At 68.8% G+C, this 55,998-nt stretch carries 47 protein-coding genes and 3 pseudogenes (1 of these 50 only partly in view); 25 read left to right on the top strand and 25 right to left on the bottom strand.

Features of this window, described 5'->3' with window-relative positions; genetic code table 11:
* Positions 1-261 carry the 5' portion of a GNAT family N-acyltransferase gene (locus tag KGD87_RS00250; protein WP_284665582.1) on the bottom strand. It extends 549 nt beyond the left edge of the window, so 261 of the gene's 810 nt are visible here — the first part of the coding sequence; its start codon is at positions 259-261; the stop codon falls past the left edge of the window.
* Between the two features lie 218 nt (positions 262-479).
* Between KGD87_RS00250 and folD the strand changes: the two genes are divergently transcribed.
* The 3 genes from folD to KGD87_RS00235 all read left to right on the top strand — a co-directional run bounded on the left by folD (position 480) and on the right by KGD87_RS00235 (position 4,614).
* Positions 480-1,373: a bifunctional methylenetetrahydrofolate dehydrogenase/methenyltetrahydrofolate cyclohydrolase FolD gene (folD, locus tag KGD87_RS00245; protein ID WP_284665581.1), complete on the top strand. Its 894-nt coding sequence runs from the start codon at positions 480-482 to the stop codon at positions 1,371-1,373.
* A gap of 115 nt (positions 1,374-1,488) precedes the next feature.
* On the top strand, positions 1,489-3,630 hold the full coding sequence (locus KGD87_RS00240; RefSeq protein WP_284665580.1) for a S8 family peptidase: 2,142 nt from the start codon (positions 1,489-1,491) through the stop codon (positions 3,628-3,630).
* A gap of 174 nt (positions 3,631-3,804) precedes the next feature.
* The gene (locus tag KGD87_RS00235; protein WP_284665579.1) at positions 3,805-4,614 is read left to right on the top strand and encodes a DUF8817 family protein; all 810 of its coding nucleotides are present in this window, start codon (positions 3,805-3,807) and stop codon (positions 4,612-4,614) included.
* Positions 4,615-4,650: 36 nt separating this feature from the next.
* Here KGD87_RS00235 and KGD87_RS00230 read toward each other — a convergent pair whose 3' ends face one another.
* Positions 4,651-4,911, bottom strand: coding sequence for a hypothetical protein (locus KGD87_RS00230; RefSeq protein WP_284665578.1), 261 nt, complete (start codon positions 4,909-4,911; stop codon positions 4,651-4,653).
* 198 nt (positions 4,912-5,109) lie between these two features.
* Between KGD87_RS00230 and KGD87_RS00225 the strand changes: the two genes are divergently transcribed.
* On the top strand, positions 5,110-6,852 hold the full coding sequence (locus KGD87_RS00225; RefSeq protein ID WP_284665577.1) for an N-acyl-D-amino-acid deacylase family protein: 1,743 nt from the start codon (positions 5,110-5,112) through the stop codon (positions 6,850-6,852).
* A 112-nt stretch (positions 6,853-6,964) separates the two neighbouring features.
* Positions 6,965-7,732, top strand: coding sequence for a M57 family metalloprotease (locus KGD87_RS00220; RefSeq protein WP_284665576.1), 768 nt, complete (start codon positions 6,965-6,967; stop codon positions 7,730-7,732).
* A gap of 85 nt (positions 7,733-7,817) precedes the next feature.
* Here the strand turns inward: KGD87_RS00220 and KGD87_RS00215 are convergent, their stop codons facing one another.
* Positions 7,818-8,753, bottom strand: a complete 936-nt coding sequence (locus KGD87_RS00215; RefSeq protein ID WP_284665575.1) for a DMT family transporter — start codon at positions 8,751-8,753, stop codon at positions 7,818-7,820.
* Positions 8,754-8,935: 182 nt separating this feature from the next.
* On the opposite strand from KGD87_RS00215, the gene KGD87_RS00210 reads away from it, so the two are divergent.
* Positions 8,936-9,460, top strand: coding sequence for a hypothetical protein (locus KGD87_RS00210; RefSeq protein ID WP_284665574.1), 525 nt, complete (start codon positions 8,936-8,938; stop codon positions 9,458-9,460).
* Between the two features lie 68 nt (positions 9,461-9,528).
* Here the strand turns inward: KGD87_RS00210 and KGD87_RS00205 are convergent, their stop codons facing one another.
* Positions 9,529-10,986, bottom strand: coding sequence for a hypothetical protein (locus KGD87_RS00205; RefSeq protein WP_284665573.1), 1,458 nt, complete (start codon positions 10,984-10,986; stop codon positions 9,529-9,531).
* A gap of 282 nt (positions 10,987-11,268) precedes the next feature.
* On the opposite strand from KGD87_RS00205, the gene KGD87_RS00200 reads away from it, so the two are divergent.
* A complete protein-coding gene (locus KGD87_RS00200; protein ID WP_284665572.1) occupies positions 11,269-13,569 on the top strand; it encodes a zinc-dependent metalloprotease in 2,301 nt (766 codons plus the stop codon).
* A gap of 215 nt (positions 13,570-13,784) precedes the next feature.
* Here KGD87_RS00200 and KGD87_RS00195 read toward each other — a convergent pair whose 3' ends face one another.
* A complete protein-coding gene (locus KGD87_RS00195; RefSeq protein ID WP_163784068.1) occupies positions 13,785-14,252 on the bottom strand; it encodes a DUF2147 domain-containing protein in 468 nt (155 codons plus the stop codon).
* Between the two features lie 309 nt (positions 14,253-14,561).
* Here KGD87_RS00195 and KGD87_RS00190 point away from each other — a divergent pair, with 309 nt between their 5' ends.
* The gene (locus KGD87_RS00190; protein ID WP_284665571.1) at positions 14,562-15,083 is read left to right on the top strand and encodes a biotin transporter BioY; all 522 of its coding nucleotides are present in this window, start codon (positions 14,562-14,564) and stop codon (positions 15,081-15,083) included.
* A gap of 5 nt (positions 15,084-15,088) precedes the next feature.
* Here the strand turns inward: KGD87_RS00190 and KGD87_RS00185 are convergent, their stop codons facing one another.
* Genes KGD87_RS00185 through KGD87_RS00170 form a run of 4 tightly spaced genes read right to left on the bottom strand, consistent with a single transcriptional unit; the run spans position 15,089 to position 19,801 of the window.
* Positions 15,089-17,929: a CHAT domain-containing protein gene (locus tag KGD87_RS00185; protein WP_284665570.1), complete on the bottom strand. Its 2,841-nt coding sequence runs from the start codon at positions 17,927-17,929 to the stop codon at positions 15,089-15,091.
* A gap of 58 nt (positions 17,930-17,987) precedes the next feature.
* Positions 17,988-18,518, bottom strand: coding sequence for a hypothetical protein (locus KGD87_RS00180; protein ID WP_284665569.1), 531 nt, complete (start codon positions 18,516-18,518; stop codon positions 17,988-17,990).
* A gap of 30 nt (positions 18,519-18,548) precedes the next feature.
* Positions 18,549-19,283 (bottom strand): hypothetical protein, encoded by a 735-nt coding sequence (locus tag KGD87_RS00175; protein ID WP_284665568.1) that lies wholly within the window; start codon positions 19,281-19,283, stop codon positions 18,549-18,551.
* Positions 19,280-19,801 (bottom strand): RNA polymerase sigma factor, encoded by a 522-nt coding sequence (locus tag KGD87_RS00170; protein ID WP_284665567.1) that lies wholly within the window; start codon positions 19,799-19,801, stop codon positions 19,280-19,282. Before KGD87_RS00170 ends, KGD87_RS00175 begins: the two co-directional genes overlap by 4 nt.
* A gap of 333 nt (positions 19,802-20,134) precedes the next feature.
* On the opposite strand from KGD87_RS00170, the gene KGD87_RS00165 reads away from it, so the two are divergent.
* The 9 genes and pseudogenes from KGD87_RS00165 (at position 20,135) to KGD87_RS00125 (ending at position 29,562) form a co-directional block, all read left to right on the top strand.
* Positions 20,135-21,019, top strand: a complete 885-nt coding sequence (locus tag KGD87_RS00165; protein WP_502887990.1) for a lipoprotein TP_1001-related protein — start codon at positions 20,135-20,137, stop codon at positions 21,017-21,019.
* 132 nt (positions 21,020-21,151) lie between these two features.
* Positions 21,152-22,012, top strand: a complete 861-nt coding sequence (locus KGD87_RS00160) for a hypothetical protein (RefSeq protein WP_284665565.1) — start codon at positions 21,152-21,154, stop codon at positions 22,010-22,012.
* A 153-nt stretch (positions 22,013-22,165) separates the two neighbouring features.
* Complete coding sequence (locus KGD87_RS00155; RefSeq protein WP_284665564.1) at positions 22,166-22,801, top strand: LysM peptidoglycan-binding domain-containing protein; 636 nt, start codon at positions 22,166-22,168, stop codon at positions 22,799-22,801.
* A 93-nt stretch (positions 22,802-22,894) separates the two neighbouring features.
* Positions 22,895-23,134: pseudogene (locus KGD87_RS00150) on the top strand (DoxX family protein); the annotation flags it as partial.
* A 240-nt stretch (positions 23,135-23,374) separates the two neighbouring features.
* A complete protein-coding gene (locus KGD87_RS00145; protein WP_284665563.1) occupies positions 23,375-24,694 on the top strand; it encodes a PQQ-dependent sugar dehydrogenase in 1,320 nt (439 codons plus the stop codon).
* Between the two features lie 192 nt (positions 24,695-24,886).
* Positions 24,887-26,602, top strand: a complete 1,716-nt coding sequence (locus KGD87_RS00140; protein WP_284665562.1) for a B12-binding domain-containing radical SAM protein — start codon at positions 24,887-24,889, stop codon at positions 26,600-26,602.
* 130 nt (positions 26,603-26,732) lie between these two features.
* The gene (locus KGD87_RS00135; protein WP_284665561.1) at positions 26,733-27,197 is read left to right on the top strand and encodes a carboxymuconolactone decarboxylase family protein; all 465 of its coding nucleotides are present in this window, start codon (positions 26,733-26,735) and stop codon (positions 27,195-27,197) included.
* A 1-nt stretch (position 27,198) separates the two neighbouring features.
* Complete coding sequence (locus KGD87_RS00130; RefSeq protein WP_284665560.1) at positions 27,199-28,065, top strand: sigma-70 family RNA polymerase sigma factor; 867 nt, start codon at positions 27,199-27,201, stop codon at positions 28,063-28,065.
* Between the two features lie 186 nt (positions 28,066-28,251).
* Positions 28,252-29,562: a hypothetical protein gene (locus KGD87_RS00125; protein WP_284665559.1), complete on the top strand. Its 1,311-nt coding sequence runs from the start codon at positions 28,252-28,254 to the stop codon at positions 29,560-29,562.
* A gap of 80 nt (positions 29,563-29,642) precedes the next feature.
* On the opposite strand, the gene KGD87_RS00120 is transcribed toward KGD87_RS00125, so the two are convergent.
* Positions 29,643-30,338, bottom strand: a complete 696-nt coding sequence (locus KGD87_RS00120; protein ID WP_284665558.1) for an NADPH-dependent F420 reductase — start codon at positions 30,336-30,338, stop codon at positions 29,643-29,645.
* Positions 30,339-30,490: 152 nt separating this feature from the next.
* On the opposite strand from KGD87_RS00120, the gene KGD87_RS00115 reads away from it, so the two are divergent.
* Together KGD87_RS00115 and KGD87_RS00110 are read left to right on the top strand one after the other, a co-directional pair.
* Positions 30,491-31,456, top strand: a complete 966-nt coding sequence (locus KGD87_RS00115; protein WP_284665557.1) for a 3-hydroxyacyl-CoA dehydrogenase family protein — start codon at positions 30,491-30,493, stop codon at positions 31,454-31,456.
* On the top strand, positions 31,453-32,043 hold the full coding sequence (locus tag KGD87_RS00110) for an MPN domain-containing protein (protein ID WP_284665556.1): 591 nt from the start codon (positions 31,453-31,455) through the stop codon (positions 32,041-32,043). The genes KGD87_RS00115 and KGD87_RS00110 overlap by 4 nt, the downstream gene beginning before the upstream one ends.
* 80 nt (positions 32,044-32,123) lie before the next feature.
* On the opposite strand, the gene KGD87_RS00105 is transcribed toward KGD87_RS00110, so the two are convergent.
* The gene (locus KGD87_RS00105; protein ID WP_284665555.1) at positions 32,124-33,587 is read right to left on the bottom strand and encodes a PDZ domain-containing protein; all 1,464 of its coding nucleotides are present in this window, start codon (positions 33,585-33,587) and stop codon (positions 32,124-32,126) included.
* Positions 33,588-34,002: 415 nt separating this feature from the next.
* On the opposite strand from KGD87_RS00105, the gene KGD87_RS00100 reads away from it, so the two are divergent.
* The 3 genes from KGD87_RS00100 to KGD87_RS00090 all read left to right on the top strand — a co-directional run bounded on the left by KGD87_RS00100 (position 34,003) and on the right by KGD87_RS00090 (position 36,639).
* Positions 34,003-34,587 carry an imm11 family protein gene (locus KGD87_RS00100; RefSeq protein WP_284665554.1) on the top strand — a complete coding sequence of 195 codons (585 nt, stop codon included), beginning with the start codon at positions 34,003-34,005 and terminating at the stop codon, positions 34,585-34,587.
* A 259-nt stretch (positions 34,588-34,846) separates the two neighbouring features.
* Positions 34,847-35,374, top strand: coding sequence for a DUF1993 domain-containing protein (locus KGD87_RS00095; RefSeq protein WP_284665553.1), 528 nt, complete (start codon positions 34,847-34,849; stop codon positions 35,372-35,374).
* A gap of 104 nt (positions 35,375-35,478) precedes the next feature.
* The gene (locus KGD87_RS00090) at positions 35,479-36,639 is read left to right on the top strand and encodes an ankyrin repeat domain-containing protein (protein ID WP_284665552.1); all 1,161 of its coding nucleotides are present in this window, start codon (positions 35,479-35,481) and stop codon (positions 36,637-36,639) included.
* Between the two features lie 161 nt (positions 36,640-36,800).
* On the opposite strand, the gene KGD87_RS00085 is transcribed toward KGD87_RS00090, so the two are convergent.
* The 4 genes from KGD87_RS00085 to KGD87_RS00070 all read right to left on the bottom strand — a co-directional run bounded on the left by KGD87_RS00085 (position 36,801) and on the right by KGD87_RS00070 (position 43,888).
* A complete protein-coding gene (locus tag KGD87_RS00085; RefSeq protein WP_284665551.1) occupies positions 36,801-39,617 on the bottom strand; it encodes a carboxypeptidase regulatory-like domain-containing protein in 2,817 nt (938 codons plus the stop codon).
* A gap of 124 nt (positions 39,618-39,741) precedes the next feature.
* Complete coding sequence (locus tag KGD87_RS00080; protein WP_284665550.1) at positions 39,742-40,530, bottom strand: UBA domain-containing protein; 789 nt, start codon at positions 40,528-40,530, stop codon at positions 39,742-39,744.
* A 3-nt stretch (positions 40,531-40,533) separates the two neighbouring features.
* Positions 40,534-41,265, bottom strand: a complete 732-nt coding sequence (locus KGD87_RS00075; protein WP_284665549.1) for an SMI1/KNR4 family protein — start codon at positions 41,263-41,265, stop codon at positions 40,534-40,536.
* Entirely contained in the window at positions 41,228-43,888 is a 2,661-nt protein-coding gene (locus KGD87_RS00070) for a DEAD/DEAH box helicase (protein WP_284665548.1), read from the bottom strand. The genes KGD87_RS00075 and KGD87_RS00070 overlap by 38 nt, the downstream gene beginning before the upstream one ends.
* A gap of 267 nt (positions 43,889-44,155) precedes the next feature.
* On the opposite strand from KGD87_RS00070, the pseudogene KGD87_RS00065 reads away from it, so the two are divergent.
* Positions 44,156-45,058: pseudogene (locus tag KGD87_RS00065) on the top strand (methyltransferase); the annotation flags it as partial.
* A gap of 151 nt (positions 45,059-45,209) precedes the next feature.
* Here the strand turns inward: KGD87_RS00065 and KGD87_RS00060 are convergent.
* The 3 genes from KGD87_RS00060 to tnpB all read right to left on the bottom strand — a co-directional run bounded on the left by KGD87_RS00060 (position 45,210) and on the right by tnpB (position 47,224).
* Positions 45,210-45,986, bottom strand: a complete 777-nt coding sequence (locus KGD87_RS00060; RefSeq protein WP_284664239.1) for an IS66 family transposase — start codon at positions 45,984-45,986, stop codon at positions 45,210-45,212.
* 11 nt (positions 45,987-45,997) lie between these two features.
* On the bottom strand, positions 45,998-46,822 hold the full coding sequence (locus KGD87_RS00055; protein ID WP_284665547.1) for an IS66 family transposase: 825 nt from the start codon (positions 46,820-46,822) through the stop codon (positions 45,998-46,000).
* An 81-nt stretch (positions 46,823-46,903) separates the two neighbouring features.
* Positions 46,904-47,224, bottom strand: coding sequence for an IS66 family insertion sequence element accessory protein TnpB (gene tnpB, locus KGD87_RS00050; protein WP_284661462.1), 321 nt, complete (start codon positions 47,222-47,224; stop codon positions 46,904-46,906).
* 526 nt (positions 47,225-47,750) lie between these two features.
* On the opposite strand from tnpB, the pseudogene KGD87_RS00045 reads away from it, so the two are divergent.
* A pseudogene (locus KGD87_RS00045) lies at positions 47,751-48,071 on the top strand (methyltransferase); the annotation flags it as partial.
* Between the two features lie 560 nt (positions 48,072-48,631).
* Here the strand turns inward: KGD87_RS00045 and KGD87_RS00040 are convergent.
* The 4 genes from KGD87_RS00040 to KGD87_RS00025 are packed head-to-tail and all read right to left on the bottom strand — an operon-like array spanning position 48,632 to position 51,582.
* Positions 48,632-49,015 (bottom strand): DUF4150 domain-containing protein, encoded by a 384-nt coding sequence (locus KGD87_RS00040; protein ID WP_502888052.1) that lies wholly within the window; start codon positions 49,013-49,015, stop codon positions 48,632-48,634.
* Between the two features lie 7 nt (positions 49,016-49,022).
* A complete protein-coding gene (locus KGD87_RS00035) occupies positions 49,023-49,583 on the bottom strand; it encodes an imm11 family protein (RefSeq protein ID WP_284665545.1) in 561 nt (186 codons plus the stop codon).
* A gap of 22 nt (positions 49,584-49,605) precedes the next feature.
* Positions 49,606-50,514 carry an AHH domain-containing protein gene (locus KGD87_RS00030; RefSeq protein WP_284665544.1) on the bottom strand — a complete coding sequence of 303 codons (909 nt, stop codon included), beginning with the start codon at positions 50,512-50,514 and terminating at the stop codon, positions 49,606-49,608.
* Positions 50,515-50,517: 3 nt separating this feature from the next.
* A complete protein-coding gene (locus KGD87_RS00025) occupies positions 50,518-51,582 on the bottom strand; it encodes a hypothetical protein (RefSeq protein WP_284665543.1) in 1,065 nt (354 codons plus the stop codon).
* 175 nt (positions 51,583-51,757) lie between these two features.
* On the opposite strand from KGD87_RS00025, the gene KGD87_RS00020 reads away from it, so the two are divergent.
* Positions 51,758-52,947 (top strand): IS3 family transposase gene (locus tag KGD87_RS00020; RefSeq protein ID WP_502887989.1). Its coding sequence is split into 2 segments (ribosomal slippage): positions 51,758-52,037 and positions 52,037-52,947, totalling 1,191 coding nucleotides; the frame shifts between segments, so codons are not numbered across the junction.
* Here KGD87_RS00020 and KGD87_RS00015 read toward each other — a convergent pair.
* Genes KGD87_RS00015 through KGD87_RS00005 form a run of 3 tightly spaced genes read right to left on the bottom strand, consistent with a single transcriptional unit; the run spans position 52,944 to position 55,723 of the window.
* Positions 52,944-53,885: a DUF2169 family type VI secretion system accessory protein gene (locus KGD87_RS00015; protein WP_284665541.1), complete on the bottom strand. Its 942-nt coding sequence runs from the start codon at positions 53,883-53,885 to the stop codon at positions 52,944-52,946. The genes KGD87_RS00020 and KGD87_RS00015 overlap by 4 nt on opposite strands.
* A gap of 18 nt (positions 53,886-53,903) precedes the next feature.
* Complete coding sequence (locus tag KGD87_RS00010) at positions 53,904-55,184, bottom strand: TIGR02270 family protein (RefSeq protein WP_284665540.1); 1,281 nt, start codon at positions 55,182-55,184, stop codon at positions 53,904-53,906.
* Positions 55,185-55,195: 11 nt separating this feature from the next.
* Positions 55,196-55,723, bottom strand: a complete 528-nt coding sequence (locus KGD87_RS00005) for a DUF6484 domain-containing protein (RefSeq protein WP_350102645.1) — start codon at positions 55,721-55,723, stop codon at positions 55,196-55,198.
* Positions 55,724-55,998 lie beyond the last annotated feature (275 nt).

Genomic DNA, 55,998 nt, shown 5'->3' with positions numbered 1-55,998 from the left:
CAGCCCCAGCCGTCCACCGATGGCCTCCGCCACCTCGGGGTTGGGCAGCAGCAACCGCAGCGTGGCCACCGGGGCCGCGTCCGCGTAGACGACCAGGTGCACGGTGGTGTCCAGCGTGTCGAAACAGCTCACCTCGCGGCGGGACGGCGACGTCCACCCCGTCATCAACCCCAGCTCTCCGCCGAAGACGGCCCAGCGGACGCGGAGCGCGTCGTCGAGCTCGCGTTGGGTGGTGGCAACACGACAGTGCATGGACGTCATGGGTTTCTCCGGGAAGCGAAGCGGGTCCGGCGTCGCGCCGTCCTCGCCCTTTCATTCGCCGCCCAAGCCCCGAGTGCGCGCGGGCCCTGCGCTTTTTGCTCCCCGCGAATCCAGGGCCCGCGGGGTACGACGGGGAGCGTGTCCCAGGACACCGTCCGGGGTAGGCACCGCGAAGAAGCACTGCGCCAACCCTGAGAATCTGGCGTAAGAAGCCGCGCATGGCGCGGACCCTCGATGGAACCGAAATCAGCCGGGTGATGCGGGCGGAGATGGCCCAGGACGTCGCGGCGCTTCAGGCCGCCGGTGTGACACCCGGCCTCTCCGTGGTGCTGGTGGGCAACAACCCAGCGAGCCAGGCCTACGTCGCGAGCAAGACGCGGGCGTGCGAGGCCCTGGGGATGCGCGGCCAGACGCTGACGCTGCCCGAGGACGTGTCGAAGGAGGAGCTGTTCGCCGTCATCGACCGGCTGAACGCCGACCCGGCCGTACACGGCATCCTGGTGCAGCTGCCGCTTCCAGCCCACCTGCCCTACAAGGCCGTCCTGGAGCACATCCATCCGGCGAAGGACGTGGACGGCTTCCACCCCATGAACGCGGGGCTGGCCTTCGTTGGAGACCCTCGGGCCTTCGTGCCCTGCACCCCCGCCGGCATCATGGAGATGCTCCGGCGTGAGGACATCCCCACCCGGGGCAAGCACGTGGTCATCGTGGGCCGCAGCCTCATCGTCAGCAAGCCGCTGGCATCGCTGCTGATGGCGCCGGGCCCTGACGCCACCGTCACCCTCACCCACCGCCACACGCCGGACCTCGCGTCCTTCACGCGGCAGGCGGACATCCTCATCGTCGCGGTGGGCAAGCAGAACCTCATCACCGCGGACATGGTGAAGCCGGGCGTCGTCGTCATCGACGTGGGGCAGAACCGCGTCTCCGACGCGAGCTCGCCGCGCGGCTACCGCATGGTGGGAGACGTGGACTTCGACGCCATCCAGCCCATCGCCAGCGCCATCACCCCCGTGCCCGGCGGCGTGGGGCCAATGACCATCACCATGCTGCTGGCGAACACGCTCCAGGCCGCGCGGCAGGCCCGGCAGGGCCCGCTCCCCCTATTGTAAAAATCACCCCGCCCCACAATTCCTCTCAAGAGCGAAGCAACACGCACTGAATACATTGACACACGCGCAGTCCGTCTCAATCGTGGCCTCCACTCACCATTTCACTGGAGGTTGCATGCGCCTGGCTGCCCGAATCCCCCTGCTCTCGACGCTGCTGACGTCGCTGCTGTTGAGCGCTTGCGGAAGTGAATCCCCTGAGCCGTCCCACCCGGTGACAGGCGGAGCCCTCACCCAGCTTGCCGCCACGCCGGCGCCGCTGGAACGACCAGAAACCAGGCGGCGCTTCGCCCCGGGCCAGGCCATCGTGAAGTTAAAGGACTCGGCCAAGGCGCGGGCATCCGCCACCGTGCCCTCCGTGCGTGGCTACCAGACGGCGCTCATCGAACCCCTGCCTGGCGGCGCGTCCCTGGTGTCACTGGTGCGGGAGCAGCCGCTCGCGCGGGCCTCGGTGGCCGAAGAGGAGGCCAGCACCCTGGCGGCCATCGAAGCGCTGCGCCAGGACCCCGACGTCGAATACGCGCACGAGAACCTCTACTTCGAGCTCTTCGCCACACCGACCGACCCGCTGTACTCGCTGCAGTGGAACTACCCGGCCATGAACCTGCCCCAGGCCTGGAACACCGTCACCGGCAACGTCACCATCGCCGTGCTCGACACCGGGCGTCTGGACCACCCGGACCTGCTGGGCCGCTGGACGACGGGCTACGACTTCGGGGATGGGGACGCGGACCCCTATGCCACGGGCACCTATCACCACGGCATCCACGTGGCGGGCATCCTCGCGGCCCGGCCGAACAACGGCGTGGGCGGGGCCGGTATCTGCTGGGGCTGCCAGCTCATGCCGCTCAAGGTGTCGGCGTCGAACGGCGGCATTCTGATGACCGGGGTGAACGCGGCCATCCGCCATGCGGCGGACAACGGCGCGCGTGTCATCAACATGAGCTTCGGTGCGGGCTACAACCCCAATGCCCCCTCCACGCTTCACCCCTGTTCGAACTACCCGGACATGCAGAGCGCGGTGAACTACGCCTTGAGCAAGGGCGTGGTGCTCGTCGCCGCCGCTGGCAACCACGGGGCGGCGAACTACCAGACGGCGAACGTGACGCCCGCCTCCTGCAACGGCGTCATCGCCGTGGGTGCCAGCACCCAATCCGGCGGTGTGGCGAACTGGAGCAACAAGGGCAGCCGCGTCGACGTCATCGCGCCCGGCGGCCTCGCCAGCGCGAGCCTGTATGGCCAGGGCATCGGCTGCCTTCCGGACTCCACGATGGACCCCTATGTCAGCGGCACGGACCAGATTGTGTCGGCCTGGGCCACCGGCAAGCCCTCCTCGGCGCTGACTCCGGGCGACTACTGTTACCGCTACCTGTCGGGGACCTCCATGTCCGCGCCGCATGTCGCGGGCCTCGCCGCGCTGATGCTGTCGCAGAAGCCCTCCCTGACGCCCGCCCAGGTCACCGCGCGCATCAAGCAGACCGCGACGCCCGTCTCCGGCTGCGCCGGCCACTGTGGAACGGGGCGCGTCAACGCGGCGGCGGCCATCTACACCCACCTGCCGTCACGTCCCACCCAGGGGCTCTGGTGGAACCCGGCGCGCTCCGGCAATGCCATTGACCTCCAGCACGTCGCCGCCGACCAGCTCTACGTCACCTGGTTCACGTACACGTCGGCGGGTACCCCCATCTGGTACATCAGCTCCCTGCACGCGGAGCCCGGTGAGTGGCGGGGTGACTTGGTGAGGACGTCGTGGAATGGCGCCAGCGCCACGACCTCCGTCGTCGGCACCGCGCGGCTCATCCTCAGTGGCGGGCAGTGGCACTTCTACTGGATGCTGGGAGGCTTCACCGGCAGCGAGCCCATCCAGCCGTTCGTCTTCGCAAGTGGCGCCCCGGCCATGAACCTGACGGGCGTCTGGTACAACCCCCTGCAGTCTGGCTGGGGCGTCACGTTCGCCAGCCAGGGGACGCTGCACGTCGCCAACGTCACCGTCTACCAGGGGAGCAACCCGGTGTGGCTGCAGGGCGTGGTGAACAGCAGCGGCACTTCACTCTCCTTTCCCATGAGCTACATCACCGGGTACAACCTCTGCCCGGGGTGCTCCGGCACGCCGTCCGTGAACTCGACGCCCGCCGGAACATTCACCATCCATGGCGCGGCGGGCATTCCGAGCGCCGTGCCATCCTCCCTGAGCGTGAGCTTCCCCGGCGGGACGTGGAACCGTCCCTCCTTCTCACTCCAGCGGCTGACCGGCCCGTAGCGCACCGCGTGGCACCGTGCCGAGCCTCGTGTCGGCACGGTGCCCGATGCCCGCACTGCCGTCCCCTGGACGCCCAGGTGCCCTGCTTCCCGAGCGCACGGGCGTCCGTCTTGCGATATCCACGCATGACACGAGAAAGTGCCTCCGGCGACGTCGCTCGTTTATCCTGGTGCCATGGCACCCCATGCGACGAAGGCCACCGCCATCAGCGGGAAGGAAACGACTGTTCCGTTGCTCCCCTGCGTCTCGGCTGACGAAACATTGGAGTTCTACCAGGCGCTCGGCTTCGCCGTGACGTACCAGATGACCAGGCCGTATCTGTACCTGGCGCTGCGCTGGAGCAACATCGACCTGCACTTCGGCAAGGGCGCCAAGAGCCTGGACCCGAGCGAGGAGAACTCGGGGGGCTGCCTGGTCATGGTGGACGCGGTGGAGCCCTACCACCGGGCCTTCACGGACGCGCTGCGCGCCAGGTACGGCAAGGTGCTGGCCACGGGCAGGCCTCGCATCACCCGGTTCAGGCCCGGCCAGAGCCGCTTCTCATTGATTGACCCTACCGGCAACAACATCATCTTCATCCAGCGCGATGAGCCGGAAGACCTGGAGTACGGCGGCTCCGCGAAGCTCACGGGACTGGCGAAGGCCATCGACAACGCGCGCATCCTGCGTGAGTTCAAGAATGACGACAAAGCCGCCGCGCGCGCGCTCGACATCGGGCTCGCCAGGTACGAGGCGGAGGCGCCCGTGGAGGACCGGGTTCGCGCCCTGGCCGCCCGCATGGAGCTGGCGGTTGCCCAGGGGGATGCCACGACGGGCCGGGCGTTGAAGCAGCAACTCCAGGCCTTGCCCCTCTCCGAGGACGCGCGGAGCCAATTGTCCGACGAGCTGAAGGCCGCGGAGCGGCTGGAGGAGTGGCTCGCCCAAACCCGACCTCCCGAGCCCGCGCCGTCCAAGCGCACGGGGCCCCCGCGGCGGCCAAGATAGAGGCGGAAGCCGTCGCGTCGCGCGTGCCCTCGAGCCTCAATCGGCGTCGACGCCCGCGTCGGGACTCCCCGAGCCGCCCCTGCCTTCCCTGAACCCCTGCGCCGCCTCCCGGGCCGCGCCCTGGGCCTCCTTCGCGGCCTCCCGGGCGCCCTCCTGAAGCTCCTTCGTCGCCTCGCCTACTTCGCGCCCCACCTGCCGTGAGTTCTCCCGCGCGGACTGCTCATCGCAGCCGGTGAACGCCGCGAGCGAAGTCCCCAGGCCCACCAGCGTGAGCCACTTCCAACCCTTGCCTTGCATTGCACGCCTCCCTGGCTCGTGGTGCGTTCGCACCTTCCGCGGGCCAACATAGTCACGCCCCCGCGGTGCGGCTGCCTGGGGGTCGAGCGCTCCCCTGACGCGCCCTGGCAATGGCATCCACGTCGGCATGTGCAGGAAAGAACTGTCGGCGCGTCTTCTGGCTGGAAGCTGACAATCCACGGAGCCTAGGCTCCGTCCATGGACCTCATCGTCGAGAACGGCCTCGTGTTCGATGGTCTGGGCAATCCCCCGCGCAAGCTGCATGTGGGCATCCAGGGAAACACCGTCACCACGCTTTCGGAAGCCCCGATTCCGCGCGCCCCGCACACGCGCGTCATCGACGCCACCGGCCACTGGGTGACACCGGGCTTCATCGACTGCCACACGCACTATGACGCGGAGGTGGAGCTGGCGCCCTCACTGTCGGAGTCCGTGCGACACGGCGTCACCACGGTGCTGATGGGGAGCTGCTCGCTCAGCCTCGCGCTGGGCACGCCCGAGGACCTGGCGGACATGTTCTGCCGCGTGGAGGCCATTCCCTACGAGACAGTCCGAACGCTGCTGGAGGAGCGCAAGACGTGGAACACGCTCGGCGACTACCTGACGCACCTGGAGCAGTTGCCGCTGGGCCCCCATGTCGCGTCCTTCCTGGGGCACTCCGCGCTGCGAGCCCACACCATGGGCCTGCACCGCAGCCTGGAGCCCGGCCTGCGCCCGCGGGAGGACGAGCTGCGCGCCATGGAGTCCCTGGTGCGCGAGGGGCTCGAGCTCGGCTACCTGGGCCTGTCGGTGATGACGCTCAAGTGGGACAAGATGGGCGGCACGCGCGACATCCGCAGCCGCCCCCTGCCGTCCACCTACGCCCGCTGGAGCGAGTACCGCCGCCTGACGCGGCTGCTCCGTGAGCGGGGCCGCGTCTTCCAGGGCGTGCCCAACATCAGCACCAAGGTGAACGTGGTGCTGTTCTTCCTGGAGAGCATCGGGTTGTTCCGCCCGAGCCTCAAGACGACCGTCATCTCCATGATGGACCCGCGCGCCAGCCGCGGCATCCACCGCATCATCGGCGCGCTCTCCCAGGTGGCCAACCGGCTGCTGGGGGCGGACTTCCGGTGGCAGGCCCTGCCCGAAGTCTTCGACCTCTGGGCGGACGGCATCGACCTGGTCGTCTTCGAGGAGTTCGGCGCGGGCGCCGCCGCCCTCCACCTCCAGGACGCCGCCTCACGCGCGGGGTTGCTGCGAACGCCGGAGTACCGTGAGCGCTTCCGCCGCGAGTGGACGAACCGCTTCCTGCCGCGGGCCTTCCACCGGGACTTCAACGAGTCGCGCATCCTCCAGTGCCCCGACGCCAGCGTGGTGGGCAAGTCCTTCGCCCAGGTGGCGCAGGAGCAGGGGCGTGACGCGGTGGACGTGTTCCTGGACCTCATCTCCACCCACGGCGACGCGCTGCGCTGGTACACGGTGATGGCCAATGACCGGCGCGAGGAGCTGGAGCGCATCTGCCGGCACCCGGACATCCTCATGGGCTTCTCGGATGCGGGAGCGCACCTGCGCAACATGGCGCACTACAACTTCCCCCTGCGGCTGCTGCGGCTGGTGCGCGAGGCGGAGAAGCGCGGCGAGCCCTTCATGAGCGTGGAGCGCGCCGTCCACCGGCTCACCGGGGAGCTGGCCGGCTGGTTCGGCCTGGATGCGGGGGTGCTCGCGGAGGGCCGGCGCGCGGACCTGGTCGTCATCCACCCCGACGGCCTGGACGCGAAGCTCGACGAGGTGGCGGAGGCCCCCATGGAGAACTTCGGTGGCTTCGTCCGGCTGGTCCGCCGCAATGACGCCGCGGTGAAGGCAGTGCTCATCTCCGGGCGCGAAGCCGTGAATGAAGCCGGCGTGTCTCCGGCGCTGGGCCGGGAGCGCGGCTTCGGCGGCGTGCTCCGTGCCCGGGCCTGAGGCCACGGCGCACTGCGTAGGACGGTGAGGCACGGTGCCGCCGCTACTGCCGCCATGCTTTACTCAAACGCGCAGCGCGGAAACCCGTTTCAAGACAGGAGCCCATCCAACCATGCTCAAGAGAGCGGCAGTCCTGATGTTGAACTGTGGCGTATTGCTGTCCGGCTGCGGTCCCGACTCACCTGGCGGGAACGCGGAGATCCTCTCCAATCTGACCGAGGCAGGGTTTCGCGCCGAGGACATCACCGTCGTCGATGACGCCGTCTATGTCGGGGGCGACGCGCATGTGCCGCTCGCGGCCTCCCGGGAGATGCTCCAGCGTGGCGAAGGGAGCCAGGAGCAATACAGGACGACCAACCTCGTCGGCCCCAGCGTGACCCTGATTTGCGTCAATCCCACGGCGGCGTTCCAGAGCTATGCCCAGCTCAACAAGGGCCTCGACCTGGCCCTCGCCAACTACAATGACCTGGGGCTCAGGATTACCTTTGTTCGGGGCCCGCTCGCCAAATGCAACGCCACCATCATCGCGACGACCATGGCCGGCACCGGTCACTCCACGGGCTTTCCCTCGGGAGGACTGCCCTATGGGTTGATTTCGATTGGCACCGGACTGAACAACTTCGGCCTGGACGTGAATGAGCATGTCATCACCCACGCGCTGGGCCATACCCTGGGCCTCGTTCACTCGGACTACTTCAACCCGAGCATCAGTTGTGGCAGCGTGGGTGGCGGCGGCCCTACGGGCGTGGGCGTCATCCACATCCCCGGGACGCCCACCGGGGCAACGCCGGGTGGCTCCATCATGAACACCTGCTTCCCAGTCAGCACGAACGGTGAGCTCACGTCCTCCGACATCGCCGCGCTGAACTACATGTACTGAGCCGCGGCGCGACGGTGCGCCTGCACATGAGGCGCATCGTCGCGGACCGGGGCCTCATCGGTGCGTCCCCCCCGGCGCGGAAGGCTCAGGTCGTCCCCGTCTTCAGCGCGGGCCGAGGCCGAAGCAGGCTTGAACCACTGACAATGAGAATCCCGGTGAGCACCAACACGGCCCCCACCGCGAAGAAGCCATCCGCATGCTCGTTCAGCACCAGGATGCCCGCGCTGACGCCAAACAGCGGCGTCATGAAGGAGAAGACCGACAGGTTGGAGGCAAGATAGCGGCGCAGGAGCCAGAACCAGGTGAGATAGCTGGCGAAGCAGACGATGACACCCTGGAACAACAGACTTGCCCACGCAATGGGCGTCATGGAAATCGGGCCGGCCTGTCCTGTGAGCAGGGCCATCGGCAGCAGGAGCGCGACGCCGCCCACCAGTTGGTACAGGAGTGTCTGGGTGGGTGGCGCCTCGGACAGCGCCGAGACGCGAATGGCCACGGTGGTGGCCCCCCAGGCCAGCCCGCCCAGCAGCCCCAGCGCGTCGCCCCAGAGCACGCCCGGGCTGATGCCGCCTTGGAGCCAGCCACCTCCAAAAGCCAGCGCGATGCCCGCGAAAGCCACGGCGATGCCCAACCACTGCGTGCGCCGCAGCCGCTCGGAAGCCACGAGCCAGTCCAGGCCCAGGGCGGCGAAGACGGGCGCGGTGTAGAGGAAGACACCCATGTGTGACGCGTGGGTGTGGCGCAGCCCCTCGCCAACGAAGAGGAACTCCAGGGCGAAGAGCGCGCCCACCACGAGCCCCGGGCGCCAGGGGCCACGGAGCAAGAGCCCTCGCTCACCGCGCAGCCAGCACAACAACCCCACGAGCAGCGCGCCCACCCCCGAGCGCACCGCCATCTGCATCATGGAGGGGATGTGGGGAGCGGCCAGCTTGACGGCCACCTGCTGCATGCCCCAGATGGAGCACAACGCGAGCATGGTCGCGAGCGCGAAGCCGTCCGCGGGTTTCCGGTGAGAAATCATGCGAGCATCCTTCGCATGGCGGGGCTGATTGCTGTAGCGCGATTCCGACACCACGAAGGTTCCACCCCCGTGTATCTCCGGACGGCGAGCCTGGCGCCGCCGCGGCACGGCAGTTGGCTTCCATCCGAGATGGAGCACCGGAGCCACGGAGCAGTGGCTTCGTGGCGCAGTGAGGGACGCACATGAATCTCATTGAATGCTCATCCCTGGCCGGGGCCCTCGCTGGCAGCTGCGTGGGCGGGGTGTTCGGCTATCAGTGGGCGGGCGTGCTGGGCGCCGGGGCGGGCGCGGTGGGGGGCCTTGTCCTGGGCCTGTTTCCAGGCCCGCTCATCGGCGGTGGACTGTTCTGGGTCGTCCTGACGCAGGAACGCTGGTCCCGGCGGAAGCGACTGCGCCCCCGCCTCGGACGCTACTGGACTCGGGACCGGGCCCAGGCCTGGGTGGACCTGAAGGAACGGCTTCCTGTCGCAACGGCGGTCCAGGGCACCGTCATCCTGCGCGAGTCCTTCGGCTGTCATCTCGACATCGGAGTCGCCTTCCCCGCGCGAATCGACTCCTGGAACCACCCGCACGACGACCCCGACCCGCCCCCGCTCGATGCCCGCGTGGAAGCCACCGTGCGCTCGTTCGACGATGAGAACCGGGAAGTGGTCCTCACGCGCAAGGAGCAAGCACCGCCTGGGGAGAAGCGCCCCTCCGCCCGCTGAAGAAACGAGGGCCGCGCCCCCCTTGGAATGGGCGCGGCCCTCACATGCGGCATCGAAGAATCGAAGGACTACTCGCAGCTGCCCTGCCGCAGGTACGACAACAGCGAGGCCTCGTCCTCGGAGGCAGGCGCCGCGCCCACCAGGCACTGCCCCTGGGCGACGACCACCTGCGAGTCATTGGCGGAGAGCAGCAGCTCGCCCGTCACGACCTGCAGGCCTCCCTTGAAGCCCGTGGCGCTGTTGGCGGGCGCGGCGCGCAGGCTCGGCCCCCCTTCGCCGCCGCTGAGACGCAGGCGGTAGGTCGCGTCCTCATACGCCGCGGGAATCTCCGACGCGGGCTCCGCCTTCAGGGGCGCCAGGTAGAAGCGCGTCACCAGGTCGAACTCCGGCTGCACCTTCAGCAGCGGCGCGCCATCCGCCCCGCGCGTCAGCGTCACGTCGAAGTGCCGGCCGGACTGCGCGTTGAGGTCCAGCTCGAAGAGCTTGTCGTTCCCCAGGCTCACGTGGGTCTGCGCGTCACCAAGGCCCAGGTGCTTCACCACGACGTCCGTCTGGTTCTCCGTCGCCTCGACGGAGTACGAGATGCCAGCCAGGGACACCGTCCAGTCCTTGCCCTGCAGCGACGGCGCCCAGCCCGTGTACGGGAGGCGGACCTCCGTGGTGTTCAGGTCCAGCGAGAAGCGCGCGCGCTTCGCCTGGCCGTCCGCCTCGAACGCCACGAGCGGCTCGGCCCGCGCGGAGGAGAACGCGAAGGTGCGTCCCTCCAGCGCCAGCTCCAGCCGCAGCGCGTCCAGGATGGAGGCGCTGACAATCCAGTGCGCCTCGCCCTCCTTCGTCGCCTTGAGCTCGACCTGTCCCACCATCACGCTCGGCAGGATGCCGGCCGACTCGGCGTCGAGCTGCTCCACCGCGCCCTTCAAGCCCCCCAGGTCCACCACCAGCGAGACGGCCTTGGGCAGGAAGCGCAGCGCCAGCGGCTCCGCGCGGTTCGCGCCGATGAGCAGCTCCAGCTCCAGGGAGTCATCCCCCTGGCTCGTGGCGCGGATGCGCAGCTGTGCATCCTCCACGAAGCGGACACAGTCCTCGTCCGCACGCTCACTGCCGTCCGTGCAGACCTGCTCGCCCTTCAAGCGGAAGATGGTGGCGTTGTCCTCCACGGACTCCACGTTGGCCTCGGTGAAGACGCGCTCGCGCAGGAACCGCTCCAGCGCGTCCGCCTGCGTGTCCACCTCATCCGCGTCGAACATGGCGGACAGCGCCTCGCCCTCGTCACCGGCCGGCAGCCCTGGGAGCGGCACGCCCTCGAAGCCCGCACCGAACAGCGCCATCGCGTCGCCCAGGCCATTGAGCGTCGACAGGCCGCTCACGGTCTTCATGCTGCTGCTGACACCCCGCAGCGTCTCCGCCGACCGGGAGGCGGCGATGTCAGCGACCTTCTTCGCGTCGGGAGCTTCATCGGAATCACAGCCCGTCGTGACGAGGGCGATAGCCGCGACCGCGGCGAGCCAGGACCTGGAGTTCTGCATGGGGCGTTGCTCCTTGGGGTGGGTAGACAGTGCCCCCCGCCTGAGCAACGTCCGCGCCAACCCAGGCTCCAGGTGTTTCCAAGGGTTTTTGACACATCCCGGGCCTCAAAGCCGGGGTTGCCATGACATCCCTGTCATGACGGGCCGTTCGGCGCCGGGGAGATACTTGCGCGGTGAGGGCGATTCCTCCCAGCCGCCGCCTCCGCTGAGGGCCGCGATGCAGGCGTCCCGTTGCTCCAGCACCGGATGGAAATTCCTCCGTCCGGCGGTCTGGAGCACGACATGTTCGAATGGAGTACGCACAAGCGACGTGCCTGGTGGGGCGCGTTGTCGCTGACGCTGGCCCTTGGCACTGGCTGCGGGGGCGGCATGACAGAGCCGACCACGCCCCCACCGGAAGCACCCGGGCCCGGGCTCGCCGTGGAGCTCGCGGGTGACTTCGTGGCCATCCCCCGGGAGCTGCGCCCGGAGCAGCGGCACCACGTGGACCAGAAGCTGGGCGGCGTGGTGGAGGACGCGGGCAAGAGCTTCTATCTGGCCATCCGTCGCAGCGAGCTGCGCCAGCGATGGTTCCTCACGGCGTTCGCCAAGCAGTACCACCCCGGAGGCGTGGGCAACCGCGCGGGCGAAGTGCTGGGCAGCCGGGTGGTGAGCTTCGAGGAGCAGAACGGCAAGCTCTTCGTCTTCGACGTCGACAAGCGCAAGGTGATGAGTGACGTGTTCGACCCGCAGCTCCTGGTCGAGGCGTATCCCATCGTCACCGACTATCGTCCGTTCAACCGGCTGCCCGGTGCGAGCCAGTACGTGCTCATCGACCCCACGGCAGGCCTCAACCGCTACGGCGTCGTTGGCGACAGGGTCGGCCAGAATGGCGTCCACTTCCAGGTGGAGCTGAGCTTCGCGCAGCGCTTCCGGCGGCTCGCCGATGGGGTCGCCTACGAGCAGGTCTTCACCGGCTACGCCGACCTCCCCTGGGAGTGGGCGTCCTACTACGGCGAGGACAATGCCTTCCGGACGGCGGGGACGCTGGCCATCTCCCTTCGCAAATACAAGGAGGGGCCGGGCTACACCCCCACCCCGCTGCCGCCCCGGGAGCTCTACTTCCGCAGCGACCGGCGGCTCGTGCCCAACACGACAGCGGAGCAGTTCGAACAGGTGGCCCTGAAGTGGAACATCCACCCCGGCATGAAGCCCATCCGCTGGCACATCATGGACACCGTGCTCGCGGCGCAGCAGGACCCTCGCCTGCAGCCGTATGACGTCGTGGGCGCGATGAAGCGCGGCATCGAAGGATGGAACGCCGCGTTTGGCTTCCCCGTGTTCGAGGCGGTGGTCGGCGGTGGCCCCCAGGACTTCGCCGACGACGACCGCAACGTCGTCATCTTCGACACGGACGAGCTGATGCCCCTGGCCTTCGCGAACTGGCGCAGCAATCCCATCACCGGTGAGATTCGAGGGGCCAGCGTCTACCACTCGGTGAGCTGGCTGCTGTTCGCGGTCGAGGCGTTCGCGGAGGAGGCCCCGCTCACCGAGCGCGTCGCCGAGCTGGCCACCGCGCCCCCCGCGCCGAGGCTCCGGCTGTCCTGGTCCGGCCTGGAGGGCACCGCGCCTTGTGAGCTGAGCGCATCGGACCCACGCCAGGTGCGCGCCCGCCTCCAGGGCTCGGTCCACCCCAGGCTCGCGGCGCTCACCCCGAAGCAGAAGGTGGAGGCGCACATCACGCACGTCATGCTCCACGAGGTGGGGCACACGCTGGGCCTGCGCCACAACTTCTCCGGTTCGCGCGTCAACGACGGCAGCCCCAACAGCCTCGTCTCCACCTCGGTGATGGACTACCTGCTCGACGAGGACCGGGCCCTCATGGATGCCCCGGGCGTCTACGACGTGCGCGCCGTCCGCTACCTCTATGGCCTGTCATCCGAGCTGCCCGCGACGGACGCCTTCTGCTCGGATGACGACCGCCGCGTCGACCCGTACTGCGCCACGTATGACCGCTTCGGTGATTCCCTCACGCTGCATCATGGCCCCGTTTTCCAAGGGCACCAGGACTCCCTGCTGACCAGCCCCAATCCCTGGCCCCGCCTGCAGTTCTACTTCGACTACGTGTCCTCGCCGTACCTGGGGTTCCTGCGCATCACCGACCCGGCCAGTCAGGCCACGGCCTACGCGCTGGCCATGCAGAAGCTCCGGCCGCCGCTCGTGATTCCCCCGGGCGCCCGGCCGGACTACGCGGCCCGCGCGGATGAGCTCACGCGGCGCATCTTCCAGCGGCTGTACCTGGACCCTGCGTCGAGCCGGGGCAGCTTCACCAGCGACCCGCCGCCGTCCCCCGTGCTGCTGACGCCCATGCTGGCGGACATCGAGGCCATCATCCTCAACACGGACGGCGTGCGCAGCCACGCGGCGCGCCGCACCCTGGTGGACGTCCTCAAGGCCCAGCAGTCGCTCGGCGCGTACCAACTGCTGCGCGAGGTGCGCGACTCGCTCAACGCCAGCCTGCCCTCGCTGCCCCCTGAAGAGCAGGTGCTGACCGAGGACCTGGTGACGCGCATCTCGGTCGCCCTGGCTCCGTACTACCGCTAAGTGGAGCGTGAACCTCCGGGCCCGTGCCTCACATGTTCGAGACATGGACCTGGCGGTGGCGTCCCGGTGGCGGCGCCTCCACCAGCCCCGCCACGCGGCCCCAGAGCGCTCCGAGGCCCGCGTCCACGGATGGCGCCGGTGAGACGCAGCAAGGCGCGAAGCAGGCACTGCGAGCGGAAGCGGGAGGTGCCCGCTTCCGCCCTCCACCGGAGGTGCTACTCGGCGCGGACCCAGTACTGGGTGCGCCCCAGCAGCGACATGCCGACGTAGCCGCGGACCTTCAGCTTCTTGCCGCCATCTTCGACGGCGACCTTGCACTTGTAGGTCTTGCCATTCGCGGGGTCGAGGATCTTGCCGCCGGACCACTCGTCATCATCCTTCTCCAGGTCGCGAAGGATGGTCATCCCGATGATGGGCTGATTCTTCAGCGAGCCCTCGCACTTGTCGCAGAGCGGGTTCTGCTCTTCCTTGGGCTCGCGGAAGAGCTTCTCAATCTTCCCGTACAGCTTGCCGTTCTCCTCGTAGATGGCGATGACGGACTTGGGCTTCTTCGTCTCGTCATCAATGGTCGTCCACCGGCCGACGGCGGCATTGGTCGCGGCGGGGGCCTTGTCCTCGGCGACGGCGTTCGAGGCCAGCAGCAAGGTCAGGGAAGCGAGTCCAAACCAGCGGGTTGCGTTCATGTCTTGGTGTCCTTCCGCGCGGGGGCGCACGCTGGAGGAAGCATGCGCACAAGCCCCGCATCAGCTCGTTTGTACTCCACCGCCTTGCCGGCACCTAAACGTGCCGCCTCGCGTCATCGCTGTCTCACCGCGGAGTTGAGGAAAGCGGGTTTCTCCAGCGTTGCGCCTCGTGACGCCAGCGTGTACCCCACCGGCGCGCCGTGTCCTCGCGGTGTCCGACTCTGGAGGCTCCGCCTGACGCTCGCCACCACCGCCCGCCCCCGCCTCCGCGTGCTCGCCGATGACGTCGCGCGCTCCCGGGCTCACGACGTGGCGCTCGTGCTCGGCGGCGCGCTGCTCACGGCGGGGCTCGCACAAGTCTCCCTTTCAGTGCCGGGCTCGCCCGTTCCCATCACGGGTCAGTCCCTGGGCGTCATCGTCGCTGCCGCGGCGCTCGGCCCCGCGCGAGGCACGGCCGCGCAGCTCCTGTACCTCCTGATGGGCGCGGCGGGCCTGCCGTTCTTCGCGGAGGGCGCCAGCGGCCTGGAACGCATCCTGGGGGCAACGGGGGGATACCTGGTCGGCTTCGTTCCAGCGGCCTTCCTGGTGGGGCTGGCGGCACGACGGGGTGTTGACCGGCGGCCGTGGACCGCGCTGCCGCTCTTTGTCGTGGGCCAACTGGCCGTCTTCGCCGTCGGCCTGCCCTGGCTTGTCCTGTCCGCCCGGCTCGACGTGGCCAAGGCCCTTGGCGTCGGCTTCACGCCCTTCCTTCCTGGAGGGCTCCTCAAGGCGGCCATCGCCGCCGTGCTGCTGCCCCTCGCGTGGCGGCTGGTGGGGCCGCGCAAGGAGTGACTCCTTCACGTGCAACGCGCGGTGCCTGAACGCCCCCAGCGCCGCAACGCCAGGAGCACGAGCAGCGCCGCGGCAATGACAAGCGCTGCGGCCAGTCCGGCCATCGGCGCACCCTCCTCGCGAGGCATCGCGGCCACCAGCGCGGCGTCGCCGAGCACCACCAGCCCTGCCCAGGCCGCCGGTGGCAGCCCCTCGTCGATGGCCTCGAGCTGCGCGGCCCGCAGCGCCGCGGAGACACTCAACCCCGTGGCCAGGTGCCGGTAGAAGTGTTCCACCAGGTCCGCCGCTTCATCGTCGCGCAAAGGCCACAAGCTGGCCACCACCGCGCTCGAACCCGCCTCGAAGAAGGCCCGCGCGAGGCTCAGCACGCCCTCACCCGGCAGCACCGCTCCGGAGGCGCTGCGGCACGCGGACAGCACCACCAGCGCGCCGTCGAGCCGCAGCTGGGTGATTTCGCGCGGCTGAAGGATGCCGTCCTCTTCCTCCGCGCCCGGGGTGAGCACCAACGCGGAGCGCTCCGGGGCTTCGGCGTCCACCACGGCGTGCGCCGCCAGGTGCAGCACCCGGACCCGCGACAGGTCCGCGCGCTTGAGCGCGCGCTCCGAGGCGTCCGAGCCCACCAGCAGCCGGGGGACGACGTGGGTGTCTCGCAGCTCCTTCGCCACCCCCAGCCCTTCGCGACGGGCCTCGGGCAGCGCGCCGAGCCGCGCGGCCTCATCGAAGATTCCCGTCCGAGCGCGCGCCGCTGGCCGCGACGCCCCCTGTCCCAACTCGGGGTCCGCCAGCACCAGCGCCTCACCGACCGGCCTGAACGGGCTCTCCCCGTGCCAGTGCCGCCACAAGCTCGCCGAGGGCACCAGGGCCAGCTCGTAGCGAGCGACCAGCGGCGGCCCGTCCCGACGCTCCCGCAGCGCGGCGAAGGGAAGGTCATGCAGCGGCCCATCCGGAACCAACAGCAGCCGCCGCACCGTGGGTGGCAGCCCCGCGAGCGCCGGGCCGAGCAGCTGCGCGTGAAGCGCCACCGCCGCGCCGAGCTCCGAGTCATCCCTGCGCTCGACGAGCCCGGAGAACAGCGTGGCCGCCGCCGCGAGCCGCGTGCGCTCGGGGATGCGATGGACGTGGGTTCCCCCCCGTGTCACCACGAACAGCCACGCCCCCCCCGCCGACGTCCCACTGAGGTCCTCGTCGTCCCCCACGAGGAAGGCCAGCAGCGCCTCGTCCTCCCCCAGCCCCTGCTCCACGGACGCCAGTGAGGCGAACTCCCGCGCGCCGTGGCGAGGCGCTGGGCGCAGGTCCCGCTCGCGGCGCTCCAACTCCTGGAGTTCCTTCAGGGCCGCCTCGCGTCCAGCGTTCGCAAGCGACGGGTCCAAGAGCTGGCGTTGGACCGCCACCAGCCGCGACTGCACCTCGCTCCGCTGCGCCCGGCGCTCGGGCGTGTCCCCGGAGTCCGCGAGTGCTCGAAAGGCGACCAGGGCATCGAGCAGCGTCCTGGCCCGGAGCCGCTCACTCACGGCGAAGGCCCGCGACACGGCCTCCCCGAAGGGAAGCGTGGCGGGCTTGCCCGTCGCGCCGCCGGCCTCCAACATCCAGCCCGCGAGCCGGTGGTAGTCACGGGCCCACGTCGCGAACAGCTCCGCCTGGCTGGAGGCATCGCTCTGCGTCTGGCGCAGGGACTCCAGCGCGTCCAGGGCGCGCTCGGCATGCGCCAGTGCCTGGGGCAAGGGTTGTGTCCGGTACGCCACCGTGCCGCGGCCTCGAAGGGCCAGCGCGAGGAACAGCGGGTCGTCTCCTTCGGAGGCCAGTCGCAGCGACGCCTCCGAGTCCTGAATGGCGCCGGCCGGGTCTACGTCTGCCCGCCGCTCCGCGCGCGTCCAGAGACACGCCAGCCGCCGCTCGTTCGAATCCAGCGACTCCGCGAGCGCCATGCAGCGCTCCAGGAGCGCGTCCGCCTCACGGCGCTCCTCGGGGGTGTCTCCCAACAGGTCCGCCGTGAGACGCACCGCCCGGGCCACCAGCGTTGGGCTCCCCGCCCGCTCCGCGGCGGCCAGGGCCTGCCGCGCCAACGCCAACGCTCGCGTCCGGTCCTCCGGCACGTGGTCACGCTCGAGCCGCCGCAGCGCGACGTTGGCGAGCGTGAAGCGCGCATGCGCTTCCAGGAAGAGGTCGCCCGTGCTCCGGGTCAACTCCACCAACCGGGCATTGACGTCCGAGGCTTCCTCCAGTTGGCCCAGCCGCTCGCTCACCGTGCTCATGACGGACAGGTACTGCTTCTTCAGCCCTTCCGCGCCGTCCGGGAAGACGAGCGGCTCGGCGCGCTTGAGCACACGGAAGGCCCGGCCCAGGTCGAGCGACACCTCGTAGAGCTGGCTGGCCTCGACGATGAGCGCGCGGGCGTGGAGCTCTGGCCGGCCGGAGGCGCTCGCCACCTCCACCACGCGCCGCGTCCAATCCCAGGCCTCCTGGGTGCGCCCTTGTGCCAGGAGGATGGCGCGCAGGTTGATGGCCGCCAGCACCTCGCCCTCCGCATCCTGGAGCCGGCGGAACGTCTGCGCCGCGCGGCGATAGGGACCTTCCGCCGCCTTGCTGCTGGACAGCATCCCGACATGCCCGAGCACCAGGGGCAGCCAGCCGTGGTCGGGGTGACGCGCCATCAGGGCCGTCAGCTCGCGCACGACCGCGTCACGAGCGGAAGCGACCTGGGCACATTGGTAGAAGCACATCGCCGCTTCCCGGCCCTCTGGCCGCGCGGCGAAGCGCTCCCGGCACGACTCGAGCGCGGGAGGCTGGGGAGGGCCTGGCGCCGCGGAGAAGGCCAGGCCCGGACACACCGAGAGAAGGGTCCCCATCAGGAAGGTGAGGAGCCTGCTGTTGCTTCTTTCGGACCGGTGCGTCCGGAGCGACACGTCAGCGGATAGGCGGCGGGGCGACGGGCTCGCACTTGAGCGTCACGGGCCCAGGGGGAGGAGGCGGTGGCCTGGGCATCGCCAGCTCGAAGTAGCAGTTCTGGGGCCAGGTCCAGGAGTCCGGCTCCATGACGGACCAGCGCTCCACCGTCACCACCGCCACGGAGAGGGTCTCCCCGCTCACCGTCGCGATGGCGCGCGCGAACAGCGGGGCCGCGGTGCGCGCCACGTAGCTCAGGCGCAGGGGCGCATCCGGGTCCACCACGCCCTTGGTCTGCGCGACGACGTCACCCGCGGGGCCGACGAGCTGGAGCGTCACGAACTGGCTCGCGCCGGTGCGGACGCCCGCCTCCGTCACCGAGGCCACCACCTGGTCTCCCGCCTCGCCGTGGCTGGCATCCGTCTTCACCGCGCGGGTGACGGGAGCCGACTGACTCCAGGCCTGCCCTGCCCCGCCGGCCACTCCCATCAGGAGCGCCACCAGTCCCGCGCGCATCCACTGTCGTGTCTTCATGCCCAGCTCCGCTTTCATGAGGCCCTCCATGGCTTCGGACCGCCCGTTTCACTCCAACCGGTTGACGAACGTGGCGCCGCGAAGCACCTGCCCGTCCGGCAACCGCGCTTCCACCTGCCACAGCAACGTCGTTCCCGGCTTCACCGGCGCCAGCACTTCGGAAGGCACCCGGTACTCACGCGCCTCCAGCGAGTCCACGCGGTGAACCCAGCTCAGGTCCTCCGTGGACAGCCGCACCGACCAGCGGGTTCCCTCGGGACCGCCGCTCCAGCGCAGCACACACGCGTCGCGCTGGAGAGGCACCGCCTCTGGCACCTGGGAGACGACCGCCGCCGTGTCGCCGCCACGCAGACGCGGCGGCTCCGGTTCTTCCCGCATCACCACGCCCACCACGATGAGGGCCAGGGCCGCGGTCGCCGCCACACCCCAGAGGGGCTGGCTCCATGCGAAGCGGAACCGGCGCTTGTGCCGCGCTTCACCATCGCCGCGCCGGGTGCGCGGACGGTCCACCCGGGGCGCCACGGGAGGCACGGCCTCCGCGGCGGAGCGCGTCAGTTCGTTCGCGAGCCGCCAGGCCGCCGCCCAGGCCGGGTCCGCCGCCACGCGCTCGACGACCGCGCGGCGCTCTTCGGCGGGCAGCTCGCCGCTCACCGCGCGCCAGACGAGGTCCGCATCCACCGGCGCCTCCGCGCGCTCCACCGGGTCCTCGGCGCGCACGGCGGCGCGCAGGCGTTCGACGGCGGCGGCGTCAGGCTTCGTCTCGTCGCGTCCTCGCTCGCTCACGGCTCGAATCCCTTCGCGGAGAGGCACAGGCGCAGCGCGGCCAGGCCCCGGTAGATGAGGTTCTCGGTGCGCTTGTCGTCCCAGCCCAACAGCCGCGCGGACTCCGGCACGCTGTGGCCCTGCAGGTACAGCGTCACCGCCAGCCGGCGGTCCTGGACCAGCTTGCGCAGACAGTCGCGCACGGCCTGGGCAATCTGGGAGCCTCCCGCGGCCTTCTCCGGGTCGCCGGATGCCACCGGCGGCTCGGGCAGCGACTCCACCACTTCCAGTTGGACCTCACGGCGGCGTGACACGTTGCGCAACTCGTCCACCAGCGCGGTGTAGGCGACGCGGTACAAGTAGGCGGAGGTCAACCGGCCGCGGTCGGGCTCGCGCCGTTGCAGCTCCATCACCCGCATCATCGCCGTCTGCACCAGGTCATCGCGGCGGTCGGCCATGTGGGGCGGACACACCCGGGCCACCGCACGGGCCAGGTCCTCGCGCAGCTGCTCCAGCACCTCCGAGGGGAGAGAGACCATGGCCTGTGCCGGCCTGTGCCGTGGCTCCACGTGGAAGTTCCTCCGAGGTGCATTCATGGTCATCGAAAGGTCCCTCCCGCGGCAAGCGTGGTGGCGGATTCGACGCGTATTCCGGGAGCCTGGACGACTACGACAGGGCTGTCGCTCCAACGGCAAGCGGTGCCATGACTGCGAGCGTGGTGAAGGTGCAGAGATGCGAAGCCACGGGCTCCTCGGCGTAGCGGTACCAGGCCGCCGGACTGACGGACCGTCGTGCGCGCCTTGCCTCCTGAACGGGGGATGGGCTTTTTTCCCCTCACCGCTCTGCCCCTCTTGCCTCCAGGAATCTCCACCATGCTCCATCCGCACCGACTCTCACGAGTCCTGGCCGTCGCCCTGCTCCCACTCCTCTCCGCCTGTTCCTCGTCCGAATGCACGGAGAACCGCGACTGCATGTCCCGGGGACCGGACATCGTCTGCGTGGAGGAGACTTGCGTTCAGGCCTCCGCGGAAGACTCCGGCGTGGACGCGGGTTCGACGGACTCGGACGATGGAGGCGTGGACGCGGGCTCGGGTGATGCCGGCGCGCCGGACTCGGGCACGGATGCAGGGAGCTCCGCGCCAGAGGCCTCGCTGCGCATCACGGAGATCAACCCGTACGTCCAGCAGGAGCTCATCGAGCTGGTGGCCGTCACCGGCGGTTCGCTGACGGGCATCTCCCTCAAGGAGCTCACCAACTCCGACTTCACCTTCACCTTCCCCCAGGGCTACACGGTGGAGACAGGCGCCGTGCTGGTTCTCCACCTTCGCGGCGCCTGCACGGATGCCCCTGGGAACCCGGCCTCCTGTGGTCAGGCCGCCCCCTTCACCGCCGGGGCATGGGACTTCAGCGTGCCGGGCTCGCTGAGCTACTCCGGCAAGGTCTTCGAGCTCTTCGCGTCGGATGGCACGCCCATTGACGGCGTGCCCTTCGTCCGGGCCTCCGGGGAGATGCCGTCCACCATCGTCGCCGCGGTCCAGCGCCTGCAAGCAGACCGCGTCTGGGACCCGACGCCTTGTGTGCATGACCTCCAGACAGGGTTCGCCCGGGACCGGTACTGCCGCAACATCGCGGTGGACTGGTCCAACATGAACGCGGACGCGAACGTGATGCGCATCGCCGGGGACTCGCCGCTGACGACGCCCGGGACTCGGACGCAGTGGAGCGGCCCCCTGCCTTCACGCTGGGGCACCTACTAACGAGGTCGGCTCCAGACGCCGCGAGGTGAGAGCATGTCGCGGCACTGACGCTCGTATTATACGCCTCGCATGACTCCCACCGAGGCGCGGAAGACCGCGCCGTCCTGGCTCCTGCTCCTGCCACTTCCCGCCATGCTCCTGGGCGCCTTCGTCGCATGGCGAAGTGGCGCTCCCATCGCCGCATTCGCCATCAATGCGACGGCGGCGGCCCTCGGTGCTGGCGTGGCGGCCAGGATAGGGCGCCTGTCTATCGAGACACTCCCGCGAGTCTCCGGTCCCCTCGCGGTCATCGCGGTGCTGCTCACCGCCTCGACGCTGCTCTTTCCGGGACTCGACGGAGTTCATCGGTGGATTGAGCTGGGGCCGATACGCCTCCACGCTTCCGCAGTGGCGGTGCCGTGGGTGCTCCTCGGGATGAGTGAAGCGCTGCACCGGCGCTTCGCCGCCGCCGCCGTCCTTGCCGTGGGGTTATCGGCCGTCCATGCCGCGCAACCCGACGCGGGCCAGGGGACCGCCTTCGCGCTGGCTGCGAGCACCCTGCTCGCCCGTGCCCACTCAACGCACTGGCTCCAGCGTGCCGTCAGTTGCACCGGCGTTCTCCTCATCGGCTTCGGTGCATGGCTCCAGCCGGACCCACTCGCCGCGGTCCCCCACGTCGAGCGCATCCTCCAACTGGCCGCCAGTCTGTCGCCGGTGCTCGGCATCGTGGCAGTGGCCGCGCTCGCCCTGCTCCTGCTGCCCGCCGCGACAGGCACCGGCCTCGGGAAGACGAGCGATGGCCTTGGCGCCCCCCTCGCGACCAGTCTCTTCGTCTACATCGCCGCGACACTCTGCGTGCCAATGCTCGGGAACTTCCCGGTCCCCGTCATGGGAGCAGGGGCCGGTCCTGTTCTGGGTTGGTACATGGCAACAGGGATTCTCGCGGCGTCCAGACGGCAGCTGACTCCGTGGCGCCTGCCGCCCTGCAACAGGGCCATCACCGAGCCAGGTTGACCCCGGCCCGGACTGGACGGCGGGGCGCCCGGAAGCAGGCCCGAGGCATTCCACCCTGGGCGGAATGTCACAACTCTGAAACCATTCCCAGAATCTTGGAAGGGCGCCGCAACTCTGCCGGGGACCTCCTGACAATGGGAGCAGGAGGTTCCTATGTCCAACTACCGCATCCGCCCTGGTGACACCCTCTCTGGCCTGGCTGCCCGTTTCGGCACCACCGTGTCGAAGCTGGCCCGTGACAACAACATCAAGAACCCTGACCTCATCTACGCGGGGAATACGCTGCGTATCGGGCACTCCGGCCGTGACAGCTTCGACGCGGGCGGGGGCCGTCCGGGCGTCCGTGGCAGCGGGGGCCAGTCGGGTGGCGTGAGCGGTCCGACGGGCGCCGGTCCCAGCAACGCGACCCCTGCGATGCGCCGGCTCGCGGAGGCGGGGCGCTCGGCCGCGCTGGGCATGGGCGGCTACAACAGCCAGGGCCTGTGCGCCACGGGCGTGAGCCGGGCCATCCAGAACGCCTTCGGCGTCAAGGTCTGGGGCAACGGCAACCAGATTGACAACAACCTGCCCCGCGACAAGTTCAAGCAGGTCAACATGTCGCTGGAGGAGGCGCTGAAGATTCCGGGCCTCGTCCTCACCTGGGAGAGCACCTCCACCCGACTGGGCAGCATCTACGGCCACACGGCCATCACCACCGGCGACGGCCGCTCGTCCGCCAGCGACTTCATCGAGAGCAACACGACCAACAACGGCCGCACCGGCTTCAAGGTCTTCATGCCCACCGTGTAGCGCCCCGTCGCACACCCGTGACGCTTCCGAAGCCCCTGGTCCCGACAAGGACCGGGGGCTTCGTCGTTTCGAGCGCCCCCTGCGAGGCGGGTGTGCCTGGCCGTGTACCTCATCCCGCGCGTCTCCGTGCTGGGCGCCATCCTGTGGACGGGCTATCTCGGAGGCGCGGTCGCGACCCACGTCCGGGTCGGCAACCCGCTCTTCTCCCACATGCTCTTCCCCGTCTACATCGCGATGCTGCTCTGGCTGGGGCTGTGGCTGCGCGATGCGCGATGCGCGATGCGCGATGCGCGGCTCCGCGCCGTCCTTCCGGGTCGGGCCACCTCGCCATAGTCTTTGGGGGCCTCGAAACTCGGGGTGAGCCGTTGCGCGCCAGGCATTGCACTACGGCCCTTCCATACAATTGGTGCCTCGCTGCACAGCGATTGACGCTGGCGTGCCGCGCTCCACCCGAGTCGCGAGCCTCTGTCCGATGTCCGGCACGGAGCGGCCGCCGGTTGAAGCGCGGACTTTCCACTCGACTCCAGGCACGCGATGTTCGCTCCCCTTCTATCCCCCTCAGGAGAGAGTCGCATGCGCACCCTGCCGCTGCCCCTCATCGTCGCCGCCCTCCTCTCTGGCTGCAGCCAGACCCCAAACCCCACGCCAACGCCCGAGGACTCGGGCGTCCCGCAGCAGGACTCGGGCCTCCCGCCAGATGACGCGGGTATTCCGCCGGACGACGCGGGTGTTCCGCCGGAGGAGCCGCTTCCCACCGGGCCCCCGGTCCCGCAGGGCCCGCCCAACGTGCCCGAGTTCGATCCGGCCTTCCCCGGGCAGACACGCGTCCCCGCCATCCAGACGCAGACGCCCCTCCAGGTCACCGAGATTGCCTCGGGCTTCAGGAACCCCTGGGCCATCGCCTTCCTGCCTGACGAGCGCATGCTGGTGACGGAGAAGCCCACCGGCTCGCTCTACATCGTGACGCCGCAGGGCGCGAAGTCCCCCGCCGTCGCGGGGCTGCCCGCCGTGGATGGCCGTGGCCAGGGGGGCCTGCTCGACGTGGAGGTCGGTCCCGACTACGCGCAGAGCCAGCTCATCTACTGGACCTATGCCGAGCCCCGCCAAGGCGGCAACGGGCTGGCGGTGGCGCGCGCGAAGCTCGTGGACGGCGAGCAGCCCCGCGTGGAGGACGTCCAGGTCATCTTCCGCATGATGCCCACGCTCGAGTCGACGCTGCACTCGGGGGGACGGCTGGTGTTCACCCCCGACGGCAAGCTGTTCGTCACGCTCGGGGAGCGCTCCATCCTCGCGGGCCGGGTGCAGGCGCAGGACGTGAAGAGCCACTTCGGCAAGGTGGTCCGCATCAACCCCGACGGCTCCGTGCCCCAGGACAACCCCTACGTGAACGACCCGGAGGCGAAGCCGGAGATCTGGTCGGTGGGCCACCGCAACATCCTGTCCGCGGCGCTCGACAGCCAGCACCGGCTGTGGACGGTGGAGATGGGGCCGCGCGGGGGTGACGAGCTCAACCGCCCCGAGGCGGGCAAGGACTACGGCTGGCCCACCATCGGGTATGGCGAGGAGTACTCCGGCGCGCCCATCCACGAGAGCCCCCGGGCCCCTGGCATGGAGCAGCCCGTGTACTACTGGGACCCGGTCATTTCTCCCTCCGGGATGACCATCTACACCGGGAACCTGTTCCCCGAGTGGCGCAACAACGTCTTCATCGGCGGCCTGTCCAGCCAGGCGCTGGTGCGGCTCATGATGCGGAATGACCGCGTGGTGGGCGAGGAGCACCTCCTCAAGGACCAGGGCGCGCGCATCCGCGAGGTGGTGCAGGGCCCCGACGGAGCCCTCTACCTGCTCACCGACGCCACCAACGGCAAGCTGCTCAAGGTGACGCCGCGCTGAAGTTACCGCCGGCCACGGCGCGCCTCACGCTCCCCGAGCGACTCCGGTCCTCGGGGGGCTGAAGGTGCACGCCAGGTGGGCTTCCGCCCGGGCCTTGGAAACGGCCAGGCGGCCGAGCGTCACCATTCCGCCCGAGCCTGGCCTGTTTCGCCTACGCTGCGCGCCGTCCCTTGAAAGGCCGGTGTGCGTCGCATGGGTGGTCGTGTCCTCTCTCCAGTCCTCCTCGTCGGTGCCGGCACGGGGGAGGCCACGTGCGGCATCCTGTACCTTGCGGGCTACCTGCGCCGCGGCGGCATCGAGGCCTTCGTGCGGCTGTACGACGGGGATGAGACCGAGGCCGAAGTGACACGCACCTTCGAGAGCCTCCTGCGCCGCGTGCGCCCGAAGCTCGTGGGCATCAGCCTCAAGTGGTTCCACCACGTGGACCGCGCGCTGCTCATCGCCAGGACGGTGCGGCGGATCGACCCCTCCATTCGCATCGTCGTGGGAGGCAACTCCGCGTCGTACTGGTGGAAGGAGCTGAGCGGCTACGACAGCATCGACCACATCGTGCTGGGCGACGGCGAGGTGCCCCTGCTGGCGCTGTGCAACGGCGAGGAGGCGCCGGTCAACGTCGTGTCGAGGAGCCCGGACGGCCGGCCGCGCCGGCTGCCGCTGGAGTACGTGCAGCGCGCCACGAACACGGACGACATCTACTACTCGCACTTCAACGACCTCTTCCTCAGCCAGATGGACCAGCACTCGTTCTCCGGCTGGGTCGCGCCCGGCAAGGGGTGCGGTGAGAACTGCCTGTATTGCGGCGGGGCGCGCGGCAACCAGAAGGCGGACTTCGGGCGCGCGAAGCCCTTCCTGCGCGCCGAGGAGAACGTGCGCCGCGACCACCAGGAGATCGCCAGCCGGACGTGGCAGATGCGCTACGACTTCGCGGGCAGCACCGCCGGGTTCCTGAGCAGCACCTGGGCGGGCGTGGACCTCTCCCGCCACTGCTGCACGTACTTCCTGTGGGGCGTGCCCCGGGTGGAGCTGATGGCGGCGCTGGCCGCGACGTTCCAGCGCGTCTACATGGTCATCGACATCGGCTGCTTCTCCGAACAGCAGCGGCTGGAGCAGATGGGCCGGGGGCTGCTCAAGCCCTGCGCGAAGGACCGCGAGCTGCTGGAAGTCATTGACGCCTGCCGCAAGTACCCCAACCTGGACATTGAAATCTCCGGCATCGGGGGCCTGCCCTTCGCGAGCAAGGCCACGCTGGCGGAGGAGCTGCGACTCGTGGAGCGCATTATCGACCTGGACTGCGTGGTGGGCTACCAGCGGCTCGAAGCACAGCCCGGAGCGCTGGTGACGCAGCACCCCGCGCGCTTCGACATGGTGACGGAGGCGAAGACGTTCGCGGAGTTCCTCGACTACTTCGAGCGCCGCGAGCCCGGTGACGTGTCCGTGCCGATGATTCGCTTCCTCGACGCGGGCCTGGAGGCGGCGGTCCAGCACACCTCCGACCGGGTGGACGCGCTGGCATGGAAGCACCGCGACACGCGCAAGCGCGTCGCCCTCCAGGGCAGGACGCGGCTGCGCAACACCGCGCCCTGGACCCAGCGCTTCACCCTGGGGGAGTGGCTGGGCAGCCACCGCGCCCCTCCGAAGCTCGCGGGTGAGGCGGTGACCGTCTTGCGCTCCGTGGATGGCATCACGATGAGCTGCGCCCCTTCTGTCAGCCCGAAGCGGTTCTCCGACCCCACGCTCACCCAGGGCGAAGACGGCGCCATCCTCCTGGCCGCGCTGGCCGCCTTCGAGCACCCCACGAGCGTCTCCAGCGCGGTGTCGAAGCTCGGCGCGAAGGCCCGGCTGGACCCGCATTCCGCGCGAGAGGTCATCGACCACCTGGTGGACGGACGCTTCCTCCAGCCGGCGTGAGCTTTCGCATCGCGGGGAGCGGTGGGGCGAAAAATCGGCCGGAAAGGGCCATGTCACACGCGGCCCCGGCTGCGTCGTCCTGGGGTGGAAGGCAGGCACTTGCGCCCTGCACGACACACAGGAGCTATCCATGAAGCCCCGGATGAACGCGTTCGCCGTCGCCCCCGATGCGATGAAGCTGACCCTCGAGTACGGCCAGAAGCTGCTGGAGCTGGGCCTGGAGAAGAGCATCCTGGAGCTGGTGAAGATCCGCGCATCGCAGATCAACGGCTGCGCGTTCTGCATCCATATGCACACCCGGGACGCCCGCGCGCACGGGGAGACCGAGGAGCGCATCTACCTGCTGGACGGCTGGCGCGAGTCGCCGCTCTACACCGAGCGCGAGCGAGCGGCCCTGGCCTGGACGGAGGCCCTGACGCACGTCTCCCAGACGCACGCGCCCGATGAGGACTACGCTGCCCTCACGCCGCACTTCTCGGAGCAGGAGATCGTGCACCTCACCCTGCTCATCGGGATGATCAACACCTGGAACCGCATCTCCGTGGGGTTCCGCTCCATTCACCCCGTCACCGCTCCCCGCACCGAGGCCGCCTGACGTGAACCCCGCTGACGCCTTCGACCCGCTGCGCCCCCGCTTGCTCCGCATCGCCTACCGGATGCTGGGCATCGTCGCGGAGGCCGAAGACGTGGTGCAGGAGGCGTACTTGCGCTGGCACCAGACCGACCGCGCCGCCGTGCGCGACGCCGAGGCCGTGCTTGTCCGCACGGTGACGCGGTTGTGTCTGGATGTCTTGAAGTCCGCCCGCGTGCGCCGCGAGGAGTACGTGGGCACCTGGCTTCCGGAGCCCATCGTCGATGCGGTGGAGGGTGATGACTTGACGCTGACCCTGATGATGGCGCTGGAGCGGCTGTCCCCGTTGGAGCGCGCCGCCTTCCTCCTGCACGACGTGTTCGGCATGGACTTCGACGAGGTGGCGAAGGCCATCGACCGCGACCCGGCCGCCTGCCGCCAGCTCGCCAGCCGCGCGAGGGCCCACGTGCGCGAGGCCCGGCCCCGCTTCCCCGTGTCGGAGGCCCAGGGCCGTGAGCTGGCCTCGGCCTTCTACGCCGCGTCCCGGAGCGGGGACCTTGGCGCGCTCCAGGCGCTGCTTGCCCAGGACGTCGTCGTGTACTCCGACGGCGGCGGCAAGGTGAAGGCCGCGCTCAACCCCATCCATGGCCAGGAGAAGACGCTGCGCCTCTTCGAGGGCTTGCTGCGCCGCCTGGATGTGAATTACTCGCAGTTGGTGCACGAGGGCTTCATTGACGGGCTGCCCGCCTTCGTCACCCTGGAGAAGGACGGCACGCTCCAGACGACGGCCCTGGGAATCGAAGGTGGCCAGGTTGTCTCAATCTATGTCACTCGCAACCCCGACAAGCTCCGTGCGGTCCGTGGGCTCGTGGGAGACAAGCTGCCGACTTGAGCGACACCCCGGCGGCCCCACCTCGCCGTAGGCCACGGGCGCAGGTGTTCGTTCAAGGCGCGACGAAGCCCGCGTGGAGTCGCCCGGCGTCTGTCCATTCGCCCGCTTCGGCATGAATACCGCGTTGCGACCACCCGCCCCTGCCGTGGACCCTGCTGCCGGACTGAGGTTGCAAGGGGGCAATTCATGCGTGGGCTGTCAAAGCAGACTCGTGGTTGGAGCGCTTTGCTCCTCGGGGGGCTACTCACCCTGGCGTGTGGCGGTGAAGCGGAGCTGTTCGAAGGGAGCTCCCCTTCGAAAGAGGGCGTCGAGGCCGGGCTTCACGGTCCGGGGAGCCAGGGGCCCTACCCGAACTGGACGACCCCGAGCTTCTCGACGGATGCCCAGGTGGCCGAGGACGGAAACCAGTTCTTCGTGGCCTGGTCCGACAGCCGCCCCGGCCGCTTCTACGCCGCGCGCGTCTCGAAGAAGGGCCGGTTGTTGGACCCGGATGCCATCCCCCTCAACCCCGGGCTACGGCCTGACGCCTACTACCATGCGACCGCGTTTGATGGTCGGCAGTTCCTCGTCGTCTGGACCGGAGACCGCTCCATCTTCCTGACGCGCGTCAACCGGAACGGGACGTTGGACGGCCCGCCGGTCACGCTTTTCACCCCCACCGACCACCAGCCCGCGGGTTCCCCGGGCATCGCCTGCCACGACCGCAAGTGCCTGGTGGCGTGGATTGGCTTTGGCGGAACCGCCAGTGGCGCGGTCCGCGGCATCACCCTGAACACGGCGAAGCCGGGCTTCGACGTCCAGGAGGTCTTCATCTCCAACCAGCCGTCCGCCATCAACTCCTATGGCGTCGCGGTGGCCTGGTCCCATGACCGGTACCTGGCGACCTGGACGGACCTTCGCTTCGGCGGCCAGGACATCTTCGCCGCGAGAATCTGGCGCACGGGCGCGGTGCTCGACCCGGACGGCTTCGTCATCTCCGCTGCGCCGGGCAATCAGAACTTCTCGGCGGTGACGGCGACGAAGCAGGGCTTCTTCGTCGCCTGGAGCGACGCACGCCATGGCACTGCCGACATCTACGGCGCCCGCGTGAAGGACGGGACCGCGCACGTCCTGGACCCCAGCGGCATCCCCATCGCCACCTCGGGCACGAACGACATCTCGCCCAAGGTCGCCTCCGAGGGCCACCAGGTGCTCGTCACCTGGAGCGCGCTGACGGCCGACACCGGCCGCGTCCGTGGCGCCCGGGTGAAGCTGAACGGGGACGTGCGCGACCGCCGCGGCTTCACCATCTCCCGGGGCGCGGCGGCGCGGCAGCTCGTGTCCGGCAACGTGGCCTATGCCAACGACAAGTACTTCGTCGTCTACGGGCGTGCCCCCGTACTGGATGAACCGCCCTACCAGGTCACCGTGGGGACCCGCGTGAAGCAGGATGATGTCTTGGACATCCCAGCCATCCGCATCTCTCACGCGCCTTCGGTCGAACAGCTCGTGCCGTGACGCGCGCCTGAGCCGCCTCACGCCCAGGGGCGACGCGTGGCCTCCGCGCCCGTCCACTGTTCGCGTTGAACGCGGGTGCCTCAGCGGCTGAACATGGCCTTGACGCGCAGGTCGTTCTGCCGACGGACCTCGGCGACCTTCGTCGCGTCGGCAGCGGCCAGGGCCTTGGGGAGCTTCTCGGCGTCGAGGTCGGCGCAGTACACCGCCGTGCCCGGCTGCTGCCGCCAGGACTCCGACAAGGGGCCCGCGTCGATGGCATCGAAGCCCAGTGCGTCGACGAGCTGAAGTATCTGCTGTCGCGCCCGCGGGTCATCGCCCGAAACCGGGAGCGCGATGCGCCCCGGTGCCCCACGGGGCAGGCCCTTCGTGTCCAGGCTGCCAGCCTGGATATTGTTGAAGGCCTTCACGACCGGACGCCTCAGCTGCGCGGAGACCCACTCGCTGTCGGTCTGCCCCGCATCGATGGCGCCGATATGGCCGTCGCGGAACTCCGGGTAGTAGTTGCCCGTGTCGACCACCACGACGTCCGCGGGCACGTCGTCGAACAGGCCGGGTGGCAAGTCCGTGATGGCCTTCTGGGGAATGGTGACGATGACGATGGGGCCCGCGTGCGCCGCGTCACGAACGGTGACGGGCGTTGCGCCCACGCTCGCCGCGATGGCCGTGACGCCCTCGACGCCGCGTGAGTTCGCCAGTGAAATGTCATGCCCCAGGGCCTTCAGGTGCCGCGCCAGGGTCGCGCCAATGTTGCCCGCGCCGATGATTCCGATGTTCATGGGACGAGCAACCTAATGAGGCGGTCCTCGGCGCGCTCGTCATTCCGCACCCTTCGGCATGGCCCGGTGCATCAATCACACACGCGCCATGAACAATTACAGCAACACATCAAGAGGTTGTCTCTGTCGTGCGGGCTGGCAAGGTGCACCCCATGACACATCAGCGGCTGAAGAGGATTGGCGTGGTGGGCGGGGGCGCCATGGGGTGCGGTATCGCGCTCGAGCTCGCCATCGCCGGCAGGCAGGTGGTGCTCTACAACACGCGCGCTGACAGCAGCGAGCGGGCGCGCGCGAAGCTGGAGCGAGACGCGGCGCTGCTGGTGGAGACGGGCCTGCTCGCTCCACAGCAGGCGCCCGCCGCGCTTGGACGCATCCGCCGCACCACGGTGCTCGCCGAGGCCGCCGTGGAGCAGGACCTGGTCATCGAGTCCATCCCGGAGGACCTCGCCCTCAAGCAGCAGCTCTTCCGCGAGCTGGACCGGCTCGCTGCCCCCGACACCCTGCTCGCCACCAACACCACCGCGCTGAGCGTGACGGCCATCGCCCGGGACTGCACGCGGCCCGAGCGCGTCCTCTCTGCCCACTACTACCTGCCCGCGCACCTCATCCCGCTGGTGGACGTCATCCCCGGCGAGAAGACGTCCCCCGACGCGGTGGAGACGGTGCGGCGATTCCTCGAGGAGCTGGGCAAGTCGCCCGTGGTGTTCTCCCGGGACGTGCCGGGCTCGGTGGGCCCGCGCCTGCAGCAGGCCCTCATCGGCGAGGCCATCCGGCTGGTGCAAGAGGGCGTGGCCACGCCGGAGATGGTGGACCGCGTGCTCACCCAGGGCGTCGGACGGCGCCTGGGCGCCTCGGGTGTCTTCGACCGGCTGGACCTGGTGGGGCTGGACTTCATGACGGCCCTCCTCCACGGCGCCGGCCGCCCCGTGCCGCCCGTGCTCGCGCAGAAGGTGGAGCGCGGCGAGCTGGGGCAGAAGACGGGCCAGGGCTTCTACGCCTGGACGCCCGAGTCCACCGCCGCCTACGAGGAGCGCATGGCCCGCCACCTCGCCACCCAGCTTCGTGAGGACCGGGCGGCGGGCCGCCTCCGCGCGCCCACGGCGGAGCTGGAGGAATGAGGACGGAGGCCGTCCTGCTGGACTCGGCGGTGCTGTCGGACTTCCTGGTGGACGCCATCCGCGAGTACACCACCTGCACCCCGGAGCTTCCGCCCCGGAGCTGGGCCGTGCTGCTGGGGCGCGTCGTAGGCGACGCCATGCGCGTGGAGCGTGTTCGCTTCGCCACCAACATCCGCGAGACAGATGAGCGCGTGCTCCAGGAGTTCGACGCCACCATCATCCCCCGCTTCGGCGCCTGCTACGCCAACGGGCGTCGTGGCTTCTGGTGCGAGCCGCGGGAGCTGCTGCGGATCACCACCGAGGCCGAGGCCCAGGGACTGGAGGTGCTCGGCTCCATCCACCTGCACCCGGACTGGCACCGCATCGGCCCGCCCCACGAGCGCGGCCTGCGCGTCAGCCAGGAGCCCACGCCCATGGACCGCCACCTCTTCCAGGGCAGCGGCTGGCCGCTCAACCTGATTCTCTACCTGGAGAGGCGAGAGGGCCGACTCTACCACTCGGTCGGAGCGTGGGCTCCGCCCGATGGACAGGAGACTGGCGCGGGCTGTCGCGCGCTGGCCATCCGCATGGAGACTCCAGAGCGGTGAAATTAGAGGCGGCGGGAATCGAAGCCGCCGCCAAGGGTCCCCAACAAGCGCGATTCAGCACTGTCGGTGACGACTGGAGTTCAGTGCCTGTGACACGAGAACAAGAGGGGTGCGAGCGCGCCCTTCACCTCGTACGAAAACGAATCGCCGTGCTTGTCGGAGGTGGCCCACTTGATTTCGGGTTGGGCCTGGAGCCACGTCACCGTAGCGGGAAGGTTGGCGCAGGGGTCGCGGAAGGCGTCGAAGAACTTGCGTTCGAAGGCCTTCCACTTCGCGTAGGACTCACTCGCCTCCCGGTCCTGCTCGGCCACCTCCTCCTTCGTGACAATCTTCACGTCCACCGGATGGCTCCGCAGGGTGCTCCCGTCGGGGAAGCCCAGCTCCAGCGCCAGCCGCACGGTGCGCGGCGCCTTCGTGTCGATGGCGACTTGAAATCGTTGCTCGCGCTCCGTCTCCTGCACCTTCGCCTTCTGGAGCCTCCGGGCGACGCCCCCCTTCGCGTCGAGTTCGACCAGGGCCACCTTGGACGGCAGGGGAATGACCTCGGACGGGCGAGCCCCGAGCTCGAGGCTTCCGTTCTCGCCGACCTCGAATTGCTTGATGGGCCACGTGTCGTCCTCGCTCCTGGACTGGCCCGCCAACGCGAGCTGGTTGCGCGGGTCCTTCGCCATGTAGGGCGTCGGCTGATTGCAGACCACGGCCAGCGTGGCGGTGAAGTCCCGCGTCTCGGCGGGGGCGCCCTTGCAGTGCAGCGCTCCGCGCAGTTGGATTTTCAGTGGAGGCGACGTGCTTGCACATGCCCGCCGCACCGCGGCAGGCGCCCAGAGCGGCAGGTCCACGGTGAACTTCGAGCCACCGCGGGCGGAGTCGGAAGGCAACAGCGTCTGGGGAAGGCCGCGCGCGGCACCGCCGAGCACCACCTTCTCCAGGGGACCCGGACAGGTCGCGGTCAGCGTGGCGCGGGCGTAGACCCGGGCCGGCGTGAAGCCTCCGCCCGTCATGGCCTTCAGTGCGCCCGCGACCACGTAGGCCGTGGTCTCCTGCGCCAGCGTCAGCTCGGGCTTGGGTGGGGGAGGCCTCGCGTTCATCAAGAGGCGCATGTGGTACTGCGCCTGCTGGCGCGGCGTCAGCCTCGCGACCTGTTCTTTCGGGAGGGGAATGACGGGGAACTCCTCGGCCGGGCGCGGGTCGGTCCGCGCGAGTTCCACGCGCAGGAACCTCTTGTCCGCCCAGACCTGCAGTTGGAGCGGCTCATCCCACGTGGGAATGAGCGCATCGTGCAGGTCGACCAGGGAGAGCGACGTGATGGGCCCGCTCGCGAAGCTCCGCTCAGGCGCGGTGATGCGCTCGATTCGCATCCCGGGCTCGAGCCCCGCACGGGCGGCGACGCTCCCGCGCTCGACTCGCGTCACCGTCACCTGCTCGCCGTCCGCCTGGACGGTGAAGCCGAGGGGCTCCACGGTGACAGACCCGGTGATGGCCATGGGCGCTGCCGTGAGCAACCATGCGCTCGTGAGCGCGGACGTCATGACCGCCAGGAACATGGAACGACCTCCTGACCACAGCATTGCAGGAGGGCCACTGTGGCGCCACGTCTGGTGACTGTTCGCGAGCTGCTCGGCGAACTGGGTAACAGCCTCCAAGCGACAAAGAAGATGCAGGAGGGAGCGGCCCACGTCGGCGGGTCGTCATCTCGCAATCGGAGGCGGGAGAGCGTGCCGCGTTCGCCGTGTCATCCAGTGGTGCCCCAGGAACCGGAGGTCGCACGTGAACAACGCATGCAGGGCACTTTCGAGCTGTAGGGGAAAGTCGTCTCCGACGGACGGCCCAACATCCGCAACTTCGGTCCAGCGCCTGGCAGCGGCGGCGCGATGAAGCGCAACGAAGCCCGGAAGAAGCAGACCGACGACACGAAGAAGCTCTGGCCTTCAATCTGGTAGGCCAGCAACAGGAGCCCCCGTGAGCTTTTCGCTACTATGTGACAAAAATGACGGCGCCCTGCTCGATGCCTACCCGGAGGGAGGCCCCGAAGGGTGGCGCTACCTGGTGTCTCAGCGCCTGGCGGCCGAGTACCCCTCGGGCGGTCTCAGCATGGGGTTCTCACCCAATTTTCCGGATCGGCGAAAGCTCTATGACTTCGTCGACAGCATCCTCGAAATCCGCATCGTCTCTGACCGGGTCCGCCGCGTCATCCAGGAGCTGGCGCCCCGTGACGCGGAGTTCCTCCCCGTCACGCTCGTGGACCACCAGAAAGACGTCGTCGCGCGTGACTACTTCATCATGAACGTCATCGCGGACCGGGATGTCATCGACCTCGAGCGCTCCACCGTCCGGATGAGCCATATCCTCAAGGACAACATCAGCCGGGTGTCGGAGCTGAAGCTCAAGGAAGACCTCCCCCCAGAGGGACCGAAGCTCTTCCGGCCGCGACACCTGCGCAGCAACACGATGGTGGACCCGACCGTCCAGGCCGCCCTGACCACCGCGAAGCTGACAGGCGTGAAGTTCCTCCCCGCAGACGGCTGGAATGGCAAGTACCGCTGAGGAAACATGGACAGGGGAACGTCCTCGGCCGGGCGCGGGTCGGTCCGCGCGAGTTCCACGGACAGGAGCTTCGTGTCCGCCCAGACCTGCAGCATGAGCGGCGCATCCCCTGTGGACATGACGACCTCCAAGCTCACGTCACCATGACGTGACGCCATTCACCTCCGCGCGCGTTGTCCAACAAGAAGCAGGCCTGCCAGAGCGCCTGGCAGGGCGCATTGCGCCTGATAGGGTTGAGTCGTTCGAGGAGGAGGCACCGATGTCGATCTACGAAACGACCGTTCCCTGCTTCGCGCAGATGCTGCGTGCGCTGCTGGTTTTCCTGCAGAAGGGGGAGGCGCGTGCTCGCGAGCTGGGCTGTGACCCGAAGAACCTGCTTCAGTCGCGACTGGCTCCCGACATGCACAACCTGGCCAGCCAGGTGCAGTTTGTCTGTACCCAGGCGCAGGAAGCAGTGCTGCGGCTTGGCCAGCAGCCGCTGCCGAAGCTCGACGCGCCGGTTGAAATGGAACAAGCGAACGCCTTGATTGAGCGCACGCTACAACTGCTGTCGAGCGCTGACCGGGCGCGGATGGAGGAAGGCGCACAACGCCAACTGTCCATCGAGTTGCCCAATGGCATGGCCTTCGACATGACCGGCAGCGAATACGCGCGGAACTGGGTGACACCTCAGTTCTACTTTCACCTGGTCACGGCCTACAACATCCTGCGACACAACGGTGTGCCGCTTGGCAAAGCCGACTACGTCCAGCACATGTTCGCCTACCTGCGCCAGCCAGCGGCCTGAGTCGGGGCCATGGGGTTTCAACGCGTGATGAAGCGTGCTCGATGCAGGTAGGCTGCGACGCTCCGGCGTCCAGCCCAACGCCCCGACTCCCTCAGGTAGCGTTCATGAAGCTCGACAAGCCCGAGAACCTGTTTGCCGCCATCGAGCAGTGCGATGTCTTCGCGGTGGAGGACCTGCTGGCGAAAGGGGCCGACCCCGACGAAGTCGACCTCCACGGCTACCAGGCCACGCCCTTGGCGTATGCCTGCAGTCACGGTGACGAGGCCGCCGTGCGCGCGCTGCTGGACGCGAAGGCCGCTCCGGATGCAGCGGCCTTCCAGCCGCCGCTGGTCGCGGCCACTGCGCATGGCTTTGCCGCCCTGGTGACCTTGCTGGTGAAGGCCGGCGCGGAGGTGAACGCGGGGGACGAAACCGGCGCCACCGCGCTGTGGACGGCCGCCGCGAATGGCTTCGCAGACATCGCACGATGCCTGGTGGAAGCCGGCGCCAATCGCGAGCAGGCGGACAACGACGGCACGTTGCCCGCCATCGTGGCGCTGGAGAATGGCCATGTCGCGCTGTCGCACTACCTGAACGATCCGGCGAGCTACCCGGCCACGCATTCCTTCTGGCGCGGCAGCAAGAAGCGAGCGCGACAGGCGGCGGAGGCACGGCGCGCCCAGGTTGTCGACAGGGCCACGGGCCAGGACGTCCGTGGCGCTGCTGCCGCCGAACCCGAATGGACGTTCTCCGGTGGAATTGCGCGCAGCCAGTGGGCGACCCAGGACTTCCCTTCGGTGGCCGCCGCCGGCAACCTCGAGCTGGTGGGGCGGATGCTGGACGCTGGCCTCGACCCTGACTGGACGCAGTTCAAGGGCAACCCGACGGCCCTGATGCTGGCCGCGCGCAGTGGCGAGCTGGGTGCGGTGGACCTCCTGCTCGCGCGCCGCGCCAAGGTGAACCACCGTACGGACAAGGGGCTCACCGCGCTGCACATGGCGCTGTTCAAACCGTCGGCGCGCGTGCACGGCCCCATCATCCGCAGCCTCTTGGCGGCGGGCGCCGATCCCAACGTGCCCGACGATGAAGGACAGCGGCCGCTGCAGCGCGCGCTGGCGCATGCGGTGCCGGCGCTCGTGCAGGCATTGATAGAAGCCGGTGCCGACCCGTTCATACGCGACCGCGCCGGCCGCATGCCCGCCGACTGGGCGCCAACCCATGGCAAGCACGCCGATGCCATCCGCGAGCTGCTGGAGACGGCGCGCAAGGGACGGGCGGCCGATTAGTCGACCGCACGAATCCCCTATCGCGCGGTGGAGCCAGGGGAGGCGCCGGGCGGAGCGTCTGAAGCCTGCGGCGGAGAGGAATGGGCCAGGCACTTCCACCGGGCCCGTGCATCAAGCTCCGTCCCCGAACGGCGGGACGGAGCCGCGACGTTGCGACGACGCTAGCGAGCCGGGACGCGCAGGACCAGGTCGTGCGGCGGCAGGCAGAGATTCTCGGCAGGCATTTCCTGCCCTTCGCTGCCCTGCCCCCACGTCACCACGGTGCCGTCAGCGAGGAAGGCCTGGCTGGCGTTGCTCGTGACGGCAATGCCTACCACGTCCCTCACGTCGGAGGGCGGGGCAATGGCGCTGTCGCCCCAGGCCACGAGGGTGCCATCCGCCTTCAATGCCAGGACGAAGGAATCACCTCCCGCGATGGCCACGACCTCCGTGAGGTCCGCGGGGACGCTCAGGTCCGAGGGGAGGCCGCCGCCCCATGCCACCACGGTGCCGTCCGCCTGGAGGGCGAAGGCGGCCGTGCGCGACGTGGCCACGCTCACCACGTCGGTGAGCCCCGCCGGAGTCGGGTGGAGGCCAGCCAGCGAGGGCTCACCCCAGACGGAGACGTGATGGGAAGGAAGGACCCCCACGCCCCCATGCGCCCCGCAGGCGACGGTCTGCTGGGGCACCACCCGCACGGAGGTGGTGGTGTGCCGCCGCCAGGGAACACCGGGTGTCACGACAACGTCGTGCTCGCCCGGACCGACGTGGTGCTCCACCCGCGCCACCACTTGCGTGTCGGACCAGAAGATGAAGTCGGAGACGGCTTCTCCTCCCACCGTCACGGTGAAGGGGCCGCGCTCCGCTCCGAAGCCGGAGCCCGTCAAGGTCAGGTGTCCGCCCTGGACCGCCAGCCTGGGCGTGGAGACCTCGAGCGCGCCCAGCCTCGCCAGGGACAGGCTGACCGGCTGGAGCTGGCCTTCGCTCACGTCCAGCTCCGCCACCGCCTTCGCGTAGTTCGCCTTGGTGGCCGCAAGGGTGTGGTGCCCCTGAGGCACGCCCTCCAGGACGAAGTGCCCCTGGGCATCCGTCGTCGCGGTGGTGCCAAGGCCGGAGAGCGACACGGTAACGCCCTCGTGGTGGCGCTCACCTTCGAGTTGGATGATGCCCGCCACCACGCCGGGCCGGCGCTGCAGCGTGATGTTCACCACCGTGTTCTCCTGATACCGCACCACCACGCTGCGCTCCTGGATGTCATAGCCCGGCCAAAAGGCGGACAGCGTGTACGGCCCCACGACGAGGCCACTGAAGGAGAAGCGGCCCTGGGCGTCCGTCAACACGGTGACGTTGCCCGGAAGCAGCGCCACGGAGATTCCCGAGGTGGTGTTGGCGTCCTCCAGCAGGACCACGCCCGAGATGCTCCCGCGAGCGATGGCCAGCGTCAGGTTGACCTGGGCCTGCTCGCCGGCGCGCACCTCCACGACGCGTTGAGCCGGGGCGAAGCCGTCCTTCTGGGCCTCCAAGGTGTAGGAGCCCGTGGGGAGGCCGGCGAGGAAGAACTGGCCCGCGGTGTCCGTGCGCGTGCTGATGGCCGTCCCCGCCAGGGTGACGTTGATGTCCACCGGCGAGCCCCCGCCCTCGAGCAGGATGACACCGGCCACGTTGCCCCGCTCGCGCGTCAGCGAGAGCGAGACGGTGGCCGTCTGGCCCTCCTGCACCTGGACGGACTGCCGCGCCACGGCGTACCCGCTCAACCGCGCTTCCACCGTGTACGAGCCCGAGGCCACGTTGCTGAAGGCGAAGCGGCCCTGGCCGTCCGTCGTCGTCGTGGCGCCTGTCTCCGTCAGCGTGACGGTGATGCCGCTGTGGTTGCTCGCGCCCTCCAGCAGGGCCGTGCCCTCCACGCGGCCCTGGGCCCGTACCAGCGTGAAGGCGACCGTGGCCGCGGCGCCCGTGCGCACCGTGACGGTTTGCTGGGCCACCGCGTAACCCTGCCGCTGGGCGGTCAGGGTGTAGGTGCCCAGCGGAAGCCCGGTGAGGGTGAACTGGCCTTGTGCGTTCGTCGTCGTGTTGGCGCCCGTCTGCGTCACGGTGATGGTGACGCCCGAAGGAGTGGCGCCGTCCGACAGTTGCACGGTGCCCGCCACGTCCCCGCGCACGAGCGACAGCGTCAGGTTGACCTGGCTCGGCTGGTTCGCGCGGACCTCCACGAGCTGTTGCGCGTCCACGTAGCTCTCCCGCCGCACTCGCAGGGTATACGTGCTCGTCATCACGTCCTGGATGTTGAACTGTCCCTCGGCGTTCGTGGTCGCGGTGAGGGACGCTTCCACCAGGGTGACGACGGCGCCGGCGTGGTTGCTCGCGCCTTCGAACTGGATGACGCCTGTCACGCTGCCCCGCTCGCGTGTCAGGGAGAGGTTGACCAGGGTGGAGCCCGTGCCCCGCACCTCCACCGTCTGCCGCGTCTCCAGGTAGCCCGCCTTCTGGAGCGCCAGCGTGTAGGTGCCCTGGGCCAGGTCGGAGAAGGTGAAGACCCCCGTCGCGTCCGAGGTCGTGGTGGCGCCCGTCTCCACCAGGGTGACGGTGACGCCCGAGGAATCCAGGACGCCCTCCACCTGGACGCTTCCGAGGATTGAACCCCGTCCACGCCCGAGGTCGAGCCTCACGGAGGCCGTTGCTTCCGCGATGACCGTGACGGACTGCCGAGCCTCCGTGTAGCCGGGCCTCTTCGCCACCACGATGTGCGTGCCCGGGGCGACGTTCTCCAGGGCGAAGCGGCCGTCAGTGGCCGTGGTGGTGCTCAGCGAGGCGCCTTCCACGGAGACGCTGATGCCCCCATGGGACGAGGCACCCTCCAGGATGGCCTGGCCTTCGATGCGCCCGCGCTGCGTCCCCGAATCGGGCTGCGTCCCCGCGTCGGAGGGAGTCGTGGAGGTCGAGGAACAGGCGGAGAGGGCCAGCAGGAGGGCCCAGAGCCAGGAAGGGCGATGGAGGCGCATGGGGTGTGCCACTCGGTGGAAACAGGAAGGGGAAGGACGGCCAAGAAGCCTGACGGTACCTGGATTCTACGATTCCGTGGAATGGAGTGACCGCGGAAGGCGTGTGGCGGGGGATGCGAACAGCTCAGGCCAGGTCTACGAACCAACGCTGCTTCTCAGCGGTTTCGTAGCAGAGCTGCGCGAAGTCCTGCATCAGGCTCGCGCCCGGGAGATACTCCGCGATTCGCTTCCGCACGTCCGCGAGCTGACACTCCGCGGTGCTGGCATCCAGGAAGTAGTCCTCAAAGGCATACATGGCGGCGCATCCGGGCGCGGCATTGAAGCCACTCCGGACCAGTTCCTCAAGCACCGCCTGCGAGCAATGGAACATCTCATAGCAGTAGAGGCAGGCGGGCAGGCTCGAGAACTCCCACTGCAGATTGGGTTCCGCCTCGTCGAGCTCCGGCACGTCCGGTCGGGTGGCCTGCAGCCCGTTGCGGTACAGAAACGCCCGAAGGAGGCGATCCTCCACCCCGGAGCGCTCGGGGATGGCGCCGCTCTGGATGTGGAGGTCGACCTCGGTGATTGGCTCACCCTTCCGGCCATGCGGCCCGGCGTATGCCGTGACGAGGTTGACTGGAATCCCCTGGTAGGACCGAAGCACCACCGCGGTGAGCGGCGCGCCGTCGCGCGGGAGGTACTCGCTCAGCACGTCAACGCATGCCTCCACGACGCGCCTCCCGTAGGCATCGAAGCCGTAGGAGCCCCGCTCCGCCGGGTCGTACCTGGGCCGGCCTCCCGTGAAGCCCGCCTCCGCGAGCAGGTTCATCGCATTCCGGAGCTCGCCGCCGCTCGCGTCCACCGCCTTCTTGCATTCGAGGAGCGGAGCCCCAGTTCGGCGCTGGACTTCGCGCACCAACGTAGCAGTCGCCATGGTTCAGCCGATGGCCGTGGCCGGGAGTTGGCGAGGGTGGAACTCTGGCCTGAACGGGTCTTCGGTGGGTGCGGCGACGAAGGGGAGTTTTGCAAGGCGCTGCTGGCAGAACCCCTGGAGGACCAGGTCCGTGAAGCTGCGCGCCAGCTTGACCAGTCGAGGGGGTGTCTCTCCGGCATTGACGCGCTGCCGGCGGTCGAGCGCATAGAGCGACCACTCGCTCTCGCTGGTTGGCTCCGACGCGGCGAAGAAAAGCGGTCCGCATTGATCAGTAAAGGGCCTAGGGACAGGTCCGGGCCCCAGGACCACGACGCCGATCTGGATCGCCTTGCCAGTGAACCGCGTTCGCGCCCCGTTGCTGGCGTCCACGAACGACGCGAGGTCCCGGTGGATGTTTCTCGGCGTGGCGAGGAAGCCCTTCGCGTTCCACGGCACGATGATCTCAAGCAAATCCCCCAGCCGGCCCGGGCCAATCTCGGTGCAAAACGACCGGTAGCTGGCGGGAAAGGTGACCTTGAGGCGCTGCTCCGCAGCGGACAGTTCCACCTCGGTGGGCAGCGGGCCTGGCGGGGCGCCGCGCCACTGAATCCCGCACTGGTCCAACTGCTCCTTCCATGGCTGGTAGTGGCCGTTGCGCGAGTCCCGCCGACCCTCGCCGTCCCGCGATGCGTGGTGAGCGCCCTGCCCGTGCGTCAGGTCAGCGTCGCCGCCGGCCGCCGCCCGGCCGTCTGCCATTCTTGGGTGCCTTGCCGTGATGGCCCCCACGCCTGGGGGCGCCGGGCTCCCGGTCCTGCCGCGGGAGTGGACGCTCCCGGGTGGCCGCGGCGATCTCGTCCGGCATCCAGGGCCGGTCGAGCAGCTCCTGGAGCTCGAGGAGCGAGCGAGCCTCGAGCACGCCCCGCCGGCCCCGGGCCACGCTGAAGCGCTGGGGGCGGTCGAGCCGCGGCAGCTCCTCGTCCACCAGAGAGCGCGCGAGCTTCTCCGGCAGGTGCAGCCGCACCACGCCTCGCGGGGCGCCGTCCGACAGCACCTCCACGTCGTACTCGAGCGGCACCTCCTGCTCGCGCACCTCCACGGCGTCCGGGAGCGCCAGGAGCGCCTGACGCGTCGCGGGCGGCACGAGCGCATCCAGCTCGAGCCGCAGCGGGCGCGCCTTGAACTCGTCGAGCGTGTCCACCCCCTCCAGTTGCGCCTCGTAGAGCGCCGTCAGCTCCGGCAAGCCCAGCGGCGCGGTGGTCCCTCCCGAGCGGCGCCACAGCTCGCGCGCCTCGGCGATGGCGACCCGGTGACGGTCCACCGCGGGATGGGGTGCCTCGCCCCGCGCCAGCGCCTCGGCGAGCGCGTGCCGGACCGCCTTGGCGAGCTCCGGCCCCCAGGCGCGCAGCACCTCCACTTCCCGTTCGAGCTCGAAGCCGAAGTAATCCACCCGCGTCTCGAGCACGACCGAGCGGAAGCGCGCGTCGTACACCGGCGCCGCCGAGTGACGGCGGGCGTAGCGGCGCAGCAGGGACTGGGGAAGCTGGGTGCCTTCGATGCCGGCCTGCGAGTCGCCGTTGCGGCCGGCGAAGTAGCGCAGCGTGCCCGCCACCGCGCCCAGGTTGCCGCACACGCTCGTCTTCGACACGCGCGCGACCTCGCCCCAGGCGGTGCGCTCGTCGATGACCAGGTCGAAGGGCATGAAGCGCGCGAGCAGGTCGCAGAAGCGCCGGGAGACGCGCGGGTCCGCGAAGGGCATGCGCGCGGGCAGCGCCAGCCCCACGCTCCGGTACACGCTCGCCATCGCGAGCGCCGCGTCCTCCAGGGCCTTCACCAGCACCCCACGCGCCTCCGCCCAGGCCGCGAGCTTCTCCGCATGGAAGACGTGGCGCGGCAGCCCCTGCGCCTCCCCCACCGTGCCCGCTTCACGGAAGGCCTCGGCGTAGAGGTTGTACGCCGTCAGGTGGTCGCTGCCGGGCACGAGCAGCCCGTCCAGGTTCCGCTCCTCGCGGGTCATCCGGTGCAGCGACTCCACCGAGCTGCACACCGCGAGCACCGGCAGCAGCGCGTCCTCCGCGTTGACGATGAGCTCCGCCCACGGGCGCTCCACGGGCAGGGCCTCCACCGCGCGGCCGTAGTCGGACAGCCGTCCTTCCGCGTCCACGATGTTTCGCGCCTGCAGCTTCGCGAGCGCCCGGCGATAGGCCTCGCGGTCCAGCGGCACGGGCAGGTCCAGCGCATCCGCCCGCACGCCCAGGGCCGCGGCGGTGAGCGCCACCCGCTCCGGCTCGCCCGCGAGCTGGAACTCGGGGGCGGTGGGCCGCAGCGAGGCGAAGTGCAGCGGCCGGTCGCTCAGGATGAAGACGCGCCCGCCCTCCACCCGCCCGTGCACGCGCCCCGCCATCTGCAAGAGCTCGTTGTTGCCCAGGTGCACGCGGGTGAGGACGTTGCGGCCGCGCTCCACCAGGTTCGTGAAGCGCATGTCGTCGATGACGACCGTGTCCAGCCCCGGCACGTTGAGCGCGCTCTGCCCCGCCGCCGTCATCGCGAGCACGAAGGGTCGGGGCGCCGTGCCCTCCAGGAAGGGGCGGATGGCGCGCAGCGGCTCGCCGCCGTGGTAGTGCGCCGCGTGGAGCTCCGGCGCGTTCGCACGGACGTGGGCCGCCGCCTCCTCCACGCCCGCGCGCGTGGGCAGGAACACGCCCACGCCGCGCCCCTGCTGCTCCACGTCCCGCAGGAAGTCCTCGTCCAGGAAGGACAGGGGCTGACGGCGCTCCACCTCCACCCGGGCCGCCTTCCTCGGGTCGAAGGACGACACCTGGAGCACGTCCGCGCTGTCCAGGTAGCGCGCGTAGAAGGCCGGGTCCACGGTGGCGGACAGCCAGATGAAGCGACAGCCCACACGCTTGCCCAGGGCCAGGCACAGCTCCAGCTCGGCGGAGGTCTGGTGGATTTCATCCACGATGAGCGTGTCCTCGCGCCGGATGGCGCCGCCCTGGAACCAGCGCCGCGCGATGCCGGTGGTGACGATGACCACGTCCGCGAGCGGCGTCTCCGCGGTGGCCTCCCGCTCGCGGTTGACCACCGCCACTCGCAGGGGCCGCCGGCCCACGAGCGCCTCCGCGATGGGGCGAATGGCGAGCGTCTTGCCCGTGCCGGTGCCCGCGACGATGCCGAACCCCTGCCCGCTCCGGACCAGCTCGAGGAGGCGCTCGCCGTGGTGCTCCACCAGGTACGTGCGAAGCTCCAGCCCGAGCGCCAGCTCGATGGTTTCGCACGCGGCGCGCGTGGGCGCGAGGACCACCACCCTCCCGCGCTGGGGCGTGACGGCGGAGGAAGCGTCGGGGCGCGGCGGCAGGTATCGGTCGGTGGGCGTACGCACGAAGGCCAGTGATACGCACGGGCGGGTGTCCAGGGGAAGCGATTCGCCCTGGAACCCGACGTGACCCGCGCGCCCCCCTCGCCTCCAAGCAAGGCGGGGCAGAGCCCTTGCGCCACAGTCTCGGAGGATCGCGGCGCAGCCGCCCCGGGTGGGCGCCAGCGCCTCCTATCCATTCGTGGCAGCATGTGGCCCCATGGACAAGCGGCACCTTCGCCGAGTGACTGGGACCTGCGGCTGAACGCGCGGCGGCGCATAGGATGTGCCGACATGGATTTCCAGGCGCGACTCGAGGTTCTCACGCACCAACTCCGGCCCTGGTCCCCGCTCTGGTCCCGCTCCATCCTCCAGGGCTGGCCCGACTCCGGCGCCGCCTATCCCGAGGACTGGCTGACCTATGCCCGCTCGCTCGATGAAGCGGGCGAGCGGCGGCTGGACCAGGGAGCGCTCGCGGGCGCCCCGCCTCCGGCCCTGAGCGCGCTCCTGGGCGCGCTCCAGGAGCTGACGGCGCTACCCTGGCACCCGGGCCATCACGCGCTGACTGTCGCGGAGACGCAGGGCCTCAGCGCCAAGAAGACCCACGAGCTCGAGCGGGTGCTCGCCCTGCTCGCGCCGAGAACTCACTCCATCCAGGAGGCGGTCGATATCGGCGGCGGCATGGGACATCTCGCCCGCCTCTGTGCGCGGACCTTCGGGTGGACCTTCCACAGCATCGACCGGGACGCCGCGTTGCAGGACAAGGGCCGGCGGTGGCTGACGAAAACCCGGCCCGCCGGTGGAGACACCCTGTGCTTCATCCAGGCCTCTGTGGAGGACGGGCCCCAACCCCAGCTCGACTCGCTCTTCTCCGGCCGGGACCGGGCCTCCATCGGTCTGCACACCTGCGGGCCGCTCGCCCTCACGCACCTCCGCAAGAGCCAGGGGGCGGGCCTCGTCCTGAACATCGGCTGCTGTTACGACAAGCTGGAGGTCCCGCGGGATTACCCCGTCTCCCGCGTCGGGAGCGCGCATCCGCTGCCCTTCACCCCGCATGCCCTGGCGCTGACGACGCGGGGACGGCATCACAAGACAGAGGAGGCGTTCGCGCGGATGAAGCGGGTGTATGCGTGGCGCTTCGCGTTCGACCTTCTCTCCAGGCGGCACTTTCCCGAGCGCGGCTTCCTGAGAGCAGGGTGTCCCTTCGGCAAGCGTGCGTGAGCGTGCCGGCGGGGGCCAGTAGAATGGGGGCAGGCGCGGAGCGCTGCTGCGCCTGCGTTGAGGGTCACCCGGACGCGCGGATTTCTGGGCATGGGCGGCCCGGCGTTCGCGACAGGGGCTGGGTGAGTCAGGTCCCGGACGGCGGCGCATCCGCCGCGGCCAGTGCCTGCTGGTAGTTCCAGGGCATCCACTCGTCCGGGGCTTGCGCCAGCGCCTCCGGGTGGCGAAGCAGCGCCACCAGGTAGTTGAAGGGGTTGCCCTCGCACAACTCCACGGTGTGGATGAGACTCATGAAGACGTCTCCCACGTGAGCGCCATTCAGCGTCTGGTAGAAGAGGGCATTCTTGCGGTGAAGAATGACTTTCTTCAGGGCCCGCTCGCATACGTTGTTGTCCAGTGGGGCACCCTCCTCGCGCAGGAAGAGGGTCAGCTCCTCCCAGTGCTTGCGCAGGTAGGCAATGGCCTGGCCCAACCCGGAGTTGGGCTCCACCTTGCGCTGGGTGACTTGCTCCTCCAGCCACGCCTTGAGTGCGTCCAGGACGGGGCGGCTTTCTCGCTGGTGCCTCGCCAGCCGCTGCGCGGGCGTCAGGCCCTCTTTCCGAGCGACGGCGTCCACCCGGTACACCTCCCGGAGGGCCTCCAGCACGCGCGTGCATTCCTCCGGGAAGTCGGCGGCCACGTCGACGAAGCCCCGCCGCGCATGCGTCAGGCAGTTGGCCCACAGCGTGGCGAACTCCCCGGGCACATTCGCCGTCTGCGCGTCGCTCATCTGAATGGGCGTTGAGAGTTCAGCGGCGCGCTGCTGAAGGACGTCCGCGAGATTTTCTCCGGCGTGCTGGCGTCCGGTGAAGAAGAGGGCAATGGGGTGCTCCTGGCCCACGGCGAGCAGGCCCGAGGTGTGCACGCCGGTGCGCTTCAGCGGGGCCCCGCGGCGGCCGCCTGCACCTGCTCCCGCGTCAGCGCCAGCACCTTCATGACGGTGTCGTCATTGTGGAGCACCGGAGCCTGGGCCGCCTGGTTGACAAGCGCGTCGAAGGCGGGCTGAAGCTTGCTGGCGGCGGCCTCGACGAGCTCCCATTGGGTGGCGGCCGGAAGGGGAATCCCTAGGCCTGCTTGGAGTTTCTCAATGCGGTGGAAGGGCAGCCCGCAGCCGTACTTGAGAAGCCCCGTCATGGCCACGGCCGTCTCGTCGTACTTCTCCTCGCCCACGCCCTCGGGCGCCTGGGCGGTGTACACCTCTCCGCACAGGTTGCAGCGCAGCCTCTCGCACTCCCACACGGTGGCCACCAGCGGGGCCATGCCCTTCACCCGCACCCGCTTGGACGGCTCCTGCAGCGGGTACACCTTGCCCTTCAAGCAGCCCTGGCACACCTCCCCACCGTGCAGCGAGGCGTGCGCCACCTTCTCCCGGCTGGCGCCCGTGTAGGCCGCCGCCGCGGTGCGTCCGTGCCCCGGGGCGGGGGCCTTCTTTTCCTCCTGGTGCTGGACGCGCCCAGCCGGCTGTCCCGCCTTGCGCAGCACCGCGTCCGTCTTCTCGGTGGGCGCGCCGAAGAGAAGCCTGCGCAGCCGCTCGAGACTCGTCCCCTTCGCCTGCAACTCCGCCGTGACGAAGGCCAGCGTGTCCATGGCGGCCTTCAGCTTCACGTAGTCGTCCTGGCTGAGTGCCCCGCGCGTCCGCTCGACAATGACTGCCAACTCCGCCGGATTCACCTCCAGCCGCTGGCGCTGCTTCTTGCCCATGCCCGCTACAACCGGTTTGTGGCGCGCAAGCCTGCCTGGGGCGTGGGAGTCCGGGCTCGCTCCCATGGAGGGCGACGCGGCCTACGTGCCCACCTGGCGCCACTCAGGGGCGGCCTGCGTGGCCGAAGCGTCGCCCGCGCACAGCAGCACCTGCAACTCGTGGGCGCGCAGCGGGGCCGCCGCCTCACTCGCCGTGGGCCACCAGCGAAACCGCCCCTGGGAGAGGCGCTTGTGACACAGCCAGAAGCCCTGCCCGTCGTAGACGAGCAACTTCACCGCCGTCCGCTGCCGGTTACGGAAGACGAATACCGTTCCGCTGAAAGGGTTTTCCGCGAGGGCCGCACGGCACTGTTGCGCCAGCCCATCAACGCCCCGGCGGAAGTCCACCGGCTCAATGGCCACCAGCACTCTCATTTGAGGAGTGATTTGAATCATGGGCCCGCAGCGCGGCCACCAGGGCCAGCACGTCGAAGCCCTGGCACGAGGCGGGCACGGTGAGCGTCAGTCGGCTGCCCTCCCGAGCCACGTACTCAATGACGAGGTTGGCGGCGGGGCCGGCCCCAGCAGTTGCGCGGCGCTCACCTCAAGGAAGCCGTCCGGCCCGCTCGCCGCGCCGGCCTGACGCTTCGGCGGGTGCGCCGCCGACGTCCGGGCCTTCAGCCCGGCGTGGCCCACCCCCAACGCGCGCGCGACATGGGACACCCCGTAGCGCTGCGCCGCCGAAACCGCCTCCCTCCACAGCGCCTCTGGCATCCGTCCCTGCTGGCTACGCGTCAGCCGCCACTGCTGCACCCGCCCGCGCAACGCCTCCAACTCTTCCGCTGCTATACTGCCTCTCGCCACCGTGTCTCTCCCGGTCCGCTCCAATGGGCCGTGGACGGTACCGGGGGGCACCAGGGCCCTTCACGCACGTCTGCCGGAAGGACACAGAGCAGGAGACGCGCCCCGGGCGCTCTATGCCGGACGCTTCGCCATCTACGCGCGAGACCGCCTGGCGCGCCTGGGGCTCGACCCCGGCATGACGGACGCAGCGCTGAATGCCTTCGAGGTGTCCGTGCGCGCCGAGACGCGGGACCTCCTGCTCTGCCATCTGCTGAGGGACCGCTTCGCGAGGGCGCTGGAGGTCGTGCTCCTGCTCGATCGCGCGTTGCTCCTGAAGGAATCGGGCTTCCAGGTCGAGCTCCTCCAGCTCTTCGACCCGAGCCTGTCTCCGCGCAACCTCGCGCTCATCGCGTCGCGAAGCGCTTGAGTGGGTCCGGAGGGGTTCGGGGGAGGGAAGCTCCTTGGCTGCCTCATGCAGCGGCGGCGCAAGGGGGCGAATTCAGCGTCCGAAGTGTCCCACAACCGCCAGCGGCGGCACGCCTCGCTCGGCGACGTCAGCCCGGCCGAGTTCGAGCAGGCTGCATCACAGGTGCCGCAAGCCGCATCCCCCACCTGCCCACGACATCGGGGCAAGCTCAAGGACGGGGGCGCTGTGCACCTGGCGTAGCTCGCGGTGGGCCGCGGTGCGCACCACGTCCGCCTCTCGCGCCGGGCCTCCACCCGGTTGTTGATGGTCACCAGGAAGCGCGGGAATCGGGTCACGTCAGACTGAGGACACGATTTCCAGACAAAAAAACTCCGAGGGCTGGCCGATCTCATTCGGGCGCCGAGTGTTTCCCGAGTCAGAGGGTCAGAGTGAAGCGAGCTTGACCTTGGCCGACAGTGGCCGAAGCACTGGAAACCAAGCCAAATTCATGCCCCAGAACTCGCGCTATTTCGCGGACGACCATACGAGAGGAAATTGCGCGCACGGCGACACGTTTATCGTCACCCCATGATGTTCTTCTTGTTGTGGAAGAGCGGGTCGCCCAGTCGGCACACGTTCTTGCCTTCGAACTTCACGTCGAAGGAGTACATCATGAACTCCGCTGGCCCCTTCGTAGAGCCACTCATGATTCCGCCTCCCGCGGTGCCAGCCTCATCTCCAGTACTCGTCTTGTATTGAGCCCCCTTCACCATGGGCATCTTTCCATTGACGGTGACTTTCTTCGGCCCCTTCGAGGCATCCGAAGACTTGCCCAGGTTGGGATAGGGCAAGGGCACCGGCCCACCCGGGCTCGGCGTCTTGCAGACGTCAGGGAAGACAACACTCTGTCCACCACTGTCCTCAGCGGAAATGCCGCGCCCGTTAGCAAAGACCTTCGTTCCCATCATCCCCTCAGTATGCGGACGGATCTTCTAGCGACACCACTCGGACTCCCACCAACTTCGAGGCCTCGATTGCTTCCTTCACGGCCTCCGACACAAGAATGACCAGCGAGTCCTCCGCAAGCCGAAACAGCGGCAACCCCAGGGTCCTCGCTTCGTCGATACAGAGTTTCGTGAACTTCATTAGGGGCGGCTTGTAACCAGGAAGATACTCCGACCTGGGTAAATCCGCACAACTCACCAAGCCAACGATGTTGACTGCCTTGTAGTGCGAGTAGGTCTTCTCTCGCTCCCGATCAATGACCACCGCGTCATACAGGTCGAGGTTGCGAACTCCCGCCCCCTTGAGCACCTCAACGAGGCGCTGGGAGAAGAGAGGAACGTCGATGATGAGATCCGGCATCACGGGACCGCTGCGCGGGTCGAGGTAGCACGGGATGGGCTCTTGTACGGGATCCGGATAACGGATGCCCATGGTCCAAGGGACGTCGACGTCGGGCGATTCATCCAAAGCAACACCCTCGACGCCATGTGCAGCAAAATCATACCTTGCATCCAACCTATAATACATACACCACCTCCACGACAGCCAATTAACCGCGAGTCTTCTTCGTCAAAGCGAGCCTATTGACAAGCGACTCCCGTCCTTGCCTGACTGCCATGGAGAGATCTTCAGCCAGTGTCGACACCCATGACTTCCACTGATCGGGCCGCCCTGTAATCCGCATCTTGAAATAGTCGGATTTCTGGTTGATGAGGTGTACCAGGGAATAGGGAGGGTAGCGCTTCCCGTCGTCATCCTTGGAGCGTTCGCAGACAATCCGAAACCGTTCCGCCAAGTGCGCCAACTGGTCACACTCCAGCCGCGTCTCCTTGTCATAGTTCATGGTGGGGCTAGTCTTGTATGGCTTGCTATGATCCGTGTAGTGCAACTGCAGCCACGTATCCTTCATCACCAGGAAGCCAACGCCCTCTTTGGATGCCGGACTCAACGCCCTCCACGTCTGGCCATAGAACTGGGCCATCGTCACGCCGGGCACCTTGTGCTTCGTGCCATAGAGGTCCGGGAGCTTTGGGAGAAAGACGCCATTACGCGCGCCGTCGATGCTGTAGCCGATGTCCTCCTTGATTTTGCCCTTCTCCGCGCGCGTCCACTGCTCGAGACGCGACTTGGCCATGGAGGCCTTTCCCGGAATGATGTGATGTGGGGTCGCGCCAATCTCCACCTCGAATTCCTCCAGGGCTCCCGCCCTGGCCACCCACCCCATCGTCGGATCGCTCCCACCGGGCAGTGGATAGATCGGCCCTACCTTCTTGTCCGCCGTGAGTTCCTTGGCGTTGCTCCGGAGGCTCTCCGCCAGGTCGTCCTCATCCTTCAGCAGTCCATGCTTCGTCTTGTAGCCCTTGAGCTCACGCGGCCACTCCGCGCAGAAGACACAGTCCTCCGGGTGCCCATCGTCGGCACCGTCGCCCCCAGCCGATGCTTCACCAAACTCAGGCATGGCTCAAGCCTCCGGATCTCCACGCTGAAGCAGTACGGCACCACGTGACTCACAGTCCGAGGAGCACCACACCAGCACAGGCCCCTCACGATACCCCTTCCGCAATCCCAGCGCCGCTGCCCCCACCATCAACGGCCCATATGCCGCTCCCGGGTCGCCCACATTCTCTGCCGGGTGTTCCAACCGATGCGCCTCGGCAATGCGCTCACGCGAGCGAAGAAACGTCACGCCCCACTCCTTCGCCCAGAAGTTCTCTCCGTTGAAGCCCGCATACACGCACCGGACGGGCGGTAGCCCAGCCGGAGTGGAATCAAAGAGCAAGCGACAGGTCTGCGCCAGCCCCTCACCGAGGTACGGTTCCCGACTGTACCGGTGCCCGGGCTCCTGTCCCGTCGCTGTCGCCAGAACGCGTGCCAGCGGGACACAGCCGAGCCGCTTCCCCTCTCCCTTCCTTCCAAGTCGGAGGAACACTGCGGCCTCGCCGGGAATCAGCCCATCCGCAGGCCCATACCGGCGTATCCGGTCCTCGACTTCGAGTGTCGCCAACACCATCGGATCCAAAAGGGTGTCCACCCCTCCCACCAGAACTTCCGGAGCCTTGCTTTCGTCCAGGAACCGCACCGCGGCATCAAGCGCCAGCAACCCCGCAGCTCGTCCGTTGGGAAAACACCGGCTGCGCTGCAGCTCCAGCGCGATGCCGGAAGCCAGCCCCAGCGACTTCAGGAAGGGCATTGGCTCGCGTCCCTTTGATGAATCCGTCTCTTCGGGGAGCCCCAGCATCAGAGGCAGCGGGCGCTCCAGTCCCGCCGCAGCCTCTTTCAGAGCGGGCAGCGCCAGCCGCAACATGCGCTGCTCACGTGCCGCCAGTCCCCGCGCCGCCGGCAGGTCCGGAGCCGGCAGGTGCTCCTCGGAGACGAACGCCCCCAGGTAGGGACGGAAACGGAGGTCCACCAGTGATGTCTCCCGCGCACGCATGATGCCAGCCCGAATGGCGGCCGCTGTCGACGGGGCATTCACTCCCACCGGCGTCATCATCCCGACGCCCAGAATTTCAGCACCTCCGCTCATCTCAGCCCTCCGCGCCTTCCAACGACAGCAACTTGAAGCGCGCCTCCTCGACCTTCAGCGCCCGCTTGTCGCATCCCACCGCGCCTCTCCAGGTCATGCACACGCGTCCGGCGCCCGGCTCCATGAGCCTGCCCCGATTCCGTGGACACCCGAGATGTGGTGGAAAGGGTGTCCAATGTCGGTGAGTGACGCGAAGCAGAAGAAGAGCCGGAGGCAGCGCCGGGAGTTCACACGCGAGTTCAAGGACGGCGCGGTGAAATTGGTGCTGGACGAGGGCAAGGGCATTCCGGAGGTGGCCCGAGATTTGGACCTCACGGAGTCCGCCCTGCGTACGTGGGTGGAGCGGGCGAAAGAGGCTCGCGGTGAGGGCAAGCCGGGGGCCCTGCGCCAAGAAGAGAGGGAGGAGCTTGCGCGGCTGCGAGCGGAGAACCGCCAGCTGAGAATGGAGCGAGAGCTGTTAAAAAAAGCGGCGGCCTTCTTCGCGAAGGAGACGACGTGAAGTTCGCGTTCATCCACGCGCAGAAGGCCCACTTCCCGATTGCCTTCATGTGTGAGCAGTTGGAGGTGTCCCGCAGCGGCTACTACGCCTGGGCCCACCGGCCGCAGTCCGCGCGCAAGACGAAGGACAGGGAGCTGACCGAAGTGGTCGCTGCCGTCCACGCGGAGAGCCGACGTTGGTACGGCAGTCCGCGCGTATTCCAGGAACTGAAGGCCCGAGGCTACCGCGTCAGCCGCAAGCGCGTGGCTCGACTGATGCGGCAGAGGGGGTTACGGGCCCGCGCTCGCCGCCGCTTCGTCAAGACGACGGACTCGGCGCACAGCTACCCGGTGGCGCCCAACGTGCTTGAGCGCGACTTCTCCCCCCAGAAGCCCAACAGCAAGTGGGCCGGCGACATCACTTACATCTGGACGGCAGAGGGGTGGCTGTACCTGGCCGTCGTGCTGGACCTCTTCAGCCGCAAGGTGGTGGGCTGGGCGATGAGCGACACCATCGACCGCCACCTGGTGCTGTCCGCGCTCACCATGGCCCTTCTCAACCGCCCCGCGCCGGACCTCCACCACTCGGACCGCGGCAGCCAGTACGCGAGCGACGACTACCGCAAGCTGCTGGAGAAGCAGGAAATCGACTGCAGCATGTCGCGCAAGGGCAACTGCTGGGACAACGCGGTGGTGGAGAGCTTCTTCTCCTCGCTGAAGATGGAACTCGTCTACGAGCGCAACTTCCAGACGCACGAAGAAGCCAGACGGGCGCTGTTTGAGTACATTGAGGCGTGGTACAACCGCCGCCGCAGGCATTCCTCGCTCGGTTATGTCAGCCCCGAGGAGTACGAGCGGAACGCCTCAACCCCAAGTGCGGCAGCTTAACGAAACTGTCCACGAAATCGGGGCAAGCCCACCAGGCCCACTGTCTCCAAATGAAGCTGAGGGCGCTCGAACAATCCGGCAATCTTCACTGTCACGCTCAGCCCACAGCGGGGAAGCGTGTAACGCTGTACGCCCTCGAGTGACACATTGACCAATTCGACCGGCTCGCCCCCCTTCAGTCCCTCCCGGGCGCACATCCCCGCGGGCGCGACCTGAAAAAACGCCGCTTGGAAGTCGAGGGGCAGGTAGGGTGCGCGCCGGGTCCTCCAGGCCTCATCATAGGTCCCGGCATGCGATTTTCGCGGCTCCCACGATGGCGCCACAGGCCCCACGCCCATCGGCACTGGGTCGTCCGAAATGGAGCGAATGAGCTGCCTCGGGTCCTCCAGGTTGGGCAACGCGCGTCCCACCATCTCCGAACCACCACGCTTGCCGCGGAAGCCCTGTCCCACAGGATTACTTGCCTTCCCCAACACGCGTTCCTTCGTCACCTCATGCACGCCACCGTAGGCCCGTTCCCATACGAGTGGCATCTTCACGAAGGGCTCGGGCGAGGAGATACCCGGAGACAAAACTCCTCCCCGCCATTTTCTGTCGCCGAAGACCTGGAGCACCTGCTTCACAGGCCCCACCCGCACCAGGACGGGGCAGGACGCCACCGGCTTGCCCTGGGGGGCGTGTGCCTCGCCCTCCAGCAACACGTCTGTGCCTGGCTTGAGCAGGTGTGCCTCGCTCGCAACTCGGAGGCTCGATTGCCCGGGCTCGCCCCGGTATGTGTCTGCGGTGACGACCGGGTGCTGCATCTCTGCGATGAACAACCGCCCCTTACGAAGGGTGAACGTTGCCTTCACCACCACGTAGAGCGTGTCCATCCCCCGCGCGTCGGGGAACATGAACATGCCGGGTGAGAAGGGAGTCTCGTTGCGAACCTGAAGCATATCCCCCCGCCTTTGCCTTCAACTCCTGAATCCCCACGAAGACATCCGTTCGCGGACAGCGGAAGCCAGGGCCAGTTGCTCCCGCTGCCGTGAAGTGAAGGCTCGCACCTGGACCGCGTGGGTGCCTCTCGTTCGCACCATCAACTCCAATGCATACGGATGCCGCCGTCGCATGGGGCCTTGCGCCAGCGCATCCAGAAGGGACGTGCCTGCGAACAGCTTTCCTCCCAGGTAGCGGTTGGCTGGCGAGAATCCATCGCGCGCGCCATCCCACCAGCGCGCGACTTCCTCCTGTGCGGGGAGCGGCAATGCATCTTCCGGACGAAGCACCAAGTCCGCGTCCAGGTCCTCATCTTCCAGGGGCGGCAAGGCATCCTCCGGCGCTGGCTCCGGGAGCACGTGAGCCCCCGCCATGCGAAGCCCCGTGATGGCGCTGAAGGCCTCACCCGCGAGGCGCGCCACGCGCGGCTCCGCGCACATCCACCTCAGGCAAGCCTCCGCGGCAGACACCCGCCCACTGAACCCCAGCGCCCAGAGCGCATCCTCGCGAGTGGCCGTTTCCTCCGAAAACGAGATGAGCCGCTCAAGGAACCGCGCATCTCCCGCCGCAGCAAGCAAGACCCACGACCGCCGACGCAGCGCGCTTCCCGCGTCCGTGGATTCTCCTTCGCAGACTGTCCATGCGTCTCGCACGCCAAATACCAAGCCGGTCTCAATGGCGGCCCACCGGACCTCCGGACGTGAGTCTCCCAGGAGCACGCCAAGCAACCTGGGGGCATGGGACTTCGACGATGGATTGAACGCTCGCAGTGCCGCCGCGACGACCAGTGCGTCGGGGTGGCTCAACAGTTCCTCCGCCCTGTCGTCAGGCAAGTGCCCCCGGAATCCCAGCACAGATACAGCCATGGGCTCGACTGCGGTGAGCCATGGAACCAGGGCAGTCTCCACCACCCCATTCTCGCCAAGCTCCAGAGCTCGTCGCATGGAGGCCTGGACCGGTGACGGCCCGTCGGTCGCCCGAGCCTTCACGGCATCAAGCATGAGAGACGGAGCCAGCGCCAGGAGTGACCAGGCGGCGGCGAACACCTCGCCTGGGTCCTCACTCTCGTGCACCACGGGGGCCAGCACCTCGATGGCCACGGCCCCCGCCGCAACCAGCCCATCCAAATGAGCGAGCAACCGCTCTTCCAGTTCTGCGGTCTCTTCCAACGTGTAGTCGGGCGCGACCAGCGCGTGCTCCCACTGGCTCCAGAAGAAGGCCGCCTCGGAAAGATGCTCCTCCAGCACGTCCAGCATCATTCGCGTGGCCCCTAGTTGACCTGGACCGAGCCACCCTTGATGCGGTTGACCCCTGAAGACTGCGTCTCCACGTACACGCCCCGGATGACGACCTTGCCGTTGCGGCGCAGGGTGATACTGGCCTGGCCACACCGAAGGACGATCTCGTCCTTGCCCTCTATTTCGACCCGCTGTCCGTCGACCCGGGCCTCGGTGGGCGCTGGAAGCGGTTCGGACTCAATGCCCGCCGTGTCCAGCATGACATCGAGAAGAGGCGTGGGGCTGTGGCCCTGCTCCAACCCGATAACCAGCGGCAGCCGGGGGTCCCCATCTTCAAAGAGAAGTACCGCGCGCTGCCGAGTGGCCACGGCAGCCCGCACCACCTCAGATGTCAGATTGATGGTCCTCTTCGCTGGTAACGGCCCCTCGGCGTTTCCTCCGAAGTCCACCAGGAACCGACCATCGGTATCCACCCCCGTGAGCCAACCAAGCCGACTCCCCCAGATTCGCTCGCGCGGCGCATCGCCTGAGGCTTCTGCATCGGGCCTTCCCACGGGCATGCTCATGACCTTGTCCTTGTCCCGGGCCTCGAAAAAGCTCTCAGCGGACCTAAACCATGATGTCCAACGGAAGCCCCAGGATGCGGATTATACGACTAAAGAGAATGTTTGCTTGTAAAGGCCTCGGGCCAGCCTGCGGTCACGGGATGCCCATGTGGCAAATCACTGCACAGGCCCCCACATGCACTGGGGTCTCACCGCCAGTAGGTCCACGGGCAAGCTCTGGCAAAAGAAAACCCCGTGGCACCTTGCTGGCACCACGGGGTTCGTTCTTC

Source organism: Myxococcus sp. SDU36 (assembly GCF_030168875.1).
GTDB lineage: Bacteria > Myxococcota > Myxococcia > Myxococcales > Myxococcaceae > Myxococcus > Myxococcus vastator.
This window is presented reverse-complemented; position numbering and strand designations above follow the sequence as displayed.

What these genes read in the sequence shown, in the direction of transcription:
- folD (WP_284665581.1), top strand. Translation starts at nt 480, where the DNA reads ATGGCGCGGACCCTCGATGGAACCGAAATCAGCCGGGTGATGCGGGCG.
- KGD87_RS00240 (WP_284665580.1), top strand. Translation starts at nt 1,489, where the DNA reads ATGCGCCTGGCTGCCCGAATCCCCCTGCTCTCGACGCTGCTGACGTCG.
- KGD87_RS00235 (WP_284665579.1), top strand. Translation starts at nt 3,805, where the DNA reads ATGGCACCCCATGCGACGAAGGCCACCGCCATCAGCGGGAAGGAAACG.
- KGD87_RS00230 (WP_284665578.1), bottom strand. Translation starts at nt 4,911, where the DNA reads ATGCAAGGCAAGGGTTGGAAGTGGCTCACGCTGGTGGGCCTGGGGACT.
- KGD87_RS00225 (WP_284665577.1), top strand. Translation starts at nt 5,110, where the DNA reads ATGGACCTCATCGTCGAGAACGGCCTCGTGTTCGATGGTCTGGGCAAT.
- KGD87_RS00220 (WP_284665576.1), top strand. Translation starts at nt 6,965, where the DNA reads ATGCTCAAGAGAGCGGCAGTCCTGATGTTGAACTGTGGCGTATTGCTG.
- KGD87_RS00215 (WP_284665575.1), bottom strand. Translation starts at nt 8,753, where the DNA reads ATGATTTCTCACCGGAAACCCGCGGACGGCTTCGCGCTCGCGACCATG.
- KGD87_RS00210 (WP_284665574.1), top strand. Translation starts at nt 8,936, where the DNA reads ATGAATCTCATTGAATGCTCATCCCTGGCCGGGGCCCTCGCTGGCAGC.
- KGD87_RS00205 (WP_284665573.1), bottom strand. Translation starts at nt 10,986, where the DNA reads ATGCAGAACTCCAGGTCCTGGCTCGCCGCGGTCGCGGCTATCGCCCTC.
- KGD87_RS00200 (WP_284665572.1), top strand. Translation starts at nt 11,269, where the DNA reads ATGTTCGAATGGAGTACGCACAAGCGACGTGCCTGGTGGGGCGCGTTG.
- KGD87_RS00195 (WP_163784068.1), bottom strand. Translation starts at nt 14,252, where the DNA reads ATGAACGCAACCCGCTGGTTTGGACTCGCTTCCCTGACCTTGCTGCTG.
- KGD87_RS00185 (WP_284665570.1), bottom strand. Translation starts at nt 17,929, where the DNA reads ATGGGGACCCTTCTCTCGGTGTGTCCGGGCCTGGCCTTCTCCGCGGCG.
- KGD87_RS00180 (WP_284665569.1), bottom strand. Translation starts at nt 18,518, where the DNA reads ATGAAAGCGGAGCTGGGCATGAAGACACGACAGTGGATGCGCGCGGGA.
- KGD87_RS00170 (WP_284665567.1), bottom strand. Translation starts at nt 19,801, where the DNA reads ATGGTCTCTCTCCCCTCGGAGGTGCTGGAGCAGCTGCGCGAGGACCTG.
- KGD87_RS00165 (WP_502887990.1), top strand. Translation starts at nt 20,135, where the DNA reads ATGCTCCATCCGCACCGACTCTCACGAGTCCTGGCCGTCGCCCTGCTC.
- KGD87_RS00160 (WP_284665565.1), top strand. Translation starts at nt 21,152, where the DNA reads ATGCTCCTGGGCGCCTTCGTCGCATGGCGAAGTGGCGCTCCCATCGCC.
- KGD87_RS00155 (WP_284665564.1), top strand. Translation starts at nt 22,166, where the DNA reads ATGTCCAACTACCGCATCCGCCCTGGTGACACCCTCTCTGGCCTGGCT.
- KGD87_RS00145 (WP_284665563.1), top strand. Translation starts at nt 23,375, where the DNA reads ATGCGCACCCTGCCGCTGCCCCTCATCGTCGCCGCCCTCCTCTCTGGC.
- KGD87_RS00140 (WP_284665562.1), top strand. Translation starts at nt 24,887, where the DNA reads ATGGGTGGTCGTGTCCTCTCTCCAGTCCTCCTCGTCGGTGCCGGCACG.
- KGD87_RS00135 (WP_284665561.1), top strand. Translation starts at nt 26,733, where the DNA reads ATGAAGCCCCGGATGAACGCGTTCGCCGTCGCCCCCGATGCGATGAAG.
- KGD87_RS00125 (WP_284665559.1), top strand. Translation starts at nt 28,252, where the DNA reads ATGCGTGGGCTGTCAAAGCAGACTCGTGGTTGGAGCGCTTTGCTCCTC.
- KGD87_RS00120 (WP_284665558.1), bottom strand. Translation starts at nt 30,338, where the DNA reads ATGAACATCGGAATCATCGGCGCGGGCAACATTGGCGCGACCCTGGCG.
- KGD87_RS00115 (WP_284665557.1), top strand. Translation starts at nt 30,491, where the DNA reads ATGACACATCAGCGGCTGAAGAGGATTGGCGTGGTGGGCGGGGGCGCC.
- KGD87_RS00110 (WP_284665556.1), top strand. Translation starts at nt 31,453, where the DNA reads ATGAGGACGGAGGCCGTCCTGCTGGACTCGGCGGTGCTGTCGGACTTC.
- KGD87_RS00105 (WP_284665555.1), bottom strand. Translation starts at nt 33,587, where the DNA reads ATGTTCCTGGCGGTCATGACGTCCGCGCTCACGAGCGCATGGTTGCTC.
- KGD87_RS00095 (WP_284665553.1), top strand. Translation starts at nt 34,847, where the DNA reads ATGTCGATCTACGAAACGACCGTTCCCTGCTTCGCGCAGATGCTGCGT.
- KGD87_RS00090 (WP_284665552.1), top strand. Translation starts at nt 35,479, where the DNA reads ATGAAGCTCGACAAGCCCGAGAACCTGTTTGCCGCCATCGAGCAGTGC.
- KGD87_RS00085 (WP_284665551.1), bottom strand. Translation starts at nt 39,617, where the DNA reads ATGCGCCTCCATCGCCCTTCCTGGCTCTGGGCCCTCCTGCTGGCCCTC.
- KGD87_RS00080 (WP_284665550.1), bottom strand. Translation starts at nt 40,530, where the DNA reads ATGGCGACTGCTACGTTGGTGCGCGAAGTCCAGCGCCGAACTGGGGCT.
- KGD87_RS00075 (WP_284665549.1), bottom strand. Translation starts at nt 41,265, where the DNA reads ATGGCAGACGGCCGGGCGGCGGCCGGCGGCGACGCTGACCTGACGCAC.
- KGD87_RS00055 (WP_284665547.1), bottom strand. Translation starts at nt 46,822, where the DNA reads ATGGGCAAGAAGCAGCGCCAGCGGCTGGAGGTGAATCCGGCGGAGTTG.
- KGD87_RS00040 (WP_502888052.1), bottom strand. Translation starts at nt 49,015, where the DNA reads ATGGGAACGAAGGTCTTTGCTAACGGGCGCGGCATTTCCGCTGAGGAC.
- KGD87_RS00035 (WP_284665545.1), bottom strand. Translation starts at nt 49,583, where the DNA reads ATGTATTATAGGTTGGATGCAAGGTATGATTTTGCTGCACATGGCGTC.
- KGD87_RS00030 (WP_284665544.1), bottom strand. Translation starts at nt 50,514, where the DNA reads ATGCCTGAGTTTGGTGAAGCATCGGCTGGGGGCGACGGTGCCGACGAT.
- KGD87_RS00025 (WP_284665543.1), bottom strand. Translation starts at nt 51,582, where the DNA reads ATGAGCGGAGGTGCTGAAATTCTGGGCGTCGGGATGATGACGCCGGTG.
- KGD87_RS00015 (WP_284665541.1), bottom strand. Translation starts at nt 53,885, where the DNA reads ATGCTTCAGGTTCGCAACGAGACTCCCTTCTCACCCGGCATGTTCATG.
- KGD87_RS00010 (WP_284665540.1), bottom strand. Translation starts at nt 55,184, where the DNA reads ATGATGCTGGACGTGCTGGAGGAGCATCTTTCCGAGGCGGCCTTCTTC.
- KGD87_RS00005 (WP_350102645.1), bottom strand. Translation starts at nt 55,723, where the DNA reads ATGCCCGTGGGAAGGCCCGATGCAGAAGCCTCAGGCGATGCGCCGCGC.